Consider the following 57,671-nt stretch of genomic DNA (forward strand, 5'->3'; position numbering starts at 1 on the left):
TCCGCAGTAGCTCAGTGGTAGAGCTATCGGCTGTTAACCGATCGGTCGTAGGTTCGAGTCCTACCTGCGGAGCCATATTATAGAGAAGTACCCAAGTGGCTCAAGGGGCTCCCCTGCTAAGGGAGTAGATCGCGAACGCGGTGCGAGGGTTCGAATCCCTTCTTCTCTGCCAGAATTGGCCCGTTGGTCAAGTGGTTAAGACACCGCCCTTTCACGGCGGTAACACGGGTTCGAATCCCGTACGGGTCATACTAAAAGAGATAGCATAATCTGCTATCTCTTTTTTGTTGTGTAAAAGTGGACTTTTGATAGTCTGCTTTTTTTTATGAATTTCTGGTGTCTTTTCTTTAATACTGGATATTAATCATTGTAATAAGTTGTAGGAGATTTATATATATATGCATTTATTTTTGCAACCTTTTTATTCTCTCATTCGACTATATTAGTAAAGGGAGGAAGAAATAAAATGGACATAGCCTATTTAGTAAAACAAGCAACAAAAGGAAATGATCAAGCATTTGAACAACTTATCACTTTTGTTCGCCCGAAATTATATCGAACAGCCTATTCTTATGTAAGAAATGAACAAGATGCACTGGATATATACCAAGAAACAATTTATGAAGCATATCTTTCATTGAGAAAATTAAAAAAGCCGGAGAAATTTCAAAGTTGGATTACCAAAATTCTTGTTTTTAAATCCATTGATTTTGTAAGAAAATCCTCTAGACAATTTGTTACGAATGATGAAATATTTTCTAATTTGTGTACAGAAGAGAGCATGAATAAATTAGAACAATCATTAGATTTAACCGAAGCATTTAATTTCTTAGATCCTACTTACAAAACAATTATTTTATTAAGGTATTATCACGATTTATCTATTAAGGAAATTGCTGAGGTTCTTAATTCTCCAGAAGGAACGGTAAAGTCTCAATTACATCGAGCAAAGCAAGCCTTACGCCCCATTTTAAAGGAGGGATATAGTTATGAATAAAGAAGAATTTAATCACCATATCAATGATATTCCTATTCCAGAAGACCGGTTAATTCAAAGAGAAAAAACAGCCATGCTTCAAGCTAAGAAAAATCAATACCGTAGAAAAAAAACAATCAAGTATTCTAGTCTTGTTGCTTGTGGAATATGTGTTTCTCTCTTAGGTTTTGGATTCATTTCTCCTACTATGGCAAAGACATTATCGAGTGTTCCAGTTATAGGCTCCATTTATGCACAATTTAATGATATTGCTTCTGATAAAATTGAAAAGGATGAACTTGCTACATCCATTGAAAGACAAGATAACCATAGTGGTTTAACGATGAATGTGAAAGAAGCTGTTTACGATGGCGGACGTTTAGTGATTACGGTGGAATACAAAGGAGAAAATACTATTTCCAATAGCAATGAAGAGAAAGCTGGATTTAGTTATGTAACCATTAATGGGAAAGAAGTTAGGGCTGCGATTGGTTCTACTTCACAGAAGTCAAAAGGACGAAACACCATTATCGAGCAGCATGAATTCACTCTGGCTAATTACGATGAATTTGGTGATAAAATTGATGTTTCCGTCCATGGGAAAGATTTATTTGGACAAACAGGAACATGGAACGTAGCATTTTCTCTTACAAAAGTTGAAGGTGAGATTCGTAAATTTACTCCTAATATAAAAACATTAACGAAAGATAATCTCTATGTATTAACAGTAGATCAAGTTGCCTTTTCTTCACTTTCAACGAGGATTGATTTGACCTTCGATTATCCAAAAGAAATGGAAGCTAATGATAGTTGGCCAGCACTTGATTATACTGTCACTGATGATAAAGGAAAAGTCTACGAAGGGGTCAGCTTGCAAGTTGGTAGCACGGGACTATATGGACACCATATTGTTTTAGCTCTTCCACCAATGGATAATCCTCCAAAATTCTTAACAATTAAACCTGCTTTTCTTAGTGGTCAAAATGATACTTTAAAAAATGGAGGTGCTGAAGATTTGAAAACGACTGTGTTGCTACAATAATTGAAGAGCCTTGCTAGGTTTCCATGTCTATTGACTGTTAATACGTAATGGTATGTTAATTTGACGTGTATGGAAAAACATTGCTATCCAGCAAATATAAATTTGTATCTATATAATCAAAAAACGTTATTCTTTTTGTAGAAATATACAGAAAGGATGGCGTTTTTAATGCTATTATCATTTTCGAGTTTTGTCGGTGAGTCGATATATTGCAAAAATCGCCGATATAATTGCACTTACTGATGAAAACATAAGAAAAATCCTTTCACAATCTAAAGAAAACGCCTCCATTGAGATTGATTTCATACTTGTTTTAATAACTTTACACTCTATGTGAAAAAGTTCACAAATAGGTCATAATTTGTGAATTGATTCACAATGATACGTGCTACAATATGAATGTAAAGAAGTTAAACAACATTAAATTAGTATTTTAATTAATTACTTAAACAATCATAAAAAAATATATGTGAACAATAGAGAGGGGAAATTAACATGAAAAAAGGTATCAATCGTGTAGTATTAGTAGGAACAGGAGCTGTAGGTTGTAGTTACGCTTACTCAATGATCAACCAAGGTGTAGCTGAAGAATTCGTATTAGTAGATGTTAATGAAGCAAAAGCAGAAGGGGAAGCAATGGACTTAAGCCATGCGGTACCATTCTCTCCATCACCAACAAAAGTTTGGAGCGGTAGCTATGCAGATTGTAAAGATGCAGATTTAGTTGTTATCACTGCTGGATTACCACAAAAGCCAGGTGAAACTCGTTTAGACTTAGTTGAGAAAAATACAAAGATCTTTAAACAAATCGTTCGCGGCATTATGGATAGCGGATTCGATGGAATCTTCTTAATCGCAACAAACCCAGTTGACATTTTAACTTACGTAACTTGGAAAGAATCTGGATTACCAAAAGAGCGCGTAATCGGTTCTGGTACTACTTTAGACTCTGCTCGTTTCCGTTACATGTTAGGTGACTACTTAGATGTAGATCCACGTAACGTTCATGCTTACATCGTTGGTGAGCACGGTGACACTGAACTTCCAGTATGGAGCCATGCTACTGTAGGTGTACAAAAACTAGAAACAATCTTAGCTAACAACGAGCAGTACAATCAAGAGGACTTAGATAAAATCTTCGAAAATGTACGCGATGCAGCTTATCATATCATCGAACGTAAAGGTGCAACTTACTACGGAATCGGTATGTCACTACTTCGTGTAACTAAAGCAATCTTAAGCAACGAGAACAGCGTATTAACTGTATCGGCATACCTTGAAGGTCAATATGGTGAGAAAGATGCTTTCGTAGGTGTTCCAGCTGTTATTAACCGCGAAGGTGTACGTGAAATCGTAGAACTTGAGCTAAATGAAGAAGAAAAAGCGAAATTCGCTCATTCTGTAAAAGTATTAAAAGAAACAATGGCACCAGTACTATAATAATTGCTAAATAATTCAGAGGCGGGAAACTGCTTCCTACCTCTGAGTTTTTATATAACTTAATATAAATTCCTTTTCCGGTTTCCCTTGTATATCCCCAATATACCCCTTTTGCTGGATAAGGGTCGTTTATAGAAAAGAGCACTCTACTTTTATGTAGAGTGCTCTTTATTACTATTTTTTAGGAGTTAATCCTAATTTCTTTAAAATATCTGCAAGTGTACCGCTTTTTGATTTTTCAACAGGTGTTTGTGATTTAGATGCATCTGGACCTTTCTTCAAGAAGTTCTTTTCAACGAAGCGAATATCTTTTTCGTCGACAATGCCATCTTTGTTAAGGTCGCCTTCTTTCACTGATAGTCCTTTTTTATCATAGTTGCTAGCGATAATTTCAGCATCTTTTATATCAATTACTTTATCCCCATTTACATCACCGGCAAGATTTTCATCAGGTCGTGCATAATAATATTGACCAAGCAGCTTACCATCTTTTTCAGTACCTAGTTTTGTAGTTAGTCGGCTTGTTAAATGTCCTGGAACCTCCACGTATAAGTTATAATCACGTTTATTAACAGGAAGTCCATTCAATTTGAAGTAACCGTATTTATCAAGTGAGCCTTCAAACTTATGACGGTAAGAATCCGTTGCATATACTTTTACACCAAACTTTGTATAATCGAATTTCTCATCTAAATATCCGCGTTCATTTAAGAATGCACCAGGTTTAATATTTCCTTCTACTTTTGAGTTTAAAGACATAACTGAGAATGTTTGATCTTGAAGTACACGCATTCTGTTTGGCTCTGATTCACCTTGTTTCCAGTAAACGAACACTGGTAAATCTAATTGAGCATTTGCTTCATAAAACTCATCATTTTCTACCTTGAAAGTTACATCAATGAACGGGAAGTCACCATCTAATCCGGCGAAGTTTTTATCATCGATAGCTCCGCCTACTGTAACAGAACCTTCTTCTAGTTTCGGTTCATTTACTTTTGCAGTTACCCCTTTTTCAGAAAGGAGTTTTTCAAAAGCAGGATTCAATTTCGCATTTGCAAATTTGAAGTTCTTCTCTAGGAATTTTACGTTAAATTCTCCAGATACAAATTGTTTTACATGTTTCGCATTTAGTGTCACAGTGAAGTCATCATCTTTATATAATTCTTTTTTATCATAACTAGCTTTTGCATATTGAGCACCTTGCGGAATAAACCAATAGTTATTTACACCGCTTGGATAGTCAGGACCTGCAGTTGCATAATCGAAAATATATACGCCTGTGTTCATTGGACCTTCAGTTTTAAAGGAATCAGGTGTAATACCAACTTTAAAGTCACCATTTTCAGTAATAGGTAAAAACTTGTGCAAGTATGGAGAATAATCATAGTACATAACACCGTTCGCTTCTTGCGTAATGTTTAATCCTTTTCCTCTTAAGTAGTCAACGTTAGAATCATATACATTTCCTTTAATCCATAGTGCTTTTTTACCGTCTTCTACTGTGTAGTTTTCTTCATTTAATTCATAAATACCAGGCTGTAATCCAGTTAATTTCACTTCTGGTGGTGTATTATCAATTACGACGTAATCGCCTTTCACACGTGCCTTCCCGGCTTTATCGTAGCCAACAAATTCAATTGTGTAATCTCCTTCAGGTAAGTCGATTTTCTCATCACCAATTGGTTTTGCAGGATCATTTGTAAAAGGATACACTCTGCCGTTAAAGAATGAATCTAAGTAGTAATACACATCCGTTTTTAGTCCACTCGTGTTTAATGTTCCGATGAAGCCGAGCGCTTTATTTGTTTTTGAGTCTTTCACGATAAGATCTAACGTTTCAAGTTCGCTGTTTAATTGGAACGCCCCGTGAACATATGATTCACGGTATGGATTGAATGTAGATGTATCAGTTGAGATTGTTTTTCTTGATAATAGTGCATTTTCAATACCAGGCTCTGACACACGAATAGAGAACGGAATTTGATACGTTTCTTCTTTATTTTTCGTGTTTGTAATATGAATATATCCTTCATATCGACCTTGCTTTGCACCAGCTGGAATATTAATTTTTGCTTCAATTTCATCTGATTTACCAGCATCAATCGTAATTGTTTCAGAAGTAGAAATTTTTACACCGTTTGCGGTAGCGTCGTTAATGGCAGAAGAAGCTGGTGTATAAGAAATTTCTGTTTTAAATTCTTTCTTCTCTTGTTTATTGCGGTTTTCAATTTTAATTTTTCGTTTTTGTTCAAGAGATTCTCCGTCTTTTTGATAGTACTTACCGAATGCAATGGATCCAGTTTCTTCAGGTACTTCAATCACTTCATCATTTACAATTGTTTTTGTCGTATCTAACACTTTAAAACTTGTTTCCGTGTGAACAGAGTTATAAGCACCTACTCGTCCAGCTCCCACTTCATATACGGAATACTTTTCTTTTAAATCATCAGCTGTGTTCATAAGAGATGCCTTTACATCGAATGGAGAGTATTCTGGATGTTCTTGCAAAATAAGAGCAGCAACGCCAGCGATATGAGGAGATGCCATGGATGTTCCTTGCATACGTTCATAGGAAACATCGTAGTTTTCACCTTCTTGCGGGTCGTTAATATATTCAGGTACTGTTGAAAGTACAGCAACACCAGGCGCTGTAATATCAGGTTTAATATCATCATTTGATGTAACAGGGCCGCGTGAGCTAAAGTCTGCAAGATGGTCGCCTTCTGTTTGAATGTAATTGATTTCATCGAAAGTTAAGGATGTTTTGCCTTGTTCAATTTGAGCTTTTAGTTTTTCGCCATCTTCTTTCGTTAGGCGGAATGCTGGAATGTATTTTGTACTTTCGCCAATGTAGTAAGGGATTTCTCCATCCACATTGTTATAAATAATAACTGCTTTTGCACCAGCTTGTTTCGCATTTGTGATCTTTTCATCAAATGAGATTGTACCACGCATAACGAGTGCGATTTTTCCTTTTACATCCTTTTTACTAAACTCGTCAGGAGTACCGATCCCTACAGATTCAATAGGGAGAGATTGTCCTTTGAAATCTTCTATTTTATCAGTGAAGTTTTTGCCGAATAAAATTAGGTTAGGGAATTGTAATTGCCCAGCATGACCAGATAGTTTCGGTAAGGAAATAGAGCTATCACTTGCTCCAACTGTAATAGCAAATGGAGAAGCACCAGGTGATCCGAGTGTCGCTGGATTTGGACCAGAGTTCCCAGCAGCAACGACTGTAACAACGCCCGAAAGCATTGCGTTATTAACAGCGATAGACGTTGGGTCAAGCGGATTGTTGCTATCGTCACCTAACGATAAGTTAATGACGTTCATACCGTCAGAAATAGATTTATCGATTGCAGCAATAATACCGGAACTATCTCCACTTCCATAAGGACCGAGTACTCGGTAGTTATACAGTTCAATGTCAGGTGCAACACCTTTTACTGCGGAATCTGATTTGTTTTTCTTTTGAGCAGAAACGATACCTGCTACGTGAGTACCATGCGCAGTGTAGAAGGAAGAACCGCGATCATCAAATTCAGGAGCACCAGATTGTTGCCACTCTGTATAAGTTGTTTCCATCGGATCTGCATCGTTATTAATAAAGTCCCAACCTTTTACGGAGTTTGGGTCTACCTTACTAGAATCTTCACCCGGTTTTGCGCGATAGCCTTTATACACGTCTTTTAAGTCGGGATGATTGTAATCAATACCTGTATCTAATACACCAACTTTAATTCCTTTTCCGGTAATGCCCTCGCTATGTAACTTATCTACCCCAATTTGCGGAATGCTATCTGTTAGTTTTTGAGGTGCTTTCTGCTCTGCTTGTTTTGGTAAATTTAATTTCACTTCGTAATCTTTCCAAATACGTTTTACAACGCCAATTCGTAACAATTCTTCAACTGCATTTGCAGGTAATGTCAGCGCAACACCGTTTATAGCATGTTTATAAGAACGTTTAATTTGCACAGACTGGAAATTCCCTGATTTTACTGATGGGCTAAATTGATAAAGGCGTTTGAGTCCTTTTTGGAATTCCTCATGTTCTTGATCAATACGTGCTTTTATATTTTCAGGAGCAGCTTGTAACCCTTTTTCTTTTTGTTTTAATTCATTAATCTTTACTGGTGCAGTTTGAAATTCTACAATGATATTAACTGGTTCAGAACTACTCGTATTAATATCTGGTGAAATAGTAAAACCAGGATTGGCATCTAACGTTTGTAATGCTTGGCGCTGTTCTTTAGAAAGTTTTGATAGTAAAGACTGGGCGTTTGAAGAGTCCATTTGGTTAATAGGGTTTTCGGCAAGTACATTGAACGGAAGGGCAGTTGAAAATAGAACACCAGCCGTCACAATTCCGGTAACAAAACGATTTTTCTTTTTCATGTATAGGCCTCCGATAATTTATATTTTAAAAATTATTTCTCCACGCCTGGTGTTTGTTCTGCATGGAATGTCCAATTTAGTTGTAAGGAATCACCCTGGAATTTATTTTGATCTTGGTCGTTATCTTCAAAGGAGAAGAGAACGTGTAAATAATCTGTTTCACCAGACTTAATACCGTCTATTAAGTTATGACGTTCTAGAGAAGTAGCTACATCCTCAGGTTTCATAGTCTTTAATTCTGATAGTTTTGTTTCCCACAAAATTTCATGATCATCGTTTGGATTAGATGGCTTTCCATCATTCACTAAAAATTTGACGGTGATGTGATCACCTAAATCTTCACCATCATTATTTTGCTTTGCATCTGTAACTTCATAGGATGTTTCAAGTGCTACTTTTGCAATATCTAATGTTCCTTTGTTTTCAAGCTTGAAATTTCTTTCAATCAAATCACCTGGTTTTAAATCTTTCACATTAACAATTACGCTGGGGTTAATAGAAAGATCTAGTGTACCAGCTTGAAATGAGTTACTAGATGTTTCAGAATCACTGAAATAGGCGAATACACCGCCAAATGTAAGGGATAAGCCAAGTGAAGCTGTGACAACTCCCATTCCAACTTTTTGTTTTAATGACATAAGAAAGCCCCCTAATTTAATTTTTTATCAAACTTTCGCCTGGAGTATGGATAGAGTAAACATAGTGTTTCAGTATGAATTATATTTGCGATAGTTCGACGTTCTTTATTGAGAACAAGTATATGCTTATGAATTTTCCGTTTCAATAAAATTGTGACAAAAAATGTTGAGAAACATTTTTTTATGACAGATTATTTTGTTACGATTTTGAGTGATAACTAGCGAGTAAAATAGGATCAATCTAATGAAATAAAGGTTGAGAAATAAATAATAGGATGAAAGACTAGTAGGAAATGAAGCGTTTGCAATGAATATTCGTCAAAATTCGATATTTTACACAGTAAATTTGAATATTTTAAGCGAAATTAAAGAAAAAAACGAATATTTTTTAAAAAATAACAAGGATATTTCAGTTTTTCGCAGAAATGATAAAGAGTAAAAAATTTCTGTCATCTTAGTGAGGTGAACATATTGGATGTAATAAATTGTGAAGAAGTGAAACGAGATGAGTTTCATACAGAAAAGTACTATGACAGTTATAACATCTTTGGGGCACATATTGTGACGGAAGATGGGATGCGAGGTGTACGATTCACAGTATGGGCTCCTCATGCGAAAGCAATGAGTGTTGTTGGAGATTTTAATGAATGGGATTATGAGCAACATAAGATGCTACAAGTGACAGAAGAGGGGATTTGGTCCTTGTTTGTACCGCATATTGAAGAGAATGAGATATATAAGTATGCGATTGAAACGATGGATGGTGACGTTATTTTAAAAGCAGATCCTTACGCAGTATATGCAGAAGTAAGACCAAATACGGCATCTGTAGTTTTTGATATAGAGGGATATGAATGGAATGATAAAAACTGGATTCGTAAGAGAAAGAAAAAATCGATTTATAAAGAAGCGATGACAGTTTATGAATTACATTTCGGTTCTTGGAAAAAGAAAGAAGATGGCGCTCTGTATTCTTATAGAGAAATGGCCGAGGAGCTCATTCCGTATGTGGTGGAACATCAATTTACACATATTGAAATTATGCCGCTTGTTGAGCATCCATATGATCGTTCTTGGGGATATCAAGGGACGGGATATTATGCAGCGACAAGTAGATTCGGCACGCCACATGATTTGATGTATTTTGTCGATGAATGTCATAAATATGGAATCGGTGTCATTTTAGATTGGGTGCCGGGGCATTTTTGTAAAGATGCTCACGGTTTATATTTGTTTGATGGGACACCGACTTATGAATATAAAGATATAGATGTACAAGAAAACCTAGTATGGGGAACTGTTAATTTTGATTTAGGGAAGAGGGAAGTACGTAATTTCTTAATTTCAAATGCGTTATTTTGGATGAAGTATTTCCACATTGACGGTTTCAGGGTGGATGCAGTTGCGAATATGCTGTACTGGAATAAAGAAGGACAAGAGCAAAGTAATGAGCACGCTGTTTCATTTTTACGAGAGTTAAATGAAGCGGTGTTTGCAGAAGATGAAGATTTTCTTATGACAGCAGAAGATTCAACAGCTTGGCCACTTGTAACAGCTCCAACGTATGAAGGTGGGCTTGGGTTCAATTACAAATGGAATATGGGCTGGATGAATGATGTGCTGAAATATATGGAGTGTGCGCCTGAGTACAGGAAGTATATTCATGAGAAAATGACGTTCTCTTTAATATATGCTTACTCTGAAAATTTCATATTACCGCTTTCTCATGATGAAGTCGTTCATGGGAAAAAGTCGTTATTAAATAAAATGCCAGGAGATTACTGGGATAAGTTTGCTCAACTTCGTTTATTATATGGATATTTCTTTACTCATCCAGGTAAGAAATTACTCTTTATGGGTGGAGAATTCGGGCAGTTTGATGAGTGGAAAGACCTTGAAGATTTAGATTGGAATTTACATGATTTTGAAATGCATCGTTATATGCATGATTACTTTAAAGAGCTCATAGCATTGTATAAGCGCTCCAAACCACTTTGGCAGCTTGATCATTCACCTGAAGGATTTCAGTGGATAGATGCTAATAATCATGAGCAAAGTATTTTCTCGTTTATCCGTCAAGGGGATAAACAAGAAGATGCGTTAGTTGTCGTATGTAATTTTACGAAAGCTACATATGAAAACTATAAAGTAGGCTTGCCAGATTTCGAGTATTATAACGAGGTTTTAAACAGTGACGCTGAGCAATACGGCGGATCGGGGCAAGTGAATAAGAAACGTCTCAAGACGATTCAAGAACCGTATCATAATCAAGCGGCACATGTAGAAATTACAATTCCACCATTTGGCGTATCCATATTACGACCAGTGAAGACGAGAAAGGGGAGCAAAAAACAAGATGGCTCAAAAACAAAAGTGCGTAGCAATGTTACTAGCAGGGGGAAAAGGTAGTCGATTAAGTGCATTAACAAAAAATTTAGCCAAGCCAGCTGTTCCATTTGGTGGTAAATATCGCATTATTGATTTTACGCTAAGTAACTGTGCGAATTCTGGTATTGAAACGGTTGGGATTTTGACGCAATATCAACCACTCGAACTTCATAATTATATCGGAATCGGCAATGCTTGGGATTTAGACCGAGTAAGCGGTGGAGTCACAGTATTACCTCCTTATGCGGAGTCTTCAGGTGTGAAGTGGTACACAGGTACGGCCAGTGCCATTTATCAAAACTTAAACTATTTAAGTCAGTATGAACCAGAGTATGTTCTGATTTTATCAGGCGACCATATTTATAAAATGGATTACAGTAAAATGCTAGATTACCATATTGAGAAAGAAGCGGATGTTTCGATTTCTGTTATTGAAGTGCCGTGGGATGAAGCGAGTCGTTTCGGTATTATGAATACGAACGAAGAGATGGAGATTGTGGAATTTGAAGAGAAACCGCAATTTCCAAGAAGTAATCTTGCATCAATGGGAATTTATATTTTTAACTGGGCAATTTTGAAAGAGTATTTAGAGATGGATGCAAGAAATCCTGAATCTAGTAATGATTTCGGAAAAGATGTACTTCCGCTTTTATTAGATGAAGGGAAAAAGCTGATGGCGTATCCATTCGAAGGATATTGGAAAGATGTTGGAACGGTGAAAAGCTTATGGGAAGCGAATATGGATTTACTTCGCGATGAAACATCGCTGAATTTAAACGATCGTAATTGGCGTATTTATTCTGTGAACCCAAATGAGCCACCTCAATATATTGCAGAAAAGGCAAAAGTAGAAGAATCACTTATTAACGAAGGATGCGTCATTGAAGGGGACGTGAAGCATTCTGTATTATTCCAAGGGGTGACGGTGGAAGAAGGCAGTATGGTTATTGATTCTGTCGTTATGCCAGGAGCGAAGATTGGTAAAAATGTTGTAATTGAAAGAGCGATCGTTGGATCGGAAATGGTTATTGAAGATGGAACAATTATTCGTCCAGAAAAAAATGTCGACGATGTAGTACTAATTGCTGAAGGGAAATAGAAAAGGGGGATGAAATGAATGGGAGAAAAAATGTTAGGAATTATTAATGCAACGGGAAGTTTTCCTTCCTTAAAGAAAGTAACAGGGCATCGTTCATTAGCGGCGTTACCGTTTGGGGGCCGTTACCGACTCATTGATTTCATGCTTTCAAATATGGTGAATTCTAATATTCATAGTGTAGCGGTTTTTACAAGTCATAAAAACCGTTCACTAATGGACCATGTTGGTTCAGGAAAACAGTGGGATTTAGATAGAAAAAGAGACGGACTGTTTTTATTCCCTCCAAATTGCCAATGTGACCAAGATGAATTTGGGTCTTTTGCACATTTTAGAAGACATATTGATTATTTTTTAAGAGCTAGAGAAGAATACGTTGTTATTACGAATAGCCATCTCGTAACAGCATTAAATTTTCAAGCGGTGTTAGAGCGACATATACATACGGCAGCTGATATTACTGAAGTTTGCCATGAAGGGGTTTCGCTTCAAACATACGTGTTAAAGAAACAATTATTGTTAGATTTATTTGAGACATATAAAGATGTGGAGCAATACAGTTTATTTGATGTAGTGAGAGAAAAGCGCGGAAAATCACTGCATATTGCTACGTATGAGCATACAGGATATGTAGCTATTATTGATTCGATTGAAAGTTACTATAAACATAGCTTAGAAATTTTGCAGCCTGCTATTTGGAAGCAATTATTTAAGAAAGAAGCACCGATCTTTACGAAAGTAAAAGATGAACCACCAACTCGTTACCTGAAGGGTGCAGCCGTGAAAAATACAATGATTGCAAACGGCAGTATTATTGAAGGAGAAGTAGAAAATAGTGTTATCTCCCGTTCTGTTAAAATCGGAAAAGGTTCAATTGTTCGTAATAGCATTATTATGCAAAAGAGCAAAATTGGAGATAACTGTATAATAGACGGTGTTATTATTGATAAAGACGTGAAAATTGGTGACGGTGTTGTACTAAAAGGAAACGCCGATGAGCCATACGTTATCGAAAAAGGAAGCGTTCAAAACAGTACGATTAATAGTTATTCGTGAACTACTCGCCACTTAGCAAAGCTTGAAGTGGGAGCTTCTCAGTTCCACGACGAAAGTAACCTTTCGTCTCCCTGAGCGTTACTTCGGGGTGTTCCACCCCTAGATGTCCAACGCTTGGACGCCCTTTTCGTACGGTTGATATTTTACGCAGGAACCGAATATGGCTTGGTTTTCGCACTCTATTTTCTTCCTGCAACCTTCTATATCAAGTTATCAAAGAACTTCATATAGTTAGTTTATCAAAAGTTTTTGGCTATGCCAAACCGAAATTCATCTCCCACCTACCGTTGGGCTATTGCCCTTCACACGGTTGAGGAAGGAGAATTCTTTCGGTAAATTCGTTAAAAAGATCAGTGGGGGTTTTTCCTCCACTGATTAAAGCATTCATTCAAATGAAAACTCGAAGGGAGGAAGCTGCAAGGGAAGTCATATAAGCTTTTCGTGCAGTGGGACAACAAGTGAATATTTTATTTGCAGTATCAGAATGTGTACCATTTGTTAAATCGGGAGGATTAGCTGATGTAGCAGGTGCGCTCCCAAAAGAGCTGAAAAAATTAGGTGTGGACGTTCGCATTATACTTCCAAATTATAGTCTTATTCCGCAAAAATTAAGGGATGGATGTACGTTACATAAAGTAATTAACGTCCCGCTTGGGTGGAGAAATCAATATTGCGGAATTTTAAAAGGTGAGCAAGACGGGATTACGTATTACTTAATAGATAATGAATATTATTTTAAGAGAGATTCTCTATATGGTCATTATGATGACGGAGAGCGTTTTTCTTATTTTTCGAAAGCAGTTTTAGAGTGTATTCCGCATCTTGATTTCGAAGTGGATGTTCTTCATAGCCACGATTGGCATACAGCTATGGTGAATTTCTTACTGCGTGAAAAGTATCAAGATAATCCATTATATGAGCATATTAAAACGGTGTATACGATTCATAACTTGCAGTTCCAAGGTGTATTTCCTCCTGAAGTGATGTACGACTTGTTAGAACTTGGTGATGAATATTTTCATAGTGAGCAGCTAGAGTTTTATGGAAATGTGAACTTTATGAAGGGCGGAATTATCGCTTCTGATCAGATTACAGCGGTTAGCCCGACATACAAAGAGGAAATTCAATATGAGTTTTTCGGTGAGAAGTTAGATGGATTGTTACGAAAAAATAATGGTAAGCTTAGCGGCATCGTAAATGGAATTGATACGAGCGTATATAATCCAGAAACGGATTCGTATATTACTGCTCAGTATGATGCAGAGTCATTAGAGGAAAAGAATGAAAATAAACGCGCATTGCAGCGTTATTTTGGTTTGCCAGAAAAAGAAGATACACCAATTATTTCGATGGTAACGAGATTAACGAAGCAAAAAGGTCTTGATTTAGTACGTACTGTATTCCGCGAAATAATGGAGGAAGATGTGCAATGTATTATTTTAGGATCAGGTGATTCTGAATATGAACAATTCTTTGAGTGGATGGCATACGAGTATCCTGAGAAGGTAAAAGTGTATATCGGATTTAATGAAGAGTTAGCTCACCAAGTGTATGCGGGAAGTGATTTATTCTTAATGCCATCACTATTTGAACCGTGTGGACTTGGACAACTTATCGCATTAGCGTACGGTACAATTCCGATTGTAAGAGAGACAGGCGGATTAAATGATACAGTACAATCTTATGACGAAGAAACTGGAGAAGGAAATGGTTTCAGTTTCACGAACTTTAATGCACATGACATGTTGCACACGGTTCTTCGTGCAATTGAATTTTATCATGATAAACCGGTATGGGAGCAGCTTGTAAAACAAGCGATGACTGAAGATTATAGCTGGGAGAAATCAGCTCTTGCCTATAAGAAATTGTATAAAAGTCTCATGGAATAACATGTAGGTGGTGAAGAAATGTTTACTCATGTTGAAAGTTTCAAATCAGCTTTTCTAGAAAAGTTAGAGACGATGTATGGGAAAAGTTTTAAAGACTCTACAGCTCGTGATCAATACAATACGCTTGGGTACATGGTACGTGAGTATATGAATAGTCAATGGATTGCAACGAACGAAAGTTATCGGTCTGGAGAGCAAAAGCAAATGTATTACTTATCCATTGAGTTTTTACTTGGGCGTTTGCTTGGAAGTAACATATTAAATTTAGGCATCAGGGATGTATGTGAGCAAGGACTTTCTGAGCTTGGGATTTCTTTGCAACAGTTAGAAGAGGTGGAAGCAGATGCAGGTCTTGGAAATGGTGGACTTGGACGATTAGCAGCCTGTTTCCTTGATTCACTTGCATCTTTAAACTTACCAGGTCATGGCTGTGGAATTCGTTACAAACACGGCTTATTTGATCAAAAAATTGTTGATGGTTATCAAGTTGAATTTCCAGAACAGTGGCTTCTTCATGAAAACGTATGGGAAGTAAGAAGGCATGATCAAGCTGTAGAAGTAAGTTATTTCGGCAATGTTGAACCGCTATACATTGATGGGCGTTTAGAGTTTAGGCATACGAATGCAGAAGTGATTATGGCAGTACCATATGACGTTCCGGTAGTAGGTTATGAGACGAGTACTGTAAATACACTCAGACTTTGGAATGCTGAACCAGTTCCTTTCCCGCAAAATTGCAAAGATATTTTGAAATATAAGCGTGAAACAGAGGCGGTATCGGAGTTTTTATATCCAGATGATACGCATGATGAGGGGAAAATACTTCGTTTGAAACAACAGTATTTCCTCGTATCAGCAAGTTTGCAAAATATCGTTCGTATGCATAGAGAAAGATATGGTGACCTTCGTCAATTACATGAGAAAATTGCGATTCATATTAATGATACACATCCCGTTTTGGCGATTCCAGAACTAATGCGTATTTTATTAGATGAAGAAAAACTAGCATGGGAAGAAGCTTGGCACATAACAACGCAAACGATTTCTTATACGAATCATACGACGTTATCAGAAGCGCTTGAGAAGTGGCCAATTCACATTTTTAAACCGTTATTACCGAGAATTTATATGATTATTGAAGAGATTAATGAACGTTTCTGTTATGAACTTTGGGAACGTTATCCATATGAATGGCATCGTATTGAAGAGATGGCGATTATTGCGCATGATCTTGTGAAAATGGCTCATTTAGCAATTGTCGGTAGCTATAGCGTAAATGGTGTAGCAAAAATTCATACGGAAATTTTAAAGCAACGTGAAATGCGATTGTTTTATGAGTTTTATCCAGATAAGTTTAATAATAAAACGAATGGAATCGCTCATAGACGTTGGTTAATGAAGGCGAATCCGCAGCTGACGAATCTTATTTCAGAGGCGATTGGAACAGAGTGGAAGAAAGAACCGATTAAGCTTCAAGCGCTGCAAACAGTTCAATACGATGCGAGTTTCCAAGAGAAATTTGCAGAGGTAAAACAAGAGCGTAAAGAGATTTTAGCGGAGCGTATTCATAATAAAATGGGGATTACAATTGATCCTAATTCTATTTTTGATGTGCAAGTAAAAAGACTACATGCTTACAAACGACAACTATTAAACGTTCTTCATATTTTATATTTGTATAACCGTTTGAAAGAGGATGCTAGTTTTACATTTTATCCGCGTACTTTTATCTTTGGAGCGAAAGCATCACCTGGTTATTACTATGCGAAAAAAATTATTAAATTAATCAATGAACTCGCAAGGAAAGTGAATAATGATCCGTACGTAAGCCAATATATGAAAGTTATCTTTCTAGAAAACTATCGAGTGTCTTTAGCGGAAGATATATTCCCAGCTGCGGATGTGAGTGAGCAAATTTCAACTGCGAGTAAAGAAGCATCAGGAACAGGGAATATGAAATTTATGATGAATGGTGCGATTACACTCGGAACGTTAGACGGAGCTAATGTTGAAATAAAAGACCGGGTCGGTGATGATAACTGTTTCATTTTTGGCTTAACAGCGGAAGAGGTTCTTCATTACTATCAAAATGGTGGATATCGTGCAAGTGATTATTATCACCACAATATGCATATTAAAAAAGTAGTAGATCAGTTAACGAATGGTTTCTTTGCACATTCGGGAGCTGAATTTGAAGCGATTTATGATTCTCTCGTAATTCAAAATGATGAATACTTCGTTCTGCGAGATTTTGGTCCATATGCGGAAAGGCAAGAAGCTGTTGGTAGAGCGTATGAGAACCGAACGAAGTGGTTAGAAATGTCGATTTTAAATATTGCACAGTCTGGTCATTTTGCGAGTGATCGAACAATTTTACAGTATAGTAATGAGATTTGGAGTATTGGTAATGCGGTTACACAGTATTAAGTGAAAGTCCCTTTTGAAGGGACTTTTATTCATGGGGACAAAGTGTATTTACTTTTAAAAGAGGAATATAATCACTTAAAAAACCGAGCTTAATCTCATTAAGCTCGGTTTTCTTTTTTTGCTTAAGAAAGAAATGGGATGGCAGTATACATGATACCTGTTCCACCATATTCTCCCGTCGCAAAGTATGAAAATGTAAAGAAACCTGTAAACGTAAAAATTACAATGAGAAAAAGTGCAAAGATAAATTTTAGCATGTAAGGTCCCCTCATCCAAAAATAACTTCATATATTATTATAGTATAAGGATATAGAGTTTCCAATCATTACCTGGTTAAAAATGAGAAGTCAGACATGTTTTGTATGTTGTCATGGCATGATTATTTGTAATAGATTTTGTGTTTTTTGTAAATGTCATGTTGTGATGAACGTGTGCATATTCCCAGTCTTGGTCATTAAAATGGACATTGCGCGGAGGGAGAAGAGGAACGACATCAAATAGATTAACGAAGCGAAAGCTACTAGCTACTTGTAGTTTATAATAATTGCGAAATGCAATATCTCCGACTTTTGGAGAGGCAAATGTATAAAGACCGTACTGTGCAAAGGCAGTGTTTATACGCGCATCGAGTATATGTAGTGTGGCGAGCGCGCCGCCTAAGCTATGACCTGTTGCAAGAAGTTTTTTATGGGCTGGTAGTGATACGAGCATATCCATAATAGAATCTCGGCAAGATTCATAAATGGAAAGAAAGCCGTTATGGACATTTCCGCTGTTTAAAGCATATGGGTATGGTTTTTGGTTAACGAGTGAATCGATAATCCAGTCTGTATCTGTTTGTGTCCCACGAAAAGCTACAATAATCGTATCCTCAGATTCTAGTATGAATCCAAACCATTCTGTCGTTTGAATGGTTTTTCCTTGAAAGCCTTGTACATATTGAAAACCATCCGGTATTTCGAAAATCCCATTTTGTTTATATTGTTCATACGTTAACTCACAACAAGAAGCTAACAATATGGCAGTATCTTTATCGAAGGATAAAGGAGTACGCATTAAGGAAGCCCTCCTTAAGAAAAGGTATAGTTCAATATATGCAGTGAGGGACTTGATTCATTCTTTTGGAGGGGGCAAATAGTTTGTATCGCGTATCTAAATTAGTGGATGAAATTATAGCGACTTATGGACGAATCATGCCAAAATAAAACAGCACCCCATAAGGGCACTGTTTACTCTTTTCCATCTAATAAACGTCCAAGTCCGCCTAAAACGCTGCCTTCACCGCTGTTTTGAGCTGCTGGGCTTGTAAGGCGTGCTGCTAAACGGCTAAGTGTTAAGGACTGAATCCAAACCGTTCCAGGACCTTCTAACGTTGCGAAGAATAAACCTTCGCCGCCAAATAGAGCTGTTTTTACTTTTCCAACGAATTGAATATCGTAGTTAACGTCTTTTGTCATGGCAACGAGACAACCTGTATCGATGCGAAGTCTTTCGCCAGGTTTTAATTCACGCTTATATACAGTTCCTCCTGCATGCATGAAAGCGAGTCCATCACCTTCAAGCTTCTGCATGATGAAACCTTCACCACCGAAGAAACCAGTTCCAATTTTTTTCGTAAACTCAATTCCGATAGAAACGCCCTTTGCTGCACAAAGAAACGCGTCTTTTTGACAAACGACTTTTCCTTGATATTGTGTTAAATCAACAGGGATGATTTTTCCTGGATAAGGAGCGGCGAATGATACGTGGCGCTTGCCATGACCTGTATTTGTAAAGACAGTCATAAACATACTTTCACCTGTAACAAGACGCTTACCAGCGCCCATTAATTTACCGAATAGACCACTAGATGGGCCAGAACCATCACCGAAAATGGTTTCCATTTCGATATGATCTTCCATCATCATCATTGCGCCAGCCTCTGCGATAACGCTTTCTTCTGGATCTAATTCAATTTCAACAAACTGCATATCATCGCCATATAATTTATACTCGATTTCATGTGCTTGCATTTTTTCACCTCATCATATGTAGTAATTATATTGTACAGAAATCAAAGGAATTAGAATACTGTAGATTTGTTAATTTTTGAATAAAAATAGAATGAAAATTTAAGGTTATACTAGGATTATAAAAAACGATGGGTTGAAAGTGTTCTCATTTGACGTTTTTGACATAGCATGATATAGTGAAAACACTATTGAGCTACATAATGTGGTACGGAAATAAAGCACGTTGTATTAAAGGCTGTAAGCTTGTTATACATTCATGTCCTTTATATCCACCTTTTCATGTGGATTCATAGTTTCATTTTTATTTAGGAGGTACATGACATGCAAACAGGTAAAGTTAAATGGTTTAACGGCGAAAAAGGTTTTGGCTTCATCGAAGTTGAAGGCGGAGAAGACGTATTCGTACATTTCTCAGCTATCCAAGGCGACGGCTTCAAAACTTTAGAAGAAGGTCAAGAAGTTTCTTTCGAAATCGTTGATGGAAACCGCGGACCACAAGCAGCTAACGTTACAAAAAACTAATTAGCTAGCGATAAAAAGCATTCCGATTTTCGGAATGCTTTTTTTTATTCTTTGGAACTTGACTCATTTGAAGATAGTTCGCCTTTGAAAGTACGCTCTTCAAAGTCATCGAGCATTTGTTCATATTCTTCATGATCTTCCGTAGCGAAAACTTGTGGGTTTTTCCCATACATATCTGTACCGATAAAGTTTTCGAAATCCTCTACGTAGCCTACATTTTCCTCGCTATTTACGTACATGCCATTATAGTTTTTTGAATCTTGTCTTTCTAAATCAGATGGTGTTTCAGACGTTCCGTAATTGGCAACATCTTGCCATGCATCTTCCGCATCGTATTCAACAGAATGATCTTCATCATGTTTGTGGAAAGAAGGAGACAACACTTCTTCTTCAACTGGTCGTGTATTCATATTTAACTTACTTGTCGTGTGCTGGATGCATGTTGTAGCGGTCGGCATTGCTTCTAATCTTTCAAATGGAATTTCTTCGCCAGACACTTCGCAAATGCCGTACGTACCTGCTTCTATTTTTTGTAGGGCATGTTTCGTATCTTCTAGCTGCTTATGCCAAAATTCGATGAGCCCGAAATCTTTTTCACGTTCGTACAATTCTGTAGCCATATCACCTGGATGATTGTCATAGCTAGATAATTCTCCAACAGAATCGCGTTCAGAAGCACGATCTGTATTCTCATGAGTTTGTATTGTTTGTTCAACTTCTTGCTGTTGTTTTTCTAAAATAGATTTAAATTGATTTATTTGTTGTGGAGTTAACATAGTCGTCCACCTTCCTACAAGTCAGTTTCTTTACATAGTATGAGCGTTGGAGGTGGGAATTATGAGCTGAAATTGGTATATGAAAAAGGAACCGCGTCAGCAGCTCCTTTTTATCCCGCATTAACGGGCAGATGATTAAAGTTTCACTTTATAGGAAATATCCAAGCAATAATCCGATTCCCATGAGGAGACCGAAGATTGTATTTGTTTTTGCTGTTGCAATCATCGCAGGTACCATTTCCATTGGAATACTTTTACCGATAAAGCCTTTCGTCGCTTTCAATGCTTTCGGTGCACTTAAAAATACGATAAGCATCCATGGTGATACGATGTTCACGATAACTAGAGCGATTGTCCAAATATAAGAAACGATGAACATAGAAGCAAGTACACCAACGGCTCTTTCACGTCCAACGAGAATTGCTAACGTTTTACGACCGTTTTCTTTATCGCCATCTAAGTCACGAATGTTATTAGCTAGTAAAATGGCACCAATTAAAATGGAGCTTGGAATAGATAATAAAATGACTTCGGATGTTACAGTTCCAGTTTGAATAAAGAATGAAATCCCAATAATAATGACACCCATAAATAATCCGGCTGTTAACTCTCCAAATGGTGTATAGGCAATTGGAAGTGGGCCACCTGTATAAAGGTAGGCAACGGCCATACAAACAAGACCGATTGCAGCAAGCCACCAGCTAGAATTCATACAAATATAAACACCTAATAGTATTGCGATGCCGAAAAATCCAAATGCTAAGTTAAGCACTGTTTTCGGCTGAATGCCATCGCGAACGATAGCGCCGCCGATACCAACTGACCCTTCGTGATCGAGTCCTCTTTTATAATCAAAGTATTCATTAAACATGTTTGTTGCTGCTTGAATGAGAAGACAAGCGATAAGCATCATAAGGAAAAGAGGGAGATGTATTTGATTTATACCTCCGACCTGCATCGCATAGGCTGTTCCGATGAAAACAGGAACGAAAGCTGCTGTTAATGTATGGGGACGTAGTAAACTCCACCAAATGCGCCAGCCGGTTTGCTTACTTGGCTTTGGCGCCGTAGGAGAGGAATTCGTTTCGACGTTCATTTCCATGTTGAATCCTCCTTTGGTCACATATTGTACACAACTAAGTGTAGAAAAAGCATCATTTAGTGTCAACGTTTATTTTCTAGGAAGAGAAGGTGAATTTCTCAGAAATGCTAAACGTTGACAGGCCTTTCGTTTGAGGTGTATCTTAAAATCAAGCGTAATTATGACTATTTTTCGCCCATAGGGGGGAGACAATTGTGATTCAAACGAAACAAATAGGCTTGCAAGAAGTTCTTAGTGCAGCCATTAAGCGTGCAACTGATGAAAAAATATTGGTTAGCTTCGTAAAACAAATAGACTGGATAGATCCGCTTCTGTTTTATGCAGCAGGAAAAAGGATCTCATTCGAAAATAGATGTTATTTTGCAGACCCAGCTCAGCATGTAATATTTGCTGGAATTGGCTCTGTTTTCACTATAGCAACTTCTTCTCACAAACGCTTTCAAACGGCTCGTGACGAGTGGGATAAAGTAAAAGAGAAAGCATTTGTACAAAGAGAAAGATATGAATTTGGAGCAGGTCCTCTTTTATTTGGTGGATTTTCATTTGACCAAGAAAAAGAGAAAACCGACTTATGGAAAGAATTTGATGATACGACATTTTCACTACCAGCATTTTTATTAACTGTAAAAAATGAAAAAGCATGGTTAACAATGAATACATTCGTTTCAGCAACTGATTGTGCAGAAACTCTTTATAACGAAATTGTTTCTTTAGAAGAGAAAATTTTTGGGGAGAGTAAATGTGCACTAGAAGGATCGAAATTAACAGTTACTTCTAAAGTAGAAGTAGATCCGAAAGGCTGGATGAAGGCCATTGAGACAGTGCAAGATGAGATGAAGCAGGGGAACGTGCAGAAGGTTGTATTAGCGAGGGAGCTAAAAGTAGAAATGGATCATCATATTGATTCTGCTCTTGTTTTAGAAGCGCTTCGCATTGGGCAACCGGATTGTTACGTATTTTCTTTTGATTATAAAGGAGCATGCTTCTTAGGAGCGACGCCAGAGAGATTAATTCGCAAAGAAGATGAGAAGTTTACTTCGATGTGTCTTGCTGGTTCAACTGGTCATGGTCAATCTATAGAAGAAAGTGAACGAAATAGTAATGCGCTTCTTCATGATGAAAAGAATTTAGCTGAACACGGTTATGTTGTGAACATGATTCGAGGAGTACTCAATGAACACTGCGAATCCGTTAATATTCCGGAAAGTCCGGGCTTATTAACAACGAAAAACTTAATTCATTTATATACGCCTGTAGAGGCAAAAGGCGATGCGAGTCTTTTAACAATGGTAGAAGAATTACACCCAACACCAGCTCTTGGCGGGACACCTCGTTTGGAAGCGATGAAACTGATTCGTGATGTTGAATTGTTAGACAGAGGGTTATATGGTGCACCGATTGGCTGGATAGATGATGAAGGAAATGGTGAATTTGCGGTTGCACTTCGCTGCGGATTATTAAATGGCGCGAAAGCATCCTTATTTGCCGGGTGCGGGATTGTAATTGATTCAGTACCGCAACTTGAATATGAAGAAACAAGCTTGAAGTTTAGACCGATGCTTGGTGCTTTGGAGGAATTAATGAAATGAACAATCATATAGAAGCATTATCATATTATTTAGGCGCGTTCGTGGATGAACTGACGCGTCTAAATGTATGTGATGTTGTCATTAGTCCAGGCTCACGGTCAACACCGATTGCTCTACTAATGGAACAACATGAAGGAATGAACACATATTTACATGTAGATGAAAGATCAGCGGGATTTTTTGCGCTCGGCATTGCAAAAGCTAAAAAACGTCCTGTTGCATTATTATGTACGTCAGGAACGGCAGCAGCGAACTACTATCCAGCTGTATGTGAAGCTTTTCATTCACGAGTGCCGCTTATCGTCTTAACGGCAGATAGACCGCATGAATTAAGAGATGTTGGTGCACCACAAGCGATGAATCAATTCAATTTATACGGTACATTTGTGAAGCAATTTACAGAGATGGCACTTCCAGAAGCGAGTGAAGCGATGTATCATTATGCTCGCATGACGACGCAGCGCACGATAGCAAGCGCACTTCTAGCGCCGCAAGGACCTGTTCATCTTAATTTTCCAGTTCGCGAGCCGCTTATCCCAGATTTCTCATTAGAAAGTTTATGGGATAAAGGACGCGGGGAATATACAGGAGTAGTTCAGCAAGGGAACGTGATGATGCCGAGTGAATATGTAGATTCTCTTGTAGGGCGCCTTTCACATATGGAAAAGGGGCTTATTATTTGTGGAGATGATAGTCATTCAGAAATCGCAGCGTTTGCGGCACAACTAGCTGAAAAAACGGGATATCCAATATTAGCGGATCCACTGTCTAACATTCGTAGCGGACATCACGATAAAACGATGGTAATCGACTGTTACGATACATTTTTACGAAATGAATTGTTAAAAGAAACGTGGAAGCCAGAAGTTATGATTCGCTTTGGTGGTATGCCTGTTTCGAAAGCATTAACGCAGTTCATTAAAAAACAGACGAAAGCTGTTCATATCGTTGTTGAGGAATCTGGACAATGGAGAGATCCAGCTCTCGTTGCGACAGAAGTTGTACAGGCAAGTGATATTGCATTTTGCAGGGCACTAATAGAAAAAATACCAGCTATGAAAAAGAATGATTGGTTCGGAATGTGGCAACATATAAACGAAAAAACGAAGGAAACGCTTCGTGAAATGGAAACATATGAAACTGCATTTGAAGGGAAAGTTATTACGGATATCGTCCGCGTACTACCAGAAGGGGCAACATTATTTGCGAGTAATAGTATGCCAATTCGTGATACAGATTCATTCTTCTTCACATCGGATAAAAATGTTCAAGTGATGGCAAACCGTGGTGTAAACGGGATTGATGGAATCATTTCGACAGCTTTAGGAGCGAGCATTATTTGCGATCCGCTCGTATTAGTTATTGGTGATTTATCATTTTATCACGATTTAAACGGATTATTAGCCGCAAAATTACATGAATTAAATATAACGATTGTCGTTGTAAACAATGATGGTGGCGGTATTTTCTCATTCTTACCACAATATGAGAAAAAGGAACATTTCGAATCATTATTTGGAACGCCAATTGGACTTGATTACGAGCATGTTGTCAAAATGTACGGCGGTTCATTTAGCCGTGTAAATGGTTGGGAGCAATTCCGAGAAGAGGTACAAAAGGGAACGACGACGGAAGGTTTACACGTAGTAGAAATTTGTACGAACCGTGATGAAAACTTAACATTGCACCGTAAATTATGGGCAAAAACGCAGGATGTAATTACTACATCGTTGCAAGGTAAATCAAAATGAACGTAACGCTGCAAGGTGTATCGTATGAATATGAAGTAGTCGGAAGTGGGGAACCACTTCTACTTCTTCATGGTTTTACGGGAAGCATGGAAACGTGGCGTTCCTTCGTTCCTTCTTGGAGCGAGCAGTTTCAAGTCATTTTAGTAGACATTGTGGGGCACGGAAAAACGGAAAGTCTTGAAGATGTAACTCATTATGATATTCGAAATGCGGCGCTACAAATGAAAGAACTACTAGATTATCTTCATATTGAAAAAGCACACATACTTGGCTATTCAATGGGCGGTAGACTGGCGATTACGATGGCATGCCTATATCCAGAGTATGTACATTCTCTTTTATTAGAAAATTGTACAGCTGGGCTTGAAAGTGAAGATGAGCGAGAAGAACGGCGTGCAAAAGATGAGCGACTTGCCAATAAAATTGAGCGAGAAGGCATCAATAGTTTTGTAACGATGTGGGAAAATATTCCGCTATTTGAAACGCAAAAATGTTTAGCAAAAAACGTACAAGAAGCAGTGCGAAAAGAACGACTTGCTAACAATCCAAAAGGACTTGCAAATAGCTTGCGCGGCATGGGAACAGGGGCTCAGCCTTCATGGTGGGACGAGCTACCAAACTTAAAAATGCCCGTTCTTTTAATGAACGGAGAGTACGATGAAAAGTTCTTTCGCATATTAAAAAACATCGAAAAATGCGTCTCTGACGCGAAATTTGTGAAAATTGATGGTGCTGGCCATGCAATTCATGTGGAACAACCGGAAAAGTTTGATACAATAGTAAAGGGATTTCTAAAAACTATGCAGTGATGCTTTTTCATCTAGGAAGGAAGTTGCACTTATAGCGGAAATCAGAAATATACAAGGAGGTAGTTGTAATGGCTATTGAATGGGTAAAAGAAGGCAATTACGAAGATATTATTTATTCAACATACAATGGTATCGCAAAGATTTCGATTAACCGTCCTGAAGTACATAACGCATTCCGTCCTAAAACGGTAATGGAGTTAATCAACGCTTTTGCACACGCTCGTGATGATGCAAATGTTGGCGTTATCATTTTAACAGGTGAAGGTGGACGTGCATTCTGTTCTGGCGGCGACCAAAAAGTTCGCGGTCATGGTGGATATGTAGGTGACGACCAAATCCCTCGTTTAAACGTATTAGACTTACAACGTCTAATTCGCGCAATTCCTAAACCAGTTATCGCAATGGTAGCAGGTTATGCAATCGGTGGTGGACACGTACTTCATATCGTATGTGACTTAACAATCGCTGCAGACAACGCTGTATTCGGACAAACAGGTCCTAAAGTAGGAAGCTTTGACGGTGGATACGGAGCTGGTTACTTAGCTCGTATGGTAGGCCACAAGAAAGCTCGCGAAATTTGGTACCTATGCCGTCAATACAGCGCACAAGAAGCGCTTGATATGGGCTTAGTAAACACAGTAGTACCATTAGAAGAGCTTGAAGCAGAAACAGTACAATGGGCACAAGAAATCTTAGCAAACAGCCCAATGGCACTTCGTTTCCTAAAAGCTGCATTCAACGCAGACACAGACGGTCTAGCTGGTATTCAACAACTAGCTGGAGATGCAACGTTATTGTACTATACAACTGACGAAGCAAAAGAAGGTCGTGACGCGTTCAAAGAAAAACGCAGTCCGGACTTCGGTCAATTCCCTCGTTTCCCGTGATCAAACCAAAAGCGGAAGCAGCTCGTTCAGAACAAGAGGGCGTTGGAACTCCTGACGTAGAGGCGCTTTTTGCCTCGTAGGAAGGCGTGAAACGACCGACTGTTCTAGCCGCTGTAGCTAGATGAGATCAAACCGGAAACAAAACAACTAAGAGACTTGATGTCATATCAAGTCTCTTTCTTTCATGAAAGGAGAATGAATGATGACGACGATGCCGAATTGGTTAATGCAACGTGCATTTTTAACACCAGATCGCAATGCAATTGAAATAGAGGAAGAGAAAGTTACTTTTATGCAGCTGCATGAAAAAGTAGTATCTGTTTGTGAACACCTCACACATGTAGGAGTGAAGCGTGGGCAAAAGGTGGCTGTTCTGATGAAAAATGGTATGGAGATGATTACAGTTATTCACGCCCTATCTTACGTAGGTGCAGTAGCTGTGCTTTTAAATACGCGTCTTTCAAGAGAAGAGCTACTTTGGCAAATGGATGATGCTGAAGTTGTATGCTTAGTGACGGATCAAGATTTTGAGGCTAAAGATGTTCTTGTATATTCATTTGCCGAAGTGATGAATGGATCGAAGGCGGAAGCCTCTATAAAAGAAGAATTCTCTTTAGAAGAAGCGATGACAATTATTTATACGTCAGGGACGACAGGGAAACCGAAAGGTGTTATTTTAACGTACGGCAATCACTGGGCAAGCGCAGTCGGTTCTTCACTTAATTTAGGGCTTCGTGATGATGATTGCTGGTTAGCTTGTATGCCAATGTTCCACGTTGGTGGGTTATCTCTTTTAATGAAAAATATTATGTACGGCATGCGTATTTTACTTGTTCCGAAATATGATGCTGATTTTATTCATAAAGCACTTCAAACGAGAGATGTTACGATCATTTCTGTCGTTTCTAAAATGTTAACTGATTTATTAGAGAGACTTGGAGAAGAGACATATCCATCTTCTTTACGCTGCATGTTACTTGGCGGAGGGCCAGCGCCGAAACCGTTATTAGAAACTTGTGTAGAAAAAGGAATTCCTGTGTATCAAACGTACGGTATGACAGAAACGTCGTCGCAAATTTGTACGTTATCCGCAGACTACATGTTAACGAAAGTAGGATCAGCTGGGAAACCACTATTTCAGTGCCAACTTCGTATTGAAAAAGATGGCGTAGTAGTGCCGCCGTTTGCGGAAGGCGAGATCGTAGTAAAAGGACCGAATGTAACAGGTGGTTATTTTAACCGTGAAGATGCGACACGCGAAACGATTCAAAACGGATGGCTTCATACTGGTGACCTCGGTTATTTAGACGAAGAAGGATTTTTATACGTACTAGATCGCCGCAGTGATTTAATTATTTCTGGCGGAGAGAATATATATCCGGCTCAAATTGAAGAAGTGTTACTCTCTCATCCGATGATAGCGGAAGCTGGTGTTGTCGGTATGGCTGACGATAAATGGGGACAAGTACCTGCTGCTTTTGTTGTAAAAAGTGGAGAGGTAACAGAAGAAGAAATTCTGCATTTTTGCGAGGAGAAATTAGCGAAATATAAAGTGCCGAAGAAAGCATGTTTCTTAGAGGAATTACCACGAAATGCTTCGAAAAAATTGTTAAGACGAGAGTTAAGACAATTAGTGGAGGAGATGTAAGTGGAAATAAAAAAAGCGACACTTCATATAACGGAAATGCCACTCGTCATTCCGTTTGCTGCAAGCTACGGAACTTATGAAAAGCGTGAAAGTATGGTCATTGAATTAGAAGATACGGACGGACACATTGGATTTGGTGAAGTCGTTGCATTCTCTGAGCCGTGGTATACGGAAGAAACAGTAAAGACAACGCTGCATGTACTTCAGGATTTTTTATTACCGGATTTATTGAAAGCTGAAATTTCCCATCCGAATGAAGTGCCAGGTTTGTTCCAGCATATAAAAAGAAACCGAATGGCAAAGGCAGGAATTGAAGGGGCTGTTTGGGATTTATATGCGAAGCGTCAAAAGCAGTCGTTAGCGATATTGCTTGGCGGAAATAGGTCTGAAATTGAAGTCGGCGTTGTGATTGGGATCAATACAATTCCTACTATGTTAAAACAAATCGAGAAGTACGCGGAAGAAGGATACGAGCGCTTTAAAGTGAAAATAAAGCCAGAACATGATTACGAATTACTGAAAGAAATTCGCAAAGAGTTTCCGAACATCCCGTTAATGGCTGATGCAAATTCAGCGTATACATTAGCGGATACGGAGAAGTTGAAGCGATTAGATGAATTTCAATTGATGATGATTGAACAGCCGTTAGCGGATTACGATTTTCTGGATCATGCACAACTGCAAAAGAAAATTGAAACGCCGATTTGTTTAGACGAAAGTATCCATAGTTTAGAAGATGCGCGCGTTGCGATTACGCTTGGTAGTTGCCGCATCGTTAATATTAAACCAGGGCGAGTGGGTGGATTAACAGAATCCATTCAAATTCATGATTACTGCAAGGAGCATAACATACCAGTTTGGTGCGGTGGTATGATAGAGATGGGGATTTCACGAGCACAAAATGTTGCGCTTGCTTCACTGCCAAACTTTACGATTCCAGGAGATATATCTGCCTCTAGTAGACATTGGGAGAAGGATATTATTTCGCCGGAAGTGATGCTTGAGGGCGGAAAGGTGATTGTACCGCAAAGTGTTGACACTGAGTATGAAGTTAATCGAGGAAGGCTGGCGCAAATCACGAAGCAGCGGATAGTTTTGGAGCGGTGAATTTAATCAGGATGCCCGCAAATAACGGTAGGATTTTGTTGTTAATTGTCGGTAAGTCGATATATTTCAATAATCGCTGATATAATTTTATTTATTCAGGTTACTCCCGCGAGTAACCTTTTCGTATTGTACAAATTGGATAGACTAGTTTACAATCGAGCGTATACAAGGGGGAGTAAAATGAAGAACATTTCAATTTTAATAGCAGATGATGAGGCAGAAATTGCTGATTTAATTGAGATACATTTAGAAAAAGAAGGTTACCACGTCGTGAAGGCAGCTGATGGAGAAGAGGCAATTCATGTTATTGAAACGCAGCCAATCGACTTAGTGGTTTTAGATATTATGATGCCAAAAATGGATGGTTATGAAGTGACGCGCCAAATTCGCGCGAAGCATCATATGCCAATCATTTTCTTAAGTGCGAAAACGTCTGATTTTGATAAGGTGACAGGTTTAGTGTTAGGTGCAGATGATTATATGACGAAACCTTTTACACCGATTGAATTAGTTGCACGTGTAAATGCACAATTACGCCGATTTCTTACGTTAAATCAGCCGAAAGTAGCGGAGAATAAATCTGCTTTAGAGGTAGGCGGAGTTGTTATTGATCCTGAGCGAAGAACAGTAAATGTGTACGGAGAACAAGTTGAATTAACACCGAAAGAGTTTGATATTTTATATTTATTAGCGAGCCATCCGAAGAAAGTGTACAATGTGGAAAATATTTTTCAGCAAGTATGGGCTGAAGGTTATTATGAAAGTGGAAATACAGTTATGGTACATATTCGTACACTGCGGAAAAAACTTGGAGAAGATAAAAGAAAGAATAAGTTAATAAAAACAGTGTGGGGAGTAGGGTATACTTTCAATGGCTAAAAAGATGAGAAGTTTTCGCTCGAAGATGGTTATGCTATTTGCGTTAAGTATGATATTAGCTGGTGGGGTAACGTATATCATTTATGAAGGCTTACGGATCTACTATAAATTAGTCGTTCGTTTTGAAGATCCATTAGCCCAATTCCGTTCAATGGTAAGACAAATTGGGGATGTTAATTTCTTTTTAATTATTTTTATCCCTCTGTCTATTATGTTTTTCTTCTTCCTTACTAGGCCTTATGTAAAATATTTTGATGAGATTTCAAACGGGATTCACCATTTGGCGAACGGAGATTTTACAAATGAAGTGCGCGTTTCATCTAATGATGAGTTTGGATATATCGCACGTGAAATAAATGTAGCGAGTGAAAAATTAAAGGAAGCGGTTGAACGAGGAGACTTTGCGGAAAGTAGTAAAGACCAACTCATTGTTAATTTAGCTCACGATTTAAGAACGCCGTTAACATCTGTTTTAGGTTATTTAGATTTAATTCTTAAAGATGAGAATTTGACGAAAGAACAAATTAAACATTTTTCCACAATCGCTTTTACGAAATCCGAAAGGCTGGAAAGTTTAATTGATGAATTATTTGAAATTACGAGAATGAATTATGGGATGTTGCAGCTGGACAAAAGACCAATTGATATAAGTGAATTGCTTATACAGTTAGAGGAAGAATTGTATCCGTTATTAGAGAAAAAGGGTTTAGAAGCGAGATTGAACATGGATTCTTATTTACCCATTAGCGGTGATGGAAAATTATTAGCGAGGGTATTTGAAAATCTTTTAACGAACGCGATTCGTTACGGGTATGATGGAAAGTTTGTCGATGTGAACGCATATGTTGAGAGTGAAGAGGTAGTCGTACAAATTATTAATTACGGAGATAGCATTCCGGAAGAAGATTTACCGTATCTTTTTGATATGTTTTATACAGGTGATAAAGCAAGGTCAGAGCAACAAGGTAGTACAGGCCTTGGTTTATTTATCGCGAAAAATATTGTTGAACAGCATGATGGGAAGATTTCTGCTGAAAGTAATGTAATTAGAACGATATTTGAAGTAAGATTACCAAAAGAAGAAAGCGAAGCAATTTAATAAAAATTTAAACTTTACCCCACTTTTTATTTTAATAGTTTTTTCTATTCTATACGTAAGTCACGTTAAGGAGGAACTAGAAATGAAAAAGTGGGTATTTATTTCTCTTTTTATATTATGTACAGTCTGTGTAGGCTTTTATATATCACCGTTATTTCAAAAGGAGATCGATGTTAAAATTGCGGGAAAAGATAATAAGGTAAAATCGGCGAATATTGAAAAGGTAGAGGTTACAAAAGAACAAGTTTATAAAGGTAATCTATTATTAGTTAATAAAGATTACCCCGTTAAAAAAGATAGTATTAGATCCGATATTATAAATGTAAATCATAATAGTGAATTAGTAAGAGGCTATGTGATATTTGATAGGAATCTTCGTTTATCAAAGGATGTTGTGAGCAAGTTTTTGAACGTTGTCGATGCAGCTGGGAAAGATGGCGTACAGCATTTTTTAATGAATAGCGGATATCGAGATTTTAATGAGCAAGAAAAGTTATATGAAAAAATGGGCTCTGATTATGCACTTCCAGCAGGATACAGTGAACATAATTTAGGATTATCACTCGACATTGGATCTACGCAAAAGAAAATGGAGAGAGCCCCTGAAGGAAAGTGGATTGAAGAGAACGTATGGAAGCATGGCTTTGTTTTACGTTATCCGAAAAATAAAAGTCATATTACAGGCATTCAATATGAGCCGTGGCATATACGTTATGTAGGCTTACCGCATAGTGCGATTATGCAAAAGGAGAAAATTACATTAGAGGAATACTTAGACTTCTTAAAAGAGAAAAAAGAAATTTCAACGAATGTGGAAGGTAAGAAATATACGGTTTCTTATTATAAAGTGTCAGAGAACAGGAAAGTGAATGTTCCAGCGAATAAGCAGTATGAAATTTCGGGGAATAATATGGATGGGGTTATTGTGACGGTGCAGGAATAGAAAAAGAGGTTGTTCCGTTTTGGAGCATCCTTTTCTTATATAAGAAAGGGATCGACGTTTTTTGTCGGTAAATCGATATTCCTTGTCGAATCGTTGATATAATTTCCTGTACTATTAGCATTTTGAGTAGCATCTTTTTATTTACTTTTAAACATTATAACGTTATATTTACTTCTCTCTTTTTTTGTGTTACGCTAAACGTGTGAAAGAGATATAAAATGAAATTTTAATGTAAGCGTATTCTTATGGCTTCTTATAGAAAAGGGTGGAAATACAATGACAGAACGATTCGTACTACGTAATGTGAAACGTGTGAACGGGGAAGAGATTGACATTGTAATTGAAAATAATAAAATCGCACAGGTGACGAAAGCTGGTGCTGGTGAAGGTGGAAAAGTTCTTGATTACTCTGGTACTTACGTATCGAGTGGCTGGATTGATTTACACGTTCATGCTTTTCCAGAGTTTGATCCGTATGGCGATGAGGTGGATGAAATTGGCGTTAAGCAAGGGGTAACGACAATTGTTGATGCGGGTAGCTGCGGAGCTGATCGCATTGCAGATTTAGTACAAAGTAGAGAACAGGCGAAAACAAATTTATTTGCCTTTTTAAATATTTCTCGCATCGGTTTGAAACGAATTGATGAATTATCCAATATGGAATGGATAGATAAAGAGAAAGTAATAGAAGCAGTAGAAAAGTATAAAGATGTCATCGTTGGGTTAAAGGCGAGAATGAGTAAAAGTGTCGTTTGTGATAGTGGAATTGAACCGCTTCATGTTGCACGCTCTTTATCTCGTGAAACATCATTACCGATTATGGTACATATCGGTTCAGCCCCCCCTCGCATTGAGGAAGTTGTACCTCTTTTAGAAAAAGATGATGTCATTACACATTACTTAAACGGGAAAGAAAATAATTTATTTGATGAAGAAGGTAAACCGCTACCTGTGTTACTAGATGCAGTGAATCGCGGTGTTCATTTAGATGTTGGTCACGGTAATGCTAGTTTTTCTTTTAAAGTAGCAGAGGCGGCGAAGCGTCACGATATTGCCTTTAATACAATTAGTACAGATATTTACCGGAAGAACCGTATACACGGTCCAGTGTATAGTATGGCTCACGTTCTTTCGAAATTCCTTTACTTAGGTTATCCGCTAGAAGAAGTAATTGATGCGGTGACGAAAAATGCAGCAGAATGGCTGAAGAAGCCAGAGCTTGGTCGCATTGAAGAAGGCGATATTGCAAACTTAACTTTATTTACGGTGAAAGATGAACCGATTACGTTAATTGATTCAGAAGGAGATCAGCGCATTGCTGGAAGAAGAATTGATACGAAAGGGGTTGTAATTAATGGGTCATTCATTGAATGCTAAGTACGGATTAAAAAGAGTGATTAATGCGAGCGGTAGAATGAGTATTTTAGGTGTATCCGCTCCGACAAATACAGTTATGGATGCGATGAAATATGGTGGACAAAATTATGTGGAAATTGCTGATTTAGTAGATAAAGCGGGAGACCATATTGCGAGAATTCTAGATTCAGAGGCAGCGGTCGTTGTGAATTCAGCATCGAGCGGAATTGCGCTTTCTATCGCTGGTATCGTTACAGAAGGAAATCGCCGTAAAAGTGAAAGACTTCATCAAGAGGTCATCGCGAAAAACGAAGTGATTATGTTAAAAGGTCATAACGTTCAATACGGTGCTCCTGTTGAAACGATGATTTATTTAGGCGGCGGTAAACTTGTAGAAGTTGGCTACGCAAATGAAGGGAAAGCAGAGCATATTGAAGATGCGATTGGCGAAAATACAGCAGCGATTCTATATGTGAAATCCCATCATGCCGTGCAAAAAAATATGATTTCTGTTGAAGAAGCATGGGAAGTTGCGCAGCGAAATAACATACCACTTATCGTCGATGCGGCAGCTGAAGAAGATATTCAAAAATATGTGAAGTATTCAGACCTTGCCATTTATAGCGGTTCGAAGGCAATTGAAGGACCAACTTCTGGTATTGTCGGCGGTAAACGAAAATATATCGAGTGGCTGAAAGTGCAATTACATTGCATCGGAAGAAGTATGAAAGTTGGGAAAGAAACAACTTTCGGCTTACTTCAAGCACTTGATGAGTACGGAGTAAAACAAGATAAGAGTGAGCAAGAAAAAGAGTTATTACAAGTACTTATGCCGCTAAAAGAATTAAACGGCGTAAATGTAACGATTGTTCAAGATGAAGCGGGAAGAGCAATCTTTAGAGCTCGTATTCATATTAACGAGAACGAGTTAAATAAAACGGCAAAAGACGTTGTGACTGCATTAAGCGACGGGGAAATCGCAATTTACACGCGTGATTACGGAGTAAGACAAGGATTCTTTGATATCGATCCACGTCCACTTCAAGGTGATGACATACATGTGATTGAAGAAAAAATGAGAGAAATTGTAGGGGGAAACTAAAATGACAAACATTCAAAAACGTTTTTATAAAGGCCGCGTAGCATTAAATGTATTAGCGAACAATATCGAAAATGCGAAAGACATTTTTGAAGCAGCAGAAGGTTATGTAGTTGTTGGAGTGTTATCAAAAGACTATCCAACAGTAGAAGAAGCAGTTACAGCGATGAAAGCATACGGAAAAGAAATTGATGACGCTGTATCAATCGGACTAGGAGCAGGAGATAATCGCCAAGCGGCAGTTGTAGCTGAAATTGCGAAGCATTATCCAGGTAGCCATATTAACCAAGTGTTCCCTTCAGTTGGAGCGACACGTGCAAATCTTGGCGGAAAAGATAGCTGGATTAATAGTTTAGTATCACCAACAGGAAAAGTAGGGTACGTAAATATTTCTACTGGTCCAATTAGTGCAGCTGGAGAAGAAAAAGCAATCGTTCCAATTAAAACAGCAATCGCACTTGTACGTGATATGGGCGGAAATTCATTGAAATACTTCCCAATGAAAGGGTTAGCGCATGAAGAAGAATATCGCGCAGTTGCGAAAGCATGTGCGGAAGAAGGCTTTGCATTAGAGCCAACAGGCGGAATTGATAAAGAAAACTTTGAAACAATTGTACGTATCGCATTAGAGGCAAATGTAGAGCAAGTTATCCCGCACGTGTACTCTTCTATTATTGATAAAGAAACTGGTAATACGAAAACAGAAGACGTTCGTGAATTATTAGCGGTAGTGAAGAAGTTAGTTGATCAATATGCGTAAGAAAATTGCAGCATTCGGCGAAGTAATGATGCGCCTGCAAGTACCAGGATATGAATTGTTGTCACAAGCTAACACATTAAATTACTCATTTTCTGGTACAGGTGTGAACGTTGCAGCGGCGCTTTCTCATCTAGGGCATGAAGGTTTTCTTATTTCAACTTTACCGGAAAACTCTGTTGGGGATGCTGCGGTATCGCACATTCAAAAGTTAGGAATTCAGGCGCCGTTTATTTCAAGAGGCGGTAAATATGTTGGCATGTACTTTTTAGAAAATGGATTTGGTGCACGTGCAAGCCGCGTTACATATTCAAATCGATTAGAAAGTAGCTTCAATACGGCATATGAAGACATGTATCAATTTGAAGAAATCGCCAAGGAAATTGATATCGTTCATTTTTGCGGGATTACACTTGCGATGAATGATACGGTGCGTCATCATATGAAATCTTTAGCGAAAGCAGTTAAAGAAAGCGGAGGCACTGTTGTTTTTGATTGCAATTATCGTCCATCACTTTGGGGAGAAGATGGATATGAGCAGGCGAAACCGCATTATGAAGAAATGCTGGCTCTTGCTGATATCGTTATGATGAACGAAAAAGATGCAATGTTCGTCCTTGGAATGAAAACAGAAGAGACAGAGCGAGAGGCGCAACTTGTTGATCTTATTCCAAAGGTTGCTGAAACATATCAGATTGCTACAATTGCTGGTACACATCGCTCTATTAATAGCGATAATACACACTCACTTCGTGGGTTTATATGTAAAGATGGTGCGTTCACTTTTGCAAAAACACTTACGTTTTCTGTATATGATAGAATAGGTGCTGGAGATGCTTATACGAGCGGGATTATTCATGGCGAGATAGAAGAGTTTGCACCAGAGAAAGCTGTTTCATTTGCGTCAGCAGCTGGAATGCTTGCACATACAATCGTCGGTGATACGCCAATGTCATCAGAGAAGGATATACTTCGGGCAATGACGGCATCAGTAGGTGATGTAGAAAGGTAGTGGGTGTAACGGTGAACGTAACGAGGAAAAAAGGACCATTATATTTACAAATAAAAAATATTATTCGTGATCGAATATTACATGGTGTATATGCGATTCATACGAATATTCCTTCCGAACCGCAGTTAGAAGAAGAGTTCAAAGTGAGTAAAATTACAGTGCGTAATGCGATTAAAGAACTTGCTCAAGAAGGATATTTGGAAAAGAAAAGCGGTAAAGGAACGAAAGTCATCCGTAATACTTCTGCGACAAAGTTGTCAAAGGGAAAGAAATTTACAGAAGTGTTAGTGGAAGAAGGATATAAAGTACAGAAGAAATTGTTAAAAGCAGAAGTCGTTCATAATGAAGAAGGAACAGTTCCATTTCGATTATTCGGTAAGGAGAGTTTTCGTATCGAACGTTTATATACGTTAAATGATGCACCGTACATTCATTATACGCACTATTTCTCAGCACGAATGGCAAGTACAGACTTATCGGACTTTGACCTACAATCGCTTTACGATTTAGTTGAAGACCGAGGTATACATTTAGAAAACTTCAGAGATGAATTCGCTGTTGGACTTGCGCCTAGTTTCGTTGCAGAAGCGTTAGGCGAAAAAGAGGGGACAGCGTTATTAAAACGTATGCGCTATTCTTACGATGAAGTTGGCGAAGTAATTGAATATAGCGAAGGCTACTACAATACAGAAATGCAGCATTATGTAGTGAATTATGACGTATAAAAAAAGAGGGTATTCGCCCTCTTTTTTTATAAAGTGAAACACTAATTGGATTCATCCCGCACCAATCGGGTGCTTACTGTCCACAAATACGGGGTAAAAGTAAGGGGAATGAGAGATGGATATATACTTATTAATCGTCACGTTACTTGCAATCGCGATTGTTATTTTAGGGGTATCATGGTGGAAATGGCATGCATTTATTAGTTTAACAGTTGCGAGTTTATTTTTAGCTATCATGTCTGGACTGAATTTAACGAAAATAGTGACTGCCTATGAAACTGGTGTTGGTAGTGTACTAGGGCATTTAGTTGGTATTTTAGCTCTCGGAACAATTTTAGGGAAAATGATGTCTGATTCGGGGGCCGGCATGCAAGTGGCAGATTTCTTTATTCGATTTTTCGGTGTGAAGAAACTACCGTGGGCTATGTTATTTGCAGGGTTTGTTATAGGAATTCCAGTATTTTTTGAAGTGGGGATTGTCATTTTATTACCACTCGTTATTTCAATTCGAAAAACGACGAAACAAAATATATTATTAATTGCGTTACCTGTCATTGCTGGATTATCTATTGTGCATGGGCTTGTGCCACCACATCCAGGGGCGATGACAGCAATCGGTATTTATAACGCGAACTTAGGAAAGGTGCTTTTATATTCATTAATTATTGCGTTACCAACAGCCATTATTGCAGGACCGATATTTGCAAAGTGGGTACATAAAAGGGTTATACCTGAAAATGAACCAGAGCTAGTTCGAGTTACGACTGTATCAACTGATTTACCAAGTCGTAAAGTTTCATTCTTTATTATTTTATTACCGGTTGTATTAATGATTTTATCAGTAGTTGCACCGTATATTTCATTACCGAAAAAGATAACTGAATTTTTCGTATTTGTAGGTAGTCCAGTAATTGCTTTACTTATTTCGTGTTTCGCAGCATTTTATTTACTTGGAATAAGACAAGGAATTAATAAAAAGGTCATTAAAAAATTAACGGACGAAAGTTTACTACCGGTCGGTTCCATTATTTTAATTATCGGTGCAGGCGGTGGGTTTAAACAAATATTAATTGAAAGCGGCGTTGGAACGGCGATTGCACAAATAGCAGAACATATATCGTTATCACCAATTGTATTAGCTTTCATGGTAGCTGGATTAATTCGAATTGCAACAGGTTCAGCGACAGTAGCATTAACGACAGCAGCAGGAATTGTTTCACCAGTTATTCAGCACATGTCTGGTGTAAATTTAGAATTGCTCGTTATTGCAACGGGTGCAGGATCATTAATGTTTTCTCACGTAAATGATGCAGGTTTCTGGCTTGTAAAAGAGTATTTAGGTTTGACGGTGAAGGAAACATTTAAGACGTGGACGGTACTGGAGACATTATTATCATTTATCGCATTTGGTTTTGCACTTTTATTGAATATGTTTATTTAGAAGATACCTTAACAGGTATCTTTTTTTGATGAAGCCCATTTCCAAAAACAAGCCCGTTTTTAATAAGGTCAAGCTTCCTATTCGCCCTGAAAACATACTATAAATGGAATCCCCTCATTTAGAGCAAGGAGAACTTGTTATGAATGATACTAAAGGAGGAATAGAGTAATGAGCGAAAAGTGTGAACATAGACATGATGATTGTAACCGCAGAAATGGGTGCGGAGGCGGTTTTGCGCTTCTAATCGTATTGTTTATTTTATTAATCATCATCGGTGCTAGCTGCTTCGGCGGAGGCGGCGGTTGTGGTTATGGTGGTTACGGCGGTTATGGCGGCGGCTATGGTGGATATTGCTGCTAATTAAAAACTATTGAAAATAGCCTTGTGCATTATGCACAAGGCTATTTTATTCATATTTTTATATGCTGTGATAATTTATTAATGTACAGAGAACGGATTAAGAAGAAGAAAATAATCTCGATAATCCCGAAAAAGGTGAGTACGATACATGTCTCTTTTAGTAATGAAAAAGAAAACATGCTTTGTAAAAACTTAACCGCAAATAAAGTATGAACACCAGCAACGATGTAAGGAACGAAAAATAAAATTCCTAATTGAATCGTTGCAGAACGAAACATTTCTAATTCAGTTAATCCAAGCTTTGTAATCGTAATATACTTTTGTCTTTCAGTTGTTAAGTCGTTATACATACGGAAGTATAAAACACTAGCTGCACCGATAAAGAAAATAAAGCCAAGAAATGCCCAGATAAAGAAAGTAGCAATTGAATTCCCTTTACTGTAGTGTAGATCATCAGCAGCTGTATAAATGGAAAAAGGGACCCTGATAGGTTCTACTTTATGTTTTTCTTGAAAATTGTGCGCATCATCACTAATGGTACGCGACATATTTTTCGTCGGAATAATCGTGTTTTCCCAGCTCTCTACAAAATAATTATAAATCGTGATTGTTTCAATATGTGGAATCATATTTTCAATTGCATTATCTTGCATAACAATGAGATGAGGCAATGCAAAGGATGGTTCTATTCCTTTATTAATAAAACCTTTAATATGAAATTCCTTTTTATTAGAGCCAAGTGAAATCGTATTTTGTTTAGCAAATGGATTTGATACAAGATTTAAAAGTTTTGGCGAGTAACGAGAAATAATATAAACTTGTGTAGAATCAAGAGTTATTTTCGGCCTCTTTAATTGTTTAGCAAGTATGTTATAGTCACTCATTTTCATAAGAGCAACGTCTTCTTTTAAAGCTGTATCTTTTAATACTGTAGATTTGTATTTATTGTATTGAAAATTAGCATTTGTAAGCTCCGTTTCAATTGTAGCAATGTGCTTTTGCTCTAGTGCACTTTCTCCTTCGGATATGTATGTGAAGGGGAAAGGGTATCGTTCTACTATCGCTGCTTTTGTATTGTTATTAGCGGCAAATAACCCAATGATAATTGTGAATGCAAGTGCTGATAACATAGAAACGATAAAGAGCACATTAATATTACTACGAGTACGGCTAGTTAAATCTGAAATCCATAACATATTTATTTGCTTCATATAAAATTTTCTTCGTCTTTTTAAAATGAAGATAAAGAGAAGAAATGTTTGTGAAAAGAATAAATATGTTCCGACTACTACGAGTGGCAAAATAGATAACATGATAAAGAATACAGATCCATTTTGTGCATTTTTTTCTGTTATATAGCCTTGTGGATAACCGGCGATATAATAACATAATGTTAAGCAAATTAAGGCAAATATCGAAATAAGTATAGATGGTTTCTTTTCTTTGTCTCCTTTTTTTGTCCCCTTAATGAGCTGTGTTGTTTTACGAGTACGAATGAACATAGGTGTAAACGTAGAAACGATGAAAAATAAAATGATAAACGTTATTGTTGTAACGATAATTGCTTCTGTCGGCCAATATAAATAGAGGCCTTTAGCATTTGTTAATTTAGAAGTAACGAGTAAGAAAAAATTAGAAAATACAAGCCCGCCTTGAATACCAGCAAAGATAGCGAGCATTCCGATGATCATATTTTCAGTAAACAAGAGACGTTTTAATTGTTTGTGTGAAATACCGAGAACAGTTAAAACGCCAAATTGTTGTTTCCGTACATTTAAAAATGTCCCGATAGAATATAAGAGAAAGAAGAACGAGAACAAAACGATAACAAACTGTGCCATGCCAGCCAAGTTCATGAGCGGATCTTGTTCCTGCAATTTATTCATAATTTGTAAGCGTGGATGATACGCGTATACAGTAAATGAAAAGAAAACCATGATAGAAAACGCACTACTTACAAAATAAGCGAAATATGCTTTCGAATTACGCGAGACATTTTTAAATGCGAATTGCCAAAATGTCATCCACGTCTTCCTCCTAATAATGCTAGAACATCTAATATTTCTTGATAAAATTTCTCACGGTACAATCCGCGGTGTAGTTCATTGTAAAGTTCGCCATCTTTAATGAAAATGACGCGATTACAATAACTTGCTGCAAACGGATCGTGAGTAACCATTAAAATTGTTGCCTCTTCTTCTTTATTTAATTTCGTAAATAGCTCCATTACGTCAATTGCCGCTTTTGAATCTAAGTTTCCTGTTGGTTCATCGGCAAGTAGAAGGGAAGGGTGATGAATAACAGCACGTGCTACTGCGGTACGCTGTGCTTGTCCTCCAGAAACTTCAAAAATACGTTTGTCCAAAATATGATCAATTCCAAGCTTTTTTGAAATGTTATCAAGCTTTTCATCCATTTCTTTTAATGGAACATTATCTAATGTTAAAGGTAGTACGATATTTTCACCGATTGTTAGTGTATCTAGTAGGTTAAAGTTTTGGAAAACAAATCCTAACTCTTGTCGGCGGAAAATAGCTAACTTCTCTCTACGAAATGTGTGCGGTTTTTTTCCGTTAATCACGACATCACCAGAAGTAGGGGAATCAATTGTAGAGATAACGTTTAAAAATGTAGATTTACCACTACCAGATGGTCCCATGATAGCGACAAATTCACCTTTATCTACATGTAAATTTATATTTTTTAAAGCAGTGTGAGGGACTTTCCCCTCATATACTTTTGAGACGTTTTTAATGTGCAATACTTCTTCCATAGTAATCACCTTTCTATCCTTTAGAACTTAATGTGTTGCGATAATTTTTGCATATAGAAGGAACGAATTAAAAGGAAAAATAAAATTTCAACTGTTCCAAAAATCATAAGTACGACTGTAATCTCAGCGAAGAACGAGAGATGTAAAACTTCTTGTAGCATCTTTGTCGCAAACATCGTATGGATCGATGCCATAATGTAAGGGACAAAGAAAAGAATCGCAAGTTGAATTGTAGCAGATCGTTTCATCTCAGCTGCAGTTAAACCAATTTTCGTAATCGTTACATACTTTTCTTGCTCATTTGTTAAATCTGTATACATCCGGAAATAAAGAACACTGCCAGCACCGATAAAGAAAATAACACCTAAGAAAGTTCCAATTAAGAAGAATGAAGCGACATTTAGTTTAGTTGTGTATAGAGAATCACTTGCTTCACTTGCATGGAAAGGCGGGTGCTCTACCTTAATCGCTTCATTATCATTATCAATTTTTGTTATAAATGCCGAACCGATGTTATGAGCTTTTTCCCAATCGTTAACTGTAAAGCTATACACACTCATCTGTTTTGAAACGGTTGATAATGCTTCTACATTCCCATCAGATAGTATGAGTAATTGTGGTATTAAGCTGTTTGGGAATGGATTATAACTTTTATATTCTTTTATGTGTAACTGTAAAGAATTTTGGTTCAGCGTAAGCGTATTTTTCGTTTTTTGATCATGAAGTGTTTCAAAAACTTGATTATCTAAATCTTTAATAAGGATATAAGATTCATTATTCTTCACGTGGAGATTTTCCCAGTTTAATGCTTTAGCAAGTATATTATAGTCACTTTGTTTAATTGCATAATAGAGCTGCGGTGTTTCTTCCGCCGAAGATACTTCATATATATCCGTTTTAAATTGTTTATAAGTAAATTGTTCTTCGTTAAACTTTTGTTCTAACCAATTCAAATGTTCATCCGCTAACGTATTTTCAGTATGTGATAAATATGTAAAAGGAAAAGGGTTTTCCCTTACTGCATCAAACTTTGTAAATTTCCCAAAACCGTATAAGAACGTAATCATAGTAAAAGCGAGTGTTGATAGCATCGCTACAATAAAGAGCATGTTAATATTTGTCCGAATGCGAGCTGCTAAATCAGAAATCCAAAGCATATTAATACGTTTCATATAAAATTTTCTTCTCGTTTTTAATATACGAATGAGTAAAAAACTAATTTGTGAAAAGAAAAAATATGTTCCAGCCGCAACGAGTGAAGGAATGACAAATATACTGGTGACGGCGTACAAAATTCCAATTACGTCGCCAAGCGATATGAAATATAGCGGATTTGCTGCTAGTACGTATCCAGATATTAAACATGTCGCACCAAATAGAGAGATGGGCAAGGATGCTTTTCTTTCTTTTTGCTTTGTTCCTTCTTTTAAAAGACGTACAGCCTTTCTCGTCCGAATGAGCATCGGCGTAAAAGATGAAACGAGAATGAAGAGTCCAAGAAAGATGATTATAGTTAAAATAATGGCACTTGTCGGCCAATATAAATATAAACCAGGTACATGTGTAATTTTGGCGGTAACTAATAAAAAGAACTGTGAAAAGACAAGGCCAAGTTGGATGCCAAAAAATATGGAAAGAACACCAATTAACATATTTTCTAGAAATACGAGCCTCTTTAATTGTTTTTGAGATATGCCAAGTACTGTTAATATCCCAAATTGTTTTTTTCGTACTTTTAAGAAAGTACCAATCGAATATAGTAAAAAGAAAAATGAAAAGAACACAATGACAACTTCTGAAATTGTCATTAATATGCTCAAACCATAATTAACGTCTGTCATATGCAATTTCGGATGAAATAAATAAACTGCAAATGAGAAAAAAATTGCGATGGAGAACGCACTGCTTACAAAATAGGCGAAATAAGCTCTGGCGTTCCTTGTGACGTTTTTAAATGCAAACTGCCAAAATGTCATTCACCTAAACCTCCTAATAAAGTGAAGATGAAAAAAGTATGAAAGATACTCTTTTCATCACGTTTGTTTTAAATAATTTGTCCATTCGTATACTGTGATAATTTTTGCATATAAAGTGAACGAATGAATAAGAAAAATAAAATTTCAACGACTCCAAAAATAATAAGAACAGCTGCAACTTCTTTGAACAAAGAGAAACCAATTACATCTTGTAGCATTTTCGTTGCAAACATTGTATGAATGGATGCCATAATGTACGGAACGAAAAATAAAATACTAAGTTGAATAGTTGCAGATCGTTTCATCTCTGTATCTGTTACACCAATTTTAGAAATCGTTATATATTTCTCTTGTTCGTTCGTCAAATCCGTATACATTCTAAAGTAAAGAACGCTACCAGCTCCAATGAAGAAGATAACTCCTAAAAATGTCCCGATTAGGAAGAATGCAGCACTGCCTGATGTTATTTTATATAAAGAGCTTGCCGATTCAAAGTAGTGAATGAGAGGCCCTTCATATTGGAAATTATCTCGATCTTTTTGTACTTTTTCCATAAAATTATCAGCAATTTCATATGTCTGTTCCCAGTTTTGAATTTTGTAATTGTATGCTGATATATGCTTTACGGTGCTAGGTAAGTTATTTACGATAACATCAGGCAAAACTATCGTTTGATATGAAAAGCCAGATGGAATTGCGTTTACATGCTCATAGCCTTTTACTCGTAATTTCGTATTTGTACTAGAGAGTGTAATGTAATCTCTTTTGTAGCTTTGCTCAAATTCGTTGAATATAGTGATATAAGATGTCCCCGTTAACACGTATGCTTCGTTATCATCCATAAATAGTTGTTTCATTCGTAAAGAAGCAGCAAGTTTGTTATAGTCACTTTGCTTAATTGCGTATACGTCATTATAAATAGCTACATCTTTATCTTCTCTTAGTGGTGTTTCATATATATCAGTTTTGATTTTCTCATAAGGAAAATGCTCTTTTTGTAACTGTTGTTCAAGCCAACTTAAATGCTCAGTAACAAAAGGATTTGCATCATAAGAAAAATAAGAAATTGGGAAAGGAGAAGTTCTATTAACCTCTAGCTTAATAAACTTCCCAGATCCATATAGGAACGTAATCATTGTGAAAGCAATTGTAGAGAGCATCGCTACAATAAAAAGCATATTAATATTCGTTCGAATACGGTTTGCTAAATCAGAAATCCAAAGCATATTAACACGTTTCATATAAAACTTTCTTCTTTTCTTTAAAATATAAATGAGTAAGAAACTAATTTGTGAAAAGAAAAAATATGTCCCGATTGTAACAAGCATTGGGATAACGAAAATACTCGAAACCATATATATAACACCTATTTGCGGGCTTACTGATACGAAATATTTAGGATTTCCAGCTAAAGCATACCCACCTAATAAACAAATCGCACCAAATAAAGAAATAAGTATGGATGGTTTTTTTTCTTTTTGTTTTCCGCCATTTGTTTTTAAAAGTTGTACCGTTTTTTTTGTACGGATAAGCATTGGTGTGAATGTAGATACAATGATAAAAAGACTAAGGAAAACGATAGTCGTTAAAATAAACGCGTTAATAGGCAAGTATAAATATATGCCTGGTACGTGCGTAATTTTCGCTGTCACTAATAAGAAAAATTGCGAGAAGACAAGTCCAAACTGCATACCGAAAAAGATAGATAAAATCCCGATTAACATATTTTCCATAAAAACGAGACGATGTAATTGTCTTCTCGATATTCCTAAAACGGTCAAAACACCAAATTGTTTTTTTCGAACTTTTAAAAACGTACCAATGGAATATAGTAAAAAGAAGAAAGAGAAAAATACAATTACAACTTCTGAAAATATCATTAATCCTGAAATTTCAGCGGTCATGCTAAATTTTTGTAATTTCGGATGAAACAAATAAACAGCAAACGAAAAGAAAACAGCAATGGAAAAGGAACTACTTACAAAGTAAGCAAAATAAGCTCTCGAGTTGCGCGTTACATTTTTAAAGGCAAACTGCCAAAATGTCATAATATGTACCTCCCGCTAGAAGGCAAATATGTAGTTTTATTGCAAAAAATGTATGAGAGTGCGTTCTCATACATTTTGCTAGCATATGTTCCGATCATGCTTCGGTCACCTTCTCCGTAGTTTCTGCTTGATTATTTGCAGCGTTGTGGAAGATGATTTTAACCGTCGTTCCTTTACCAACTTCAGAGTCTAGTTTCACAGAGTGACCTAAGTAATCACAAATTTTACTTACAATATACAGTCCCATACCAGTAGATTCTCCGAATGCGCGACCATTTTTCCCAGTGTAAAACGGTTCAAATACTCTTCGAATATCTTCTTGCGGAATACCAACACCTTCATCGCGAACTTCTAAAATAATATCTTTTCCGTTTCGGTAAGCAGATAAGAAAACTTTCTTTCCGCGCTCACCAGAGTAACGAACGGCATTTGTCATTAACTGATAAATAATGAACTTTAGCCATTTCGCATCAGAGGCAACCTTTAAATCGGAATGAACTTCTAAAACAGGGAAGACCCCGTTTCGAATGAATAATTCTTTTAATCCGTTAATATTTTTTGTTACCGCATCTTTTAATGAAATCGTCTCAACATGGAAATCTTCATGGAAATTATTTAACCTTGCCATATATAAAGCCATATCGAGTCCTTGATTTAATCGTTCTAATTCTTTTTTGAATTTCGGAATTAAATGTTCATCTTCCATTTCGAGCACCATAAGCTGCATAACAGACACAGGTGTCTTCATTTGATGCACCCAGTGGTTAATGAATAATTGATGTTCTTGCTGTTTTACTTCATACGATTGTAGTTCTTTTTGGAATAGACGATACTGCGTGCGCACGAGTTCATTTACACCGTGAGGCATCGGAGCAGTTGCTCTTTCAATAAAAGCATCTTCCATTTTTTCTGGTTGCTCACTTAATCTATGGTACATTCTACGATTGCGAACGTAACGATAAGCGAGGAAACAAATGAATAAATATAAACTTAAAACGACGAAGTAAAATTTATTATTTTGAAATCCATCTACTGCATCATAAAGAACGAAAATGATACCGAAGTTTAATACGTATAGTAGAAAAAATGCAAAATGATCACGTAAAAATAGCTTCATGCTTATTCACTCCAAGTTGCGTTAAAACGATATCCAAGTCCACGTACTGTTTCAATAGCATTTTCAATACCAAGCTCATTGAATTTCTTACGAAGACGCGTAATGTTTACGTTTAATGTATTTTCCTCAACGAAACTTTCGTCATCCCATAGGGCAGCTAATAAATCTTCACGGCTCGCTGTACGAGGGAATTTAGATAATAACATTTCTGCTAAAATAGCTTCTTTTTTCGTTAAAAGAACTTGCTCAGCACCGAAATGAATTTCTGGACGTTCCGGGAATAATTTTAGTCCTTCTACTTCAACGATACGTTCAGAAATATTTGGCGCATAATCACCGTAAATACGGCGTAATTGACCTTTAATTTTCGCCATTACAACGTCATAGTGGAACGGTTTTGTAATATAATCATCCGCACCGCTTTCAATCGCCATAATTTGTTCCATCTCACCAGCACGAGCTGAAATGAAAATAATTGGACAAGTAGATTCATGACGAATTTGACGGCACCAGTAGAAACCATCGAATTTCGGTAAGTTTACATCAAGTAAAACAAGATGTGGTTTCACTGCGTTAAACGATTCCATAATATCATCGAAGTTCTCTGCAACAACAGCTTCATAGCCATATTTTTGAATGTGAGATTGTAGTAATGATGAAATATTTGGATCGTCTTCAACGATTAAAATTTTATACATATGTATATTCCTCCTAAAAAACAATTGTAGCTATAGTGTATCATGTGTTTCAAGTCTTTTCATTATGTTGAAAGATAAGCTAGTAAACAGTATAGGTCAAAAGTGAGAAAAGTAAAAAGTATTATATTTTTTTATGAAATTTGGAACTTTATTTTGCTTACTGTCCAATATATAGTGAGAACATCGTTAAGGAGGGGGCACTACTTGGTAAGTAATGAAGATATACATATTTGGATAGAGCGTTTACTAAAAGGTGACGAGGAGGCTTTTGAATTTATATTTGACTTAACGAGTCAGAGAATCTATGAAACCGTCTTTGCTATAGTTAAAAATCGACATGATACCAATGAAATCGTAAATGAAATCTACTTCCAACTTTGGAAATCTATTTCAACATATGATCAATCTAGACCGTTTCTATTTTGGTTGAATGGAATTGTTTATAAGCAGATTAGTCAGTGGAGAAAACACATATGGAAGAGGATGCGCTTATTTGAAAAACAACAATTAAATGATGAGACAGTTGTAGAGGTTCCAGAAAAAGTATTATTAAGAAAAGAAACAGAAGAACAGTTGTTAACGGTGATACAAGAATTACCATTTAAGTTTAGAGTAGTGGTTGTTTATCGCTTCTATCATGATTACACGTATGAAGAAATTGCAGAACTATTACAAATTCCTATAGGTACAGTAAGATCTAGAATTCACAGAGCGTTAGAAAAAATTCGGAATCAATCTAGTATAGAAATAGATGAGGAGGAATCTAATTCAAATGTCGTTTTCAAATGAATGTAAAAAAGGCATGAAACAAGAGGTCCCAAAAGAGGTTAAAGAGCGTGCGTATCAATCCTTTAGTCAAATGTATAAAAAAAATAGCAAAAAGAAAACGAAAAAGAAACTATTAATAGTGGGTTTAATAGCGGCTGTCATTATACCGACGAGTACAATGGCATTAAACAATTCTTATTTTGTAAAGCCGGAAGTAAAATTAAATGACATGATTAATGATCAAGTTAAAAAGGATGCTGCAGATGGGAAGTCTATACAGTTAAACGAAAAGGTAGTGGATAATGGCATTACTCTTCATGTAAAAGAGATATTAATTCAAGATGCTAAAATACTTGTTTACTATCGATTTGAACAGCAAGATGGATCGCTTGTTCCTTATGAATTTAATACAACTGGGCTCGAGATTACAAACGATGGTAAAGAAGACGGGAAACAAGTAGAGAGCCCGCATTATAAAAATAAGAAATTTAATGCTGTCCAATATTTGCATTTTCTTAGTAACACGCATATGGATAATTATCAAAAAGATCGTATTGGTAATCCGGATGCAATAGAGAATAGTACATTGTATTTAACGAATCAAGCGGGGGAAAGTTTTGAGACGGTGTTAGCTGATCATGATAAACCAGAGGGAGTAATAGTTTTTGAAACGTTAGACGGTGAAAAATTCCCAGAGCTTTTATTTGTAAATATTAATATTAACAGAGTTGGAGGGACGGAAGGAACTTGGACAATGAAAATTCCAGTGGATATGGCGCATAAAACTGTCCAAAAGGACTCTACAAAGAACGAATGATAATCCATACTAGGTGTGTGAACGCATGATTAGTTATTGGTTAGATGAATTCGGAACGATAGTAGGTATGTCCTTTATTATAAGCTTGATAATCTTTTCGATTTCTTCGTTTGTTAATAAAATAATAAAGTTTAAATAAAAGCAGCTTTTCTTATTAGAAGAGCTGCTTTTATTTTTTATCTCTTTTTCAACACCGGTATCCAAATTTCACTTTTAAAACTTGGAGAAGTTAAATCTTTCTGTTCATTCCACAATATTTCCGGGCCTTCCGCTAGTTCATAGTTGGAAGAAGGAAACCATTCGGAATAAATGCGTCCCCATACATTTTGTAATGTTTCAGGAAATGGACCGACAGCTTCGAATACGGCCCACGTTGAAGCTGCGACTTCAAGTTGTGCGAATTGCTCTGGACAATCTTTCGTTGTAGCTACTCCAATATAGTGATCGAGTTCTCCGTTTTCCTCCATTCTTCCTTCAGAAAAGTTAGTAGAAGCACTAATGATTCCATTCGGTTCCATGTTTGAAAGGGACTTTAACGTTTGAATGGACTCTGGATTTAAACTTTTCCACATAGAAGCAATTTCTTCATTTACACCGTTAAATACAATCGGTACGCGTTTTGTAATACCAATAATTCGAAATGGTTCTTTTTTTTCAATTCGATAGTTCATTTCGTTTCCTCCTTGAATCGATAACTGGAAGGTCATTGGTGAATAAGCTTTCAAAGAATGACTACTATTTCGGGCCTCTGAAGGCGTTATGCCGTGCAAGTTTTGAAAGGCACGTGCAAAAGAATCTGGTGAGTTGTACCCATATTTTATAGCGACATCAATGACTTTTGCATCGCTGTTTTTTAGTTCAAAAGCAGCAAGAGTAAGACGTCTACAGCGAATATATTCTGACAGTGATATGCCAGCTAGGAAAGAAAACATTCTTTTGAAATGATATTCAGAGCAGTAAGCTATTTTTGCGGCTTCTTTAAAATCAATTTCATCTGTTAGGGTGTTTTCAATATACTGCATTGCTGCATTCATGTTTTTAAGTGAATCCATACGATGACCTCCTTGTTAAATAGAATAGCAGGAACAAAATAGCTCCATCCGACATTTCATGCACAACTTTGTAGGGTACATTTTTAACCTTACAAAATTGTAATGTTCCTGTAAGGAGAATGAATGGATGGTATGATATCCCAATGTTATAGTAACAAAGTACTTTTGTTCAGTAGGTTAAATTTTTATATCTTTACTTATGCGTCTTACATAACTGTCATGTTTGTGTAAGAAACATCGATAGTGGCAAGAGTAGAGAGTGTATATAGTTGAAAATAGAGAATAGAAGAAATGAGGGATGTCGAGATGAAAACAGTGTTAGAAGCAAAAAATATTGAAAAAGTGTATGACACGGGTGGTAATAAATTTGCAGCGTTAAAAGGTATTAACTTACAAGTAAAAGAAGGTGAGTTCGTTGGAATTATGGGACCTTCTGGTTCGGGTAAGACGACTTTACTAAACGTTCTTTCTACAATTGATAATGCGACGAACGGTGAGATTTTAATTGATGGAAAAGATATCGTGAAAATGAATGATGATAAGCTAGCGTTATTCCGCCGCGATCATTTAGGGTTCATTTTCCAAGATTATAACTTATTAGATACGTTAACGGTAAAAGAGAACATTGCGTTACCTCTTGCGTTATCGAAAGTAAAGGCAAATGAAATTGATCGCCGTGTTCTTGAAATCTCGAAAAAGTTCGGTATTGATCATATTTTAAGTCAGTTCCCATATCAAGTATCTGGTGGACAGAAACAGCGCTGCGCAGCATCGCGTGCGATCGTTACAAGTCCTAGTATGATTTTCGGGGACGAGCCGACTGGAGCACTTGATTCTAAATCAGCTACAGATTTACTTGAAAGTATGAAGTCGTTAAATGAATATGATAATTCTACAATTTTAATGGTAACGCACGATGCGTTTGCGGCGAGTTACTGTAAACGAGTTATTTTCATTAAAGATGGTGAGTTATATAAAGAATTGCACCGCGGTGAATCAACACGTAAACAGTTCTTCCAAAAAGTCGTTGACGTAATGTCTTCTATTTCTGGAGGTATGGCTGATGACCTTATCTAGCATTGCCCTCCGCAACATACAGCGGAATTTTAAAGACTACTTTGTATATTTTGCATCTATGATCTTTAGTATCGTCATTTATTTTACATTTAAGGCGTTGCAGTATAATTCACAAATGGAAAAAGCTGCGGAGGCTTCTAAAAAAATTAGTGGTGCATTTCAAGTTTCAAGTGTCATGCTAATTATTTTCGTGGCAGTGTTCATTATATATTCAAACGGTTTCTTTACAAGGAAGCGTAAAAAAGAAGTTGGACTATATTCCTTATTAGGCATTCGTAAAAGACAAATTGGTAAAATGCTGTTTTATGAAAATATGTTAATGGGATTAATGTCTTTAATTATCGGGATTGCGATCGGTAGCGTTCTTTCAAAACTATTCCTTGAACTACTAATAAGTATGATGGGAATAAACTTAAACGTTCATTTTGAAGTACCGATGGCCGCAGTTATTGATACAGCAATTATTTTCTTTGTCATTATTTTGTATACATCACTTCAAGGATATCGTTTAATTTATCGCTTTAAGCTAATCGAACTTTTCCGAGCAGAACGTGAAGGAGAAACAATGCCAAAAGGATCGGTTATTATGGCATTAATTTCAGTTTTCTTAATCGGTTCAGGTTATTTCTTAGCGTTAATGTACATGAAAGCAGTTATGTATGCAGACTTTATGGTCGTTGCATTATACATTTTACTAGCGACAGTAGCTGGAACTTATTTATTGTTTATGTTCTTCACAGTATTTGTATTGAAGCGAGCAAGAAATAATAAGTCAGCGTTTTATAACGGTATGAATATGGTAACGACATCGCAACTACTATATCGTATTAAAGGAAACTCGAAATCACTAGCAACAATTGCTATTTTAAGTGCAGTGACATTAACAGCGGTTGGTACGTCAGTTACGATGTATTACAACACATTTACGCAATCAAAAGTTGCAGCACCGTATAGTTATTCTTATGAAAAAAAAGATGAAGCACTAGATAACAAAGTAAAAGAAATACTTACTGGAGAGAAGAGCAATCATCCAGTGACATATGAATCAGAAGTTGAAATGATTCCTGTGAAGGGAACATTTAAAGGTGAAAGAGCAGATCAAGTGCTGAACACACATTATAATGTTACGAAGCAGTACCAGCTTATTTCTCAATCAAGCTTTAATACAATTGCGAAACGTTTAGATGTAGAACCTATAAATTTAAGTGCGAATGAGGCTTTTGTATATGATAGCCTCTATATTGAAAAACTCGATTTTGGTCCTCTTTATACAGGAAATAAAGCTGTATTTCCTGTTGGGAATGAATCGAAAGAGCTAAACATTAAAGGTGTAAATAGTAGAAGTCTTACAAACTTAAATGAATTATTTGTAATCGTTCCAGATCAAACATATGAGCAGGCGAAACAAGTACATGAAACACGCGCTGTAAAAAATATTGATGTAAAAGGTGAGCGAAATAGTAAAGAGTTAACAGCGAAATTAGCAAGTATTATGCCAGCAGGTGAATCGGAAGTTTTAAAACCATTTAACGATTTCTATACAGGATTCCAAATGGGAATTGAAACGACAGGTTTAATGATGTTCATTGGGCTATTCTTAGGATTAGTTTTCCTATTAGCGACAGGCTCAATCATTTACTTTAAGCAACTTACAGAAGCAAGTGCTGACCGTGATCGTTACGTTGTTCTTCATAAAATTGGTGTAACGAAGCAAGAGATGAAGAGAGCTATTGCAAAACAAGTGAGCTTTATCTTTGCTATTCCGTTAATTATCGGTATTTTACACAGTTTGTTTGCACTAAAAGGTTTGTCAAATATATTACCATTCGAAATTATGATTCCGCTCCTAATTAGTATTGGAGTATATGGCGTCATTTATATCGGATATTACTTCCTAACAGTTCGTTCTTATTATAAGATTGTAAGTGCGAAATAATAAGTGAATCTGTGAGGAAATAAGAAAGCCATTTACCTAATTTTTTATGAGGTGAATGGCTTTTTTTACGGTTTAATTATAATTAATGCGCATCGATTATGTCGATGAAACTAAAAGTATGTTTACAGTCAAAGGCATCTATGCATATTAAAGAACGTTTCAAAGGGTTTAATTCAATGACAGTCATATACCTTGTAGGGAAATAACTCTCTTTATAATAAGTGATCAATATTTCTTTTTCTGAAATGAATGAGCGTAATAAAGTGTCTTCAATTCTTTCTCTATCATCGTATGGTGATACTTTTTGCGATTCTTTCATGTCAGCAGATTGTGTAGACATACTAGTCATTTGAGTCGGTTTTAATATATTTGTACTACTCATGCTTTCTATTCTCCTAACAATATATTTTCTATATAGGAAGGTTCATCACTACGGAAGTAGCTACTACAGATAATTCATAAGTACCTTATGTTCGGTTTATTATGTATGATTGGGAACCGAATTTGCTTAGTACTAAAAAATTATCAAATTCATTCACTTATTTATAGTAATTATTTGTCATTCTTGTACTTTTTTGAATGGGATTAAAACTTTATTAAGGTGAATTTAGATGAAGGAGAATAAATGGATTTGATGAAGGTGAGCTAGTATGACTACTAGCTCACCTTCTATTAGGAAAGCGTTTTTATATTACAGTATGATTTTCACGATATTGTCTAGGAGTCATACTAGTAATTTTTTTGAAGACTCTTGTGAAATAACTTTGATCATTAAAATTAAGCCAGGCACAAATATCTGATAATGGATAGGTTGTTAATGTTAATAATTTTTTAGCTTCTTCTACCCGTTCTCTTTGGATGTATTCAATTAAAGGAATTCCCACTTCTTTTTTAAACAATTTTGATAAATAAGTAGGGGAAATATGTAAAAGGTTAGCAAGGTCATTAAGAGATATTTCATCGTAAATATGTTTGTGAATATGATTTAGGCACGTAGTAATGGAATTAGAATATGCTTGATTATTATATTCTTTTACACGTTCTGCAAAAGTACATAATGCATCTTCAATTAACCTATTTACGGAATACATGTTATCCAACTTTTCAATGGTTTGTATATATAAAGTACCGAGTGAAAAAGCAATATGTGATGGAAGATTACCGTCTATCGCATATCGAATAGCTAGCGTAATAGCGATAATACCGTTATTTTTTTGGTTTCTCAGTTGATCTCCTTTGGATGAAATTGCCGCATCTTCTTGTGGATATGAATACGCATATTGTATGACTTTTTCTTTGTTGCCTTCTTTAATGGCTGAAAAAAATTTACGCTCCAATGATATATCATAATTTTGCGGATCATGCCGGCGACGTTTTGAAATGTATAGATCAGGATTTACGATTTTATAAGAAACGTCTTCGAGCAATTTATTTTTTTCCCAAACAATATCGTGATCTAATTTTTCATTGAAAATTACGTAATGTAACCAAATACTTATATCAATTAGCGTACTTTTTTTTATCTCGGGTAGAAATTGATAATAGTCTACTCCTTGTTGCATTGTATTATTACAGTTGAAATATTTCATAAGTTTAATAGCCATCTCATCTGATACTTTTGGATAAGTAGTAGGGCCGATTATAATCGTTCCTTTTATATGTTCATGATCTGTTATATGGATGCTAATAAAATTCTCAAGATACTTATTCCCTTTGAAAATTGGAAAATTACGAGGAGCGTTTTCTTGATAAATTTCATTCAGATGTTCTTCTTTAGAAGAATAAAACGGACTACCAATCGTATGAGAAGTAGATTCATATACAATTTTTTTATCAGTAGATAGAAATTGAACAGGAACATGAAACGTTCTATGTACAAGATCGCATAAGTGCTGTAGGTTGATGGAATTATTCATTAGCTTCTCCTTTTAAATAGTTTTAAAATACGAAATATTAATTAGATCTACATTTGTTTCTATAAAATATAAATTTCTTATTATTAGAATTTTTTCGCTCACATGAAAAGAATTACATATATTGGAGATGAATGAAAGGTGATTTACAAATTAAATTCGCAGATGTTGTATGAAAATAGACGTAGCGATGGTACCTTCCATAAAAGTCCTTTTTATATCTATTATACTAAATTAATAAATATAAAAGAGGTATTTATATATGGGATAAGAAATGTTTCATTCTTCATAAAATCTTAAGAAATCTCCTCAATTTTTGTTAAGAAACGATAGTTATACTTAGAAACAAGTTAAAACTATTGAACGAATGGGGAGAGGTTTACATGCAACTCATAACATTCTTACATGAATTTATTAAACATCCGAAACATACTGGTGCAATTGCGCCAAGTTCAAAAATATTAGCAAAGAAAATGGTAAATGTAATTGATTTTAATAGAGCGGAGTGCATTGTAGAGTTAGGGCCTGGTACAGGTGTTTTTACGAAAGAAATTATGAAGAGAAAGAAGAAGGGAACGATCTTTCTTCTTATTGAAATTAATGAAGTGTTTTGCAAAGAGTTAAAGAGAAAGTTTAAAGATGAGCAGAACGTCATTGTTGTACACGGTTCAGCTGAAAATATAAAGAAGTATATGGAAGAATTACAGATAGAATGCGTTGATTACGTCTTATCGGGATTACCTTTTACTTCTTTACCAGAAGAAGTTTCAAAGAGTATTTTAAACAATGTAATGGAGGCGATACATGAGAAAGGTGAATTTATTACATTTCAATATTCACTAGTGAAAAAAGGATTTATACAGCATTTCTTTCCCGAAATTACGCTAGAAAAAGTGTGGCTCAATTTCCCACCAGCGTACATCTTTAGCTGTAAAAAAGAGCTAAGGAGAGCATATGCATAATGGAATTACATGAATTATTATCTTATATTGAACAATACGGTTATTGGGCATTGTTTTTCTGTTTATGGTTAGGTATTATCGGTATGCCAATTCCAGACGAAATGATTGTTATGAGTGGTGGGTTTGTATCATCAATGGGTATATTAAGTGTGATTCCAGCTTTTTTATTAACATATTTAGGTGTTGTATCTGGTCTATCGCTAGGTTATATATTAGGGAAAATATTTGGTACAAAAATACTTGATAAGCTAATGAAAAAGAAAAAAGCGAAATATCTTTTGAAATCTCAACAAATGGTAGAGAAGTATGGTCATTATGCGTTAGTCACAAGTTACTTCATACCAGTCGTGCGACATATCGTACCGTATTTAGTTGGAATGAATAACATGTCATTTAAGATGTATGCTTTGTATTCCTATACGACAGGATTCGTTTGGACACTCGTTTACTTTGTGCTCGGTTCTTTATTTGGACAACATATTGAAAGTATTGTAGCGATCGCAATAGAGTATGGCGTGTATTTTGGCGGGATTGTTTTTGTTGTTGCGGGTGGTGCATATTTGTACAAGCAAAGAAGAAGTACGGTGATGAGTAAGTAAATAAATAGAAGATAGGTTTATGTTTATTGAGATCATATAAAAGGGAGAGTTATTTTGTAAAATAACTCTCCCTTTTAATGTAATAATTCCTTATTACTTTCATTAGGTGTTGTCTGAAATACAGTTATGTAAATTGTTAATATGGTTGTATTGATTAGATTAGCTAGTATAGTCATAAAATCACTTGATGGAGTGATAAGAACAAAGATTGAAAGTATGGCAGAAGCAAGTGGAATGAACTTTTGTAGCATAGTTAACTTTCCATTTTTATGAAGCTTCGAAGATTGAAAGAAGCAAAGCAAGAAAATAAAGGATGTAAATAATAATCCTAAATATCCCCATCCATCTTCAATATACCAAGGTAAAAAGCTCATTCTTGATGTGAAAATAAATAAATTGAGTATTAACGTGCTGATGATTAACGTATTTAAAATAGTGATATTTGTTTGTTTTTGCATTTGAATTACACTCCGGAATTTATTTTATCCCGCATTAACGGACAGTGGACAGTAAAACCCCACTGATTAAAGTTTCACTTTATTGAGATGTTTTTGCCATTTCCATAAATCTTTGTTCAATTTCATCCAATTCGAATGAATGGCATATTCTGCGGTCTTCATTATCTAAAATTCGATAATGTTGAGATAAAATATTTTGTTGAATTTGATAACCGTTTAATTCTTTTATTTGTCGCCACCACAATTTTCCTCC

49 protein-coding genes and 3 tRNA genes (1 of these 52 running past the window's edge) are annotated in these 57,671 nt (G+C 36.5%); 34 read left to right on the forward strand and 18 right to left on the reverse strand.

Features of this window, described 5'->3' with window-relative positions:
• The 6 genes from MKO96_RS24970 to MKO96_RS24995 all read left to right on the forward strand — a co-directional run bounded on the left by MKO96_RS24970 (position 1) and on the right by MKO96_RS24995 (position 3,458).
• Positions 1 to 75: transfer RNA gene (locus MKO96_RS24970), tRNA-Asn, on the forward strand.
• A 6-nt stretch (positions 76 to 81) separates the two neighbouring features.
• Positions 82 to 172, forward strand: a tRNA-Ser gene (locus tag MKO96_RS24975).
• 5 nt (positions 173 to 177) lie between these two features.
• Positions 178 to 249: transfer RNA gene (locus MKO96_RS24980), tRNA-Glu, on the forward strand.
• A gap of 217 nt (positions 250 to 466) precedes the next feature.
• The gene (locus MKO96_RS24985; protein ID WP_240589009.1) at positions 467 to 997 is read left to right on the forward strand and encodes a sigma-70 family RNA polymerase sigma factor; all 531 of its coding nucleotides are present in this window, start codon (positions 467 to 469) and stop codon (positions 995 to 997) included.
• Positions 990 to 2,018, forward strand: coding sequence for a DUF4179 domain-containing protein (locus MKO96_RS24990; protein ID WP_240589010.1), 1,029 nt, complete (start codon positions 990 to 992; stop codon positions 2,016 to 2,018). Before MKO96_RS24985 ends, MKO96_RS24990 begins: the two co-directional genes overlap by 8 nt.
• 495 nt (positions 2,019 to 2,513) lie before the next feature.
• On the forward strand, positions 2,514 to 3,458 hold the full coding sequence (locus tag MKO96_RS24995; protein ID WP_000715348.1) for an L-lactate dehydrogenase: 945 nt from the start codon (positions 2,514 to 2,516) through the stop codon (positions 3,456 to 3,458).
• A gap of 174 nt (positions 3,459 to 3,632) precedes the next feature.
• On the opposite strand, the gene MKO96_RS25000 is transcribed toward MKO96_RS24995, so the two are convergent.
• On the reverse strand, positions 3,633 to 7,856 hold the full coding sequence (locus MKO96_RS25000) for a S8 family serine peptidase (protein WP_240589011.1): 4,224 nt from the start codon (positions 7,854 to 7,856) through the stop codon (positions 3,633 to 3,635).
• 32 nt (positions 7,857 to 7,888) lie between these two features.
• Complete coding sequence (locus MKO96_RS25005) at positions 7,889 to 8,494, reverse strand: CalY family protein (protein ID WP_098275285.1); 606 nt, start codon at positions 8,492 to 8,494, stop codon at positions 7,889 to 7,891.
• Positions 8,495 to 8,965: 471 nt separating this feature from the next.
• Between MKO96_RS25005 and glgB the strand changes: the two genes are divergently transcribed.
• From glgB to glgP, 5 genes are all read left to right on the forward strand, one after another.
• Complete coding sequence (gene glgB / locus MKO96_RS25010) at positions 8,966 to 10,903, forward strand: 1,4-alpha-glucan branching protein GlgB (protein WP_240589012.1); 1,938 nt, start codon at positions 8,966 to 8,968, stop codon at positions 10,901 to 10,903.
• On the forward strand, positions 10,851 to 11,981 hold the full coding sequence (gene glgC / locus MKO96_RS25015; RefSeq protein WP_000057613.1) for a glucose-1-phosphate adenylyltransferase: 1,131 nt from the start codon (positions 10,851 to 10,853) through the stop codon (positions 11,979 to 11,981). Before glgB ends, glgC begins: the two co-directional genes overlap by 53 nt.
• Positions 11,982 to 11,999: 18 nt before the next feature.
• Entirely contained in the window at positions 12,000 to 13,034 is a 1,035-nt protein-coding gene (gene glgD / locus MKO96_RS25020) for a glucose-1-phosphate adenylyltransferase subunit GlgD (protein WP_240589013.1), read from the forward strand.
• 458 nt (positions 13,035 to 13,492) lie between these two features.
• Positions 13,493 to 14,923, forward strand: a complete 1,431-nt coding sequence (gene glgA, locus MKO96_RS25025) for a glycogen synthase GlgA (protein ID WP_002203738.1) — start codon at positions 13,493 to 13,495, stop codon at positions 14,921 to 14,923.
• A gap of 18 nt (positions 14,924 to 14,941) precedes the next feature.
• Entirely contained in the window at positions 14,942 to 17,350 is a 2,409-nt protein-coding gene (gene glgP, locus MKO96_RS25030; protein WP_240589014.1) for a glycogen phosphorylase, read from the forward strand.
• Between the two features lie 122 nt (positions 17,351 to 17,472).
• Here glgP and MKO96_RS29430 read toward each other — a convergent pair whose 3' ends face one another.
• The 3 genes from MKO96_RS29430 to MKO96_RS25040 all read right to left on the reverse strand — a co-directional run bounded on the left by MKO96_RS29430 (position 17,473) and on the right by MKO96_RS25040 (position 19,362).
• A complete protein-coding gene (locus tag MKO96_RS29430) occupies positions 17,473 to 17,607 on the reverse strand; it encodes a hypothetical protein (RefSeq protein WP_002015803.1) in 135 nt (44 codons plus the stop codon).
• Positions 17,608 to 17,683: 76 nt separating this feature from the next.
• Positions 17,684 to 18,406, reverse strand: a complete 723-nt coding sequence (locus MKO96_RS25035; RefSeq protein ID WP_001260119.1) for a lipase family protein — start codon at positions 18,404 to 18,406, stop codon at positions 17,684 to 17,686.
• Positions 18,407 to 18,579: 173 nt separating this feature from the next.
• Positions 18,580 to 19,362 carry a TIGR00266 family protein gene (locus MKO96_RS25040; RefSeq protein ID WP_001147831.1) on the reverse strand — a complete coding sequence of 261 codons (783 nt, stop codon included), beginning with the start codon at positions 19,360 to 19,362 and terminating at the stop codon, positions 18,580 to 18,582.
• A gap of 321 nt (positions 19,363 to 19,683) precedes the next feature.
• Between MKO96_RS25040 and cspD the strand changes: the two genes are divergently transcribed.
• Positions 19,684 to 19,884: a cold-shock protein CspD gene (gene cspD / locus MKO96_RS25045; RefSeq protein WP_001193051.1), complete on the forward strand. Its 201-nt coding sequence runs from the start codon at positions 19,684 to 19,686 to the stop codon at positions 19,882 to 19,884.
• Between the two features lie 44 nt (positions 19,885 to 19,928).
• Here cspD and MKO96_RS25050 read toward each other — a convergent pair whose 3' ends face one another.
• Both MKO96_RS25050 and MKO96_RS25055 read right to left on the reverse strand, forming a co-directional pair.
• On the reverse strand, positions 19,929 to 20,660 hold the full coding sequence (locus MKO96_RS25050) for a yteA family sporulation protein (RefSeq protein WP_087982696.1): 732 nt from the start codon (positions 20,658 to 20,660) through the stop codon (positions 19,929 to 19,931).
• 148 nt (positions 20,661 to 20,808) lie between these two features.
• Positions 20,809 to 21,762, reverse strand: a complete 954-nt coding sequence (locus tag MKO96_RS25055) for a 1,4-dihydroxy-2-naphthoate polyprenyltransferase (protein ID WP_240589015.1) — start codon at positions 21,760 to 21,762, stop codon at positions 20,809 to 20,811.
• Between the two features lie 194 nt (positions 21,763 to 21,956).
• Here MKO96_RS25055 and MKO96_RS25060 point away from each other — a divergent pair, with 194 nt between their 5' ends.
• From MKO96_RS25060 to MKO96_RS25135, 16 genes are all read left to right on the forward strand, one after another.
• Positions 21,957 to 23,351 (forward strand): isochorismate synthase, encoded by a 1,395-nt coding sequence (locus tag MKO96_RS25060; protein WP_240589016.1) that lies wholly within the window; start codon positions 21,957 to 21,959, stop codon positions 23,349 to 23,351.
• Positions 23,348 to 25,102 carry a 2-succinyl-5-enolpyruvyl-6-hydroxy-3-cyclohexene-1-carboxylic-acid synthase gene (menD, locus tag MKO96_RS25065; protein WP_240589017.1) on the forward strand — a complete coding sequence of 585 codons (1,755 nt, stop codon included), beginning with the start codon at positions 23,348 to 23,350 and terminating at the stop codon, positions 25,100 to 25,102. The genes MKO96_RS25060 and menD overlap by 4 nt, the downstream gene beginning before the upstream one ends.
• Positions 25,099 to 25,911, forward strand: coding sequence for a 2-succinyl-6-hydroxy-2,4-cyclohexadiene-1-carboxylate synthase (gene menH / locus MKO96_RS25070; RefSeq protein WP_240589018.1), 813 nt, complete (start codon positions 25,099 to 25,101; stop codon positions 25,909 to 25,911). The genes menD and menH overlap by 4 nt, the downstream gene beginning before the upstream one ends.
• Positions 25,912 to 25,979: 68 nt before the next feature.
• The gene (gene menB, locus MKO96_RS25075; RefSeq protein WP_000963888.1) at positions 25,980 to 26,798 is read left to right on the forward strand and encodes a 1,4-dihydroxy-2-naphthoyl-CoA synthase; all 819 of its coding nucleotides are present in this window, start codon (positions 25,980 to 25,982) and stop codon (positions 26,796 to 26,798) included.
• A gap of 202 nt (positions 26,799 to 27,000) precedes the next feature.
• Positions 27,001 to 28,446: an o-succinylbenzoate--CoA ligase gene (locus tag MKO96_RS25080; protein ID WP_240589019.1), complete on the forward strand. Its 1,446-nt coding sequence runs from the start codon at positions 27,001 to 27,003 to the stop codon at positions 28,444 to 28,446.
• Positions 28,447 to 29,553 carry an o-succinylbenzoate synthase gene (gene menC / locus MKO96_RS25085; RefSeq protein WP_240589020.1) on the forward strand — a complete coding sequence of 369 codons (1,107 nt, stop codon included), beginning with the start codon at positions 28,447 to 28,449 and terminating at the stop codon, positions 29,551 to 29,553.
• A 180-nt stretch (positions 29,554 to 29,733) separates the two neighbouring features.
• Positions 29,734 to 30,432, forward strand: coding sequence for a response regulator transcription factor (locus MKO96_RS25090; RefSeq protein WP_076541074.1), 699 nt, complete (start codon positions 29,734 to 29,736; stop codon positions 30,430 to 30,432).
• The gene (locus tag MKO96_RS25095) at positions 30,425 to 31,531 is read left to right on the forward strand and encodes a HAMP domain-containing sensor histidine kinase (RefSeq protein WP_240589021.1); all 1,107 of its coding nucleotides are present in this window, start codon (positions 30,425 to 30,427) and stop codon (positions 31,529 to 31,531) included. Before MKO96_RS25090 ends, MKO96_RS25095 begins: the two co-directional genes overlap by 8 nt.
• An 82-nt stretch (positions 31,532 to 31,613) precedes the next feature.
• Positions 31,614 to 32,474: a M15 family metallopeptidase gene (locus MKO96_RS25100; RefSeq protein ID WP_240589022.1), complete on the forward strand. Its 861-nt coding sequence runs from the start codon at positions 31,614 to 31,616 to the stop codon at positions 32,472 to 32,474.
• A 276-nt stretch (positions 32,475 to 32,750) separates the two neighbouring features.
• Positions 32,751 to 33,851, forward strand: a complete 1,101-nt coding sequence (locus MKO96_RS25105) for an amidohydrolase/deacetylase family metallohydrolase (protein ID WP_240589023.1) — start codon at positions 32,751 to 32,753, stop codon at positions 33,849 to 33,851.
• Entirely contained in the window at positions 33,829 to 34,932 is a 1,104-nt protein-coding gene (locus MKO96_RS25110) for a DgaE family pyridoxal phosphate-dependent ammonia lyase (protein WP_240589024.1), read from the forward strand. The genes MKO96_RS25105 and MKO96_RS25110 overlap by 23 nt, the downstream gene beginning before the upstream one ends.
• A 1-nt stretch (position 34,933) precedes the next feature.
• Positions 34,934 to 35,689: a 2-dehydro-3-deoxy-phosphogluconate aldolase gene (gene dagF, locus MKO96_RS25115; RefSeq protein WP_000181913.1), complete on the forward strand. Its 756-nt coding sequence runs from the start codon at positions 34,934 to 34,936 to the stop codon at positions 35,687 to 35,689.
• Positions 35,682 to 36,698: a sugar kinase gene (locus MKO96_RS25120; RefSeq protein ID WP_240589025.1), complete on the forward strand. Its 1,017-nt coding sequence runs from the start codon at positions 35,682 to 35,684 to the stop codon at positions 36,696 to 36,698. The genes dagF and MKO96_RS25120 overlap by 8 nt, the downstream gene beginning before the upstream one ends.
• The gene (locus MKO96_RS25125; protein ID WP_097917782.1) at positions 36,698 to 37,423 is read left to right on the forward strand and encodes a GntR family transcriptional regulator; all 726 of its coding nucleotides are present in this window, start codon (positions 36,698 to 36,700) and stop codon (positions 37,421 to 37,423) included. Before MKO96_RS25120 ends, MKO96_RS25125 begins: the two co-directional genes overlap by 1 nt.
• A gap of 115 nt (positions 37,424 to 37,538) precedes the next feature.
• The gene (gene gntP, locus MKO96_RS25130; RefSeq protein WP_240589026.1) at positions 37,539 to 38,864 is read left to right on the forward strand and encodes a gluconate permease GntP; all 1,326 of its coding nucleotides are present in this window, start codon (positions 37,539 to 37,541) and stop codon (positions 38,862 to 38,864) included.
• A gap of 168 nt (positions 38,865 to 39,032) precedes the next feature.
• Positions 39,033 to 39,224, forward strand: coding sequence for a YjcZ family sporulation protein (locus MKO96_RS25135; RefSeq protein WP_172553722.1), 192 nt, complete (start codon positions 39,033 to 39,035; stop codon positions 39,222 to 39,224).
• A gap of 50 nt (positions 39,225 to 39,274) precedes the next feature.
• Here the strand turns inward: MKO96_RS25135 and MKO96_RS25140 are convergent, their stop codons facing one another.
• The 6 genes from MKO96_RS25140 to MKO96_RS25165 form a co-directional block, all read right to left on the reverse strand.
• On the reverse strand, positions 39,275 to 41,248 hold the full coding sequence (locus MKO96_RS25140) for an FtsX-like permease family protein (RefSeq protein WP_240589027.1): 1,974 nt from the start codon (positions 41,246 to 41,248) through the stop codon (positions 39,275 to 39,277).
• Positions 41,245 to 41,997: an ABC transporter ATP-binding protein gene (locus tag MKO96_RS25145; RefSeq protein WP_087982665.1), complete on the reverse strand. Its 753-nt coding sequence runs from the start codon at positions 41,995 to 41,997 to the stop codon at positions 41,245 to 41,247. The genes MKO96_RS25140 and MKO96_RS25145 overlap by 4 nt, the downstream gene beginning before the upstream one ends.
• A gap of 20 nt (positions 41,998 to 42,017) precedes the next feature.
• Positions 42,018 to 43,973 carry an FtsX-like permease family protein gene (locus MKO96_RS25150; RefSeq protein WP_240589028.1) on the reverse strand — a complete coding sequence of 652 codons (1,956 nt, stop codon included), beginning with the start codon at positions 43,971 to 43,973 and terminating at the stop codon, positions 42,018 to 42,020.
• Between the two features lie 68 nt (positions 43,974 to 44,041).
• Entirely contained in the window at positions 44,042 to 46,021 is a 1,980-nt protein-coding gene (locus MKO96_RS25155; RefSeq protein ID WP_240589029.1) for an FtsX-like permease family protein, read from the reverse strand.
• Positions 46,022 to 46,115: 94 nt separating this feature from the next.
• Complete coding sequence (locus tag MKO96_RS25160) at positions 46,116 to 47,138, reverse strand: sensor histidine kinase (protein ID WP_087982659.1); 1,023 nt, start codon at positions 47,136 to 47,138, stop codon at positions 46,116 to 46,118.
• 2 nt (positions 47,139 to 47,140) lie between these two features.
• Positions 47,141 to 47,836 (reverse strand): response regulator transcription factor, encoded by a 696-nt coding sequence (locus MKO96_RS25165; protein WP_000276736.1) that lies wholly within the window; start codon positions 47,834 to 47,836, stop codon positions 47,141 to 47,143.
• 204 nt (positions 47,837 to 48,040) lie between these two features.
• On the opposite strand from MKO96_RS25165, the gene MKO96_RS25170 reads away from it, so the two are divergent.
• Positions 48,041 to 48,625 carry a sigma-70 family RNA polymerase sigma factor gene (locus MKO96_RS25170; protein ID WP_240589030.1) on the forward strand — a complete coding sequence of 195 codons (585 nt, stop codon included), beginning with the start codon at positions 48,041 to 48,043 and terminating at the stop codon, positions 48,623 to 48,625.
• Positions 48,609 to 49,421, forward strand: coding sequence for a DUF4179 domain-containing protein (locus MKO96_RS25175; protein WP_240589031.1), 813 nt, complete (start codon positions 48,609 to 48,611; stop codon positions 49,419 to 49,421). Before MKO96_RS25170 ends, MKO96_RS25175 begins: the two co-directional genes overlap by 17 nt.
• A gap of 176 nt (positions 49,422 to 49,597) precedes the next feature.
• Here the strand turns inward: MKO96_RS25175 and MKO96_RS25180 are convergent, their stop codons facing one another.
• A complete protein-coding gene (locus MKO96_RS25180) occupies positions 49,598 to 50,473 on the reverse strand; it encodes an AraC family transcriptional regulator (RefSeq protein ID WP_240589032.1) in 876 nt (291 codons plus the stop codon).
• Positions 50,474 to 50,779: 306 nt separating this feature from the next.
• Between MKO96_RS25180 and MKO96_RS25185 the strand changes: the two genes are divergently transcribed.
• Positions 50,780 to 51,550 (forward strand): ABC transporter ATP-binding protein, encoded by a 771-nt coding sequence (locus MKO96_RS25185; RefSeq protein ID WP_078184703.1) that lies wholly within the window; start codon positions 50,780 to 50,782, stop codon positions 51,548 to 51,550.
• Positions 51,537 to 53,486, forward strand: a complete 1,950-nt coding sequence (locus MKO96_RS25190; protein ID WP_240589033.1) for an ABC transporter permease — start codon at positions 51,537 to 51,539, stop codon at positions 53,484 to 53,486. Before MKO96_RS25185 ends, MKO96_RS25190 begins: the two co-directional genes overlap by 14 nt.
• 82 nt (positions 53,487 to 53,568) lie before the next feature.
• On the opposite strand, the gene MKO96_RS25195 is transcribed toward MKO96_RS25190, so the two are convergent.
• Positions 53,569 to 53,868, reverse strand: a complete 300-nt coding sequence (locus MKO96_RS25195) for a YolD-like family protein (protein WP_240589034.1) — start codon at positions 53,866 to 53,868, stop codon at positions 53,569 to 53,571.
• Positions 53,869 to 54,172: 304 nt separating this feature from the next.
• Positions 54,173 to 55,402 carry a helix-turn-helix domain-containing protein gene (locus tag MKO96_RS25200; protein ID WP_240589035.1) on the reverse strand — a complete coding sequence of 410 codons (1,230 nt, stop codon included), beginning with the start codon at positions 55,400 to 55,402 and terminating at the stop codon, positions 54,173 to 54,175.
• Positions 55,403 to 55,782: 380 nt separating this feature from the next.
• Here MKO96_RS25200 and MKO96_RS25205 point away from each other — a divergent pair, with 380 nt between their 5' ends.
• Both MKO96_RS25205 and MKO96_RS25210 read left to right on the forward strand, forming a co-directional pair.
• Complete coding sequence (locus tag MKO96_RS25205) at positions 55,783 to 56,361, forward strand: class I SAM-dependent methyltransferase (RefSeq protein ID WP_240589036.1); 579 nt, start codon at positions 55,783 to 55,785, stop codon at positions 56,359 to 56,361.
• Entirely contained in the window at positions 56,361 to 56,960 is a 600-nt protein-coding gene (locus tag MKO96_RS25210; protein WP_240589037.1) for a DedA family protein, read from the forward strand. The genes MKO96_RS25205 and MKO96_RS25210 overlap by 1 nt, the downstream gene beginning before the upstream one ends.
• A 74-nt stretch (positions 56,961 to 57,034) precedes the next feature.
• Here the strand turns inward: MKO96_RS25210 and MKO96_RS25215 are convergent, their stop codons facing one another.
• A complete protein-coding gene (locus MKO96_RS25215; RefSeq protein WP_240589038.1) occupies positions 57,035 to 57,418 on the reverse strand; it encodes a hypothetical protein in 384 nt (127 codons plus the stop codon).
• 79 nt (positions 57,419 to 57,497) lie between these two features.
• Positions 57,498 to 57,671 carry the final stretch of a helix-turn-helix transcriptional regulator gene (locus tag MKO96_RS25220; protein WP_087982637.1) on the reverse strand. The gene runs 285 nt beyond the window's last position, so only the last 174 of its 459 coding nucleotides appear in the window; its start codon lies beyond the right edge, outside the window — the gene reads right to left on this strand; its stop codon occupies positions 57,498 to 57,500.

The sequence above is a fragment of the Bacillus sp. ES1-5 genome (genome assembly GCF_022487605.1).
Taxonomy (GTDB): domain Bacteria; phylum Bacillota; class Bacilli; order Bacillales; family Bacillaceae_G; genus Bacillus_A; species Bacillus_A wiedmannii.

What these genes read in the sequence shown, in the direction of transcription:
- cspD (WP_001193051.1), top strand. Translation starts at nt 19,684, where the DNA reads ATGCAAACAGGTAAAGTTAAATGGTTTAACGGCGAAAAAGGTTTTGGC.
- MKO96_RS25185 (WP_078184703.1), top strand. Translation starts at nt 50,780, where the DNA reads ATGAAAACAGTGTTAGAAGCAAAAAATATTGAAAAAGTGTATGACACG.
- MKO96_RS24995 (WP_000715348.1), top strand. Translation starts at nt 2,514, where the DNA reads ATGAAAAAAGGTATCAATCGTGTAGTATTAGTAGGAACAGGAGCTGTA.
- MKO96_RS25200 (WP_240589035.1), bottom strand. Translation starts at nt 55,402, where the DNA reads ATGAATAATTCCATCAACCTACAGCACTTATGCGATCTTGTACATAGA.
- gntP (WP_240589026.1), top strand. Translation starts at nt 37,539, where the DNA reads ATGGATATATACTTATTAATCGTCACGTTACTTGCAATCGCGATTGTT.
- MKO96_RS25190 (WP_240589033.1), top strand. Translation starts at nt 51,537, where the DNA reads ATGACCTTATCTAGCATTGCCCTCCGCAACATACAGCGGAATTTTAAA.
- MKO96_RS25080 (WP_240589019.1), top strand. Translation starts at nt 27,001, where the DNA reads ATGACGACGATGCCGAATTGGTTAATGCAACGTGCATTTTTAACACCA.
- MKO96_RS25110 (WP_240589024.1), top strand. Translation starts at nt 33,829, where the DNA reads ATGGGTCATTCATTGAATGCTAAGTACGGATTAAAAAGAGTGATTAAT.
- MKO96_RS25195 (WP_240589034.1), bottom strand. Translation starts at nt 53,868, where the DNA reads ATGAGTAGTACAAATATATTAAAACCGACTCAAATGACTAGTATGTCT.
- MKO96_RS25150 (WP_240589028.1), bottom strand. Translation starts at nt 43,973, where the DNA reads ATGACATTTTGGCAGTTTGCATTTAAAAACGTCACAAGGAACGCCAGA.
- MKO96_RS25135 (WP_172553722.1), top strand. Translation starts at nt 39,033, where the DNA reads ATGAGCGAAAAGTGTGAACATAGACATGATGATTGTAACCGCAGAAAT.
- MKO96_RS25120 (WP_240589025.1), top strand. Translation starts at nt 35,682, where the DNA reads ATGCGTAAGAAAATTGCAGCATTCGGCGAAGTAATGATGCGCCTGCAA.
- glgC (WP_000057613.1), top strand. Translation starts at nt 10,851, where the DNA reads ATGGCTCAAAAACAAAAGTGCGTAGCAATGTTACTAGCAGGGGGAAAA.
- MKO96_RS24990 (WP_240589010.1), top strand. Translation starts at nt 990, where the DNA reads ATGAATAAAGAAGAATTTAATCACCATATCAATGATATTCCTATTCCA.
- MKO96_RS25210 (WP_240589037.1), top strand. Translation starts at nt 56,361, where the DNA reads ATGGAATTACATGAATTATTATCTTATATTGAACAATACGGTTATTGG.
- MKO96_RS25205 (WP_240589036.1), top strand. Translation starts at nt 55,783, where the DNA reads ATGCAACTCATAACATTCTTACATGAATTTATTAAACATCCGAAACAT.
- MKO96_RS25215 (WP_240589038.1), bottom strand. Translation starts at nt 57,418, where the DNA reads ATGCAAAAACAAACAAATATCACTATTTTAAATACGTTAATCATCAGC.
- MKO96_RS25005 (WP_098275285.1), bottom strand. Translation starts at nt 8,494, where the DNA reads ATGTCATTAAAACAAAAAGTTGGAATGGGAGTTGTCACAGCTTCACTT.
- MKO96_RS24985 (WP_240589009.1), top strand. Translation starts at nt 467, where the DNA reads ATGGACATAGCCTATTTAGTAAAACAAGCAACAAAAGGAAATGATCAA.
- MKO96_RS25055 (WP_240589015.1), bottom strand. Translation starts at nt 21,762, where the DNA reads ATGGAAATGAACGTCGAAACGAATTCCTCTCCTACGGCGCCAAAGCCA.
- MKO96_RS25035 (WP_001260119.1), bottom strand. Translation starts at nt 18,406, where the DNA reads ATGCGTACTCCTTTATCCTTCGATAAAGATACTGCCATATTGTTAGCT.
- glgP (WP_240589014.1), top strand. Translation starts at nt 14,942, where the DNA reads ATGTTTACTCATGTTGAAAGTTTCAAATCAGCTTTTCTAGAAAAGTTA.
- MKO96_RS25050 (WP_087982696.1), bottom strand. Translation starts at nt 20,660, where the DNA reads ATGTTAACTCCACAACAAATAAATCAATTTAAATCTATTTTAGAAAAA.
- MKO96_RS25140 (WP_240589027.1), bottom strand. Translation starts at nt 41,248, where the DNA reads ATGACATTTTGGCAATTCGCATTTAAAAATGTCTCGCGTAATTCGAAA.
- menH (WP_240589018.1), top strand. Translation starts at nt 25,099, where the DNA reads ATGAACGTAACGCTGCAAGGTGTATCGTATGAATATGAAGTAGTCGGA.
- MKO96_RS25000 (WP_240589011.1), bottom strand. Translation starts at nt 7,856, where the DNA reads ATGAAAAAGAAAAATCGTTTTGTTACCGGAATTGTGACGGCTGGTGTT.
- MKO96_RS25100 (WP_240589022.1), top strand. Translation starts at nt 31,614, where the DNA reads ATGAAAAAGTGGGTATTTATTTCTCTTTTTATATTATGTACAGTCTGT.
- MKO96_RS25040 (WP_001147831.1), bottom strand. Translation starts at nt 19,362, where the DNA reads ATGCAAGCACATGAAATCGAGTATAAATTATATGGCGATGATATGCAG.
- MKO96_RS25145 (WP_087982665.1), bottom strand. Translation starts at nt 41,997, where the DNA reads ATGGAAGAAGTATTGCACATTAAAAACGTCTCAAAAGTATATGAGGGG.
- MKO96_RS25095 (WP_240589021.1), top strand. Translation starts at nt 30,425, where the DNA reads ATGGCTAAAAAGATGAGAAGTTTTCGCTCGAAGATGGTTATGCTATTT.
- menB (WP_000963888.1), top strand. Translation starts at nt 25,980, where the DNA reads ATGGCTATTGAATGGGTAAAAGAAGGCAATTACGAAGATATTATTTAT.
- MKO96_RS25160 (WP_087982659.1), bottom strand. Translation starts at nt 47,138, where the DNA reads ATGAAGCTATTTTTACGTGATCATTTTGCATTTTTTCTACTATACGTA.
- MKO96_RS25155 (WP_240589029.1), bottom strand. Translation starts at nt 46,021, where the DNA reads ATGACATTTTGGCAGTTTGCCTTTAAAAATGTAACGCGCAACTCGAGA.
- MKO96_RS29430 (WP_002015803.1), bottom strand. Translation starts at nt 17,607, where the DNA reads ATGCTAAAATTTATCTTTGCACTTTTTCTCATTGTAATTTTTACGTTT.
- menD (WP_240589017.1), top strand. Translation starts at nt 23,348, where the DNA reads ATGAACAATCATATAGAAGCATTATCATATTATTTAGGCGCGTTCGTG.
- glgD (WP_240589013.1), top strand. Translation starts at nt 12,000, where the DNA reads ATGGGAGAAAAAATGTTAGGAATTATTAATGCAACGGGAAGTTTTCCT.
- MKO96_RS25165 (WP_000276736.1), bottom strand. Translation starts at nt 47,836, where the DNA reads ATGTATAAAATTTTAATCGTTGAAGACGATCCAAATATTTCATCATTA.
- MKO96_RS25180 (WP_240589032.1), bottom strand. Translation starts at nt 50,473, where the DNA reads ATGGATTCACTTAAAAACATGAATGCAGCAATGCAGTATATTGAAAAC.
- MKO96_RS25105 (WP_240589023.1), top strand. Translation starts at nt 32,751, where the DNA reads ATGACAGAACGATTCGTACTACGTAATGTGAAACGTGTGAACGGGGAA.
- MKO96_RS25175 (WP_240589031.1), top strand. Translation starts at nt 48,609, where the DNA reads ATGTCGTTTTCAAATGAATGTAAAAAAGGCATGAAACAAGAGGTCCCA.
- dagF (WP_000181913.1), top strand. Translation starts at nt 34,934, where the DNA reads ATGACAAACATTCAAAAACGTTTTTATAAAGGCCGCGTAGCATTAAAT.
- MKO96_RS25090 (WP_076541074.1), top strand. Translation starts at nt 29,734, where the DNA reads ATGAAGAACATTTCAATTTTAATAGCAGATGATGAGGCAGAAATTGCT.